Here is a 55,913-nt window from a genome sequence, read left to right on the forward strand (position 1 = left end):
ACCTCCGCGCCGGGCTCGGCCAGCTCGGCTTCTCCGGCGGCCTCCTCCGGCCAGGCGTACGCCGGCGGCTCGTCCAGGTCGGCCTGGGCGACGGTGTCCTCCCCCTCCGCGGCCAGGGTGAACGGCCCTTCGACATCACTGCCGGGTACCGATTCCTCGTCCGTGGCCTCGGGGCGGGTGTTGTAGGTGAGAGAAGCGGCCGGTGCCGCCTGCAGGAGGGCGCCCACCATGACCAGTGCCGCCGTGCAGGTCAGAGGTCGCTTGACCAGTCGGACCAATCGGCTGTTCGCCATGACCCGGGTCGCGGGTGGAGAGGCGTCTTCCAGGGGATCGGAGTTCTTGGCCGACTCGGGGTCGGGACGGCCGGAAAACGTATCGGACACGGCATGCCTTTCTCACAGCTGCCGAAAGCCAACGGGGGATCAGAGGGGCGGGTTCACACGTCTCACGGTGCGGGCGCGGGAGCGATCCCTTCCAGAACCGTGAGGATCTCGCTCTCACTCAGCACGCCGTGGTACAGGTGGACATCGCTGATGTCCCCGGACCACTCGTCGTAGAGCTGGGCCCTGTACTGCGCGGCGCCGATGACGACGGCGCCGAAGGCGTTCCATGGCGATTCCTGCACCACCGTGCTCTGGCGAATGCCATCGACATAGAGCGTGAGCTCCCCTGTCGTGTGGTCGTAGGTGCCGGCGATATGGGTCCAGCGGCCGAACTCCGCCTGTTGCTGGGAGAACGCGCGGTGGCTGATCGACGTACCGTCCCCGTCGTAGGGGGCCTGCTTGAACACCCACTTCTCAGGGCCGGTGTTGTAACCGAGGTAGAAGCCGCTGTGGCGCTGCCCGTCCTGGGAAACGGCGGTGGAGTTGATCCCCACCTCGTCGAGCCGGACCCAGGCCGCGACCGACATGCTGCGGTCCGTACGAAGGGCGGGCCCCTCGGTCCGGATGTGTTCCTGGCCGACCGCGTTCAAGCTCACGCCGGGAGCGAAGGTGACATCGTTCATCGCCTCGTTCCAGGCGGTGAGCGGATCGCCGTGGAGGGTGGCCGTCAAACCGTGGTCGGAGGAGTCGGCGACCGCCGTGCCCTCCGTCTCGTCGAGCCTCCAGCGGCCCTCCAGGGCGATAGGCCGGTTGGCCAGACTCCACACTTCCGAACGTGCTTCGGGGTCGTCGACGTAGACCTCGTCACTGACGACCCGGTCCCACACGCGGACGTCGTCGATCGCGCCGAGCCAGGTACCGATGTGGTTCCCGTGGTACCGGGCACCGCTGACGACGAAGTCACCGTCGGCGTTCCACGGCGTGGTCTGTGTGGCCGTGGCCTGCTTGTCACCGTTGACGTAAAGGGCCAGTTCACCGTTGGCCGGGTCGAAGGTTCCCAGCAGGTGGGTCCACACACCGGTCTCCGCGGCCGAGGTGGAGATCGCCCGGTGTGACACGGACACGCTGTCGCTGTCCGAGGGCGCCTGCTTGAACACCCAGCGCCCGCCCTCGGTGTGCTGGTAACCGAGGTAGAAACCGCTGTTGCGGTCACCGTCCTGGGCGACGGCGGCGAGGTTCTCCGTCGGACTTTCGTCCAGGTAGACCCACGCCGATACCGAGAAGGCCCCACTCGTGTCCACCACAGGGCCGTCCGTGCGCAGGTGGGATCCGCCCGACACGTCGACCGCGGTGCCCTCGAGGCGGTGACCGCCGGAAGGGGCCCGACCGACACGTCCACGGGTCCAGTCCAGCTCACCGCTGGATACAGCGTTCCGGTCACTCTTCACGCTGTCGACGGCGGTGGTCCCCTGCCCCTCGTCGAAGGTGAAGTGCGACAGGGGTCTGCTCGGCGGCGAGACCAGGAAGTAGTAGGCGAGCTCGCAGGGGGAGGAGTTGCCGTACTCGTCAACGGTGCGCGCGTAGATCATGTTCGCCCCGCTGTGATTCGGGGTGAGGGCGATCGTGGCGGAGGCACCCGGAGCCGAAAGGGAGACCTTCGTCTCGCACGAGGTGTCGTTCAGGCTGTAGTAGTACGACGCGGCCCCTTCCACGCCGTTGTTGGTGAAGGTGAAGTCACCGGTGCGCCCGACACTGCCGTGGGCCTCTTCATCGGCCGGATAGTCGGTGGAGGTGACCGTCGGCCCGGTGTCCGGCTTGGTGGTGTCGATCTTGATCCAGCACCATCCGGACCAGGCGCCCCAGGCCGCCTGGTCATGGGCCCGCGCCCGGTACCCGAGCAACTGCCCCTCGGGGAGGCCTGTGACCTTGACCGACCGCTCGGAGCCGTTGGGCCAGTAGCCGACGTCCGCGTAGCCCGATTCGGCCTGGCCGAGGGGGGTTCCCTCACCGTTGGCCGACCAGGAGAAAGCGACCTTGAGCTTCTGTCCTCCCCAGGCGGCACGGGCGTCGTAGTCCCGGATCGTGGCCCGGAGGTTGGTCGTGGTGTTGTTGATCAGGCGGGGCTTGGTCTTGTCCGTGGAGCAGGCACCACCCAGCGAATCGGACATGCTCGAGGTCGCCACCTGGGCCGGCGGGTTGTTGTAGTTGACCACCAGCACCGGGGGCTTGTTCTTGACGTCGAACCGGCGCCACGCGGTGGTGGAGGACTCGCCCTCTTCCTTCAGCCGCAGGTGGATGTGCGAGGCGTCGTTGTCGACCCCCCACTTGTAGGCGGCGGTGGCGTCGAACTCCACCCCGCTGGTGGCGGGACAAGTGGCCCAGCTGCCGCCGACGTTCTGGGTATCGAGCAGGGTGCGGGCGGTGGGCTGGTTGTTCCAGGTGGTCTTGCTGTTGAACGCGTCCACTCGGTGCAGCTGAATCCGGCTGTTGCTCTTGCAGTCATAGGACCAGCTCACCTCGGTACGCAGCGTCGCCGAGTTGATGACCGTGTCGGCCTGGTTGGTGCGCCCCATCACTGTGAACTGGAAGAACGCCCGACGGGTGAAGGTGCCTTCTCCACCGGAGTAGTACCCGACCCCCACGGGCTTGCCGTCCGAGGGGTTGTAGTACGCCTGGTTCGGGAACGTCTTGTCGATGAAACCCCAGTTGGGGCGATTGGCGTTCACCGAAGGGTCGATGTAGAGCGGGAACTCCGTGTCCTCACCGGTCAGCATTTCCCGGTCGGGAAGCAGGCGGATGCTGTCGACGGTGATGTCGGTCTCCACCAGAGCGGTCCGCGCCCCGGTGGTGGGGGCCACGGTCGGGTCCTCGTCCCGGGTCTCCTCGACTCCGGTGGAGTCCCACATGGCGGGGGCCTGGACGCTGAACACTCCTTGGCCGCCCTCGTCGCCGACCGCTTCGATGTTGCCGTGCTCGTCGGACGTCAAGGTCACACCTGTGGTGTCCAGGGGGAGCTCGATCTCGGCGAGCTCGGGCAGCGCGGCAGCCTCGGGGGTGTGCACGACGAGGACTTGCGTGAAGCCTTCGACCCCGGCCGTCAGGACCAGGTCGACGTCGGGCAGCACGTCGGGGTAGGTGGCCTGGTCTCCGTCCAGGACGGGGGTGGGCAGAGGACCGTTCCAGTCGAGTTCGATGCTGTTGGAACCGATCCCGATACTGGCCATGGGGGCGTCGCCGCCGCCGGAGAAGGCGATGTCCATGCCGGCCGCACGGGGTCGGACCAGTCCGTCGGATCCGGCGATGAGAGTGGTGTCCGCGTCGACCCATTCGTCCCCAGAACGGACCCGGACCGGAAGGGCGGAGATCTCCGCGGTCAGAGTGCCATCGGGATTGGCATAGTGGATGGTCTTCTCATCCGTCAGAGCGGTGATCTCGACCGGCTCCCCGGTCTCGCGTGCCAGAGCAAGCGCGTCCTGCTCGGCGGAGTCGATCGCGGAATGGTCCTCGGCCGGGGCCGGATCTTCATCCTCGTTCGCCCAGGCAGGTGGCACGGCCAGCAACGACAACGCCAATGCCGCGGCGGTGGAAACCGCTGTCGCACGGGCCAAGGAACGACGCATGTGGGGGAACCTGTCTAGCTTCAGTTGTGATGGGGGAACGGGATACCAACGCGGATCAAGTTTCCTGGGCAACCCGGGGTGACCGTAATGAAGCGTCGACCGCTCCCGCAAGGCCCCTCTGGGCACCTCCACGGGATGACGCCTCCCCCTCACTCCGACATAGATCCATGAACTGGACATAAACCCCAATGGCCGCAATCGGCCACGAGGGAACCTCTAGAGGCAGAGAGAACACGAATGACTACCCAGAGTTCTCTCACGTTTCACGAAAAGTTCGCATAAGGTCGATGCGTCGTACGAAGGATCCGGCATCGCGTCACGGACGGCGATCCCTTCCCCATCTCTGTCGGAGGACTCCCCCACATGGCCCTGCCCGCCCGTGTCAAGCGTGCGAGTGAACGTCTCCTGCCCACCGCCACCCGCGCCAGGCTGGAAGCCGAGCGCCGCGCGGCCCGGGACGCCGAGAGGGAGCGCGAACGCGAGGCGGGGATCGCCCGCCGTCGGCAGGACCTCCTGGCGGGCGACCCCGATCTGCGGCTCCAGGACGTGAACGGGACCGGGCTGCTGGGCCGCACCGTCACCTCCTTCTCCGCCCGTGACGCCTCGGCCCACAACCTGCGTTTGGTGGTCGAGGCACTGACCCGGGCGGGCATCGACCACTTCCTGGTGCGCGGCCGTTCCCCGCTGCGCCACGTCGTCGGGGTGCACCGGTCGGACAAGAAGCGCCTGCTCGACACCATGCGCGAGCTGTACGGCACCAGCGCCCTGTACGCCATCAAGCCCGGACCCGGCGGGGTGGTCGCCGCCGCCAGCGCCTACGTCGACGGAGCACTGGACGAGAAGGTCAAGTCCGGACTCGTCATCCGGTTCGCCGAGCGGCTGCTCTCCCCCTCCGGACGTGAACTGGCCGGCTTCGAGTTCGGGTGCGACGTGGAGTTCTGGCGCGACGGCGCCAAGATCTTGGAGCGTGAGGACTCCGAGGATCTGCGTGCGAAACTCCGCTCGCAGGCCCCCGAGGACGTGCTCGCCGACTCCTGGGTGGCGCCGCGCCGCAACCGGGTCGCCGACGTGCTGCCCACCGCCGCGCGCAAGCCCGCCACGGTGACCGTGGCCGAGCGCGTGTACCCGACCTTCGAGCCGTTCGCGTGGACGCCGGTGGACGAGGCGCTCTTCCCCGTCGACGTGGTCTACACCTGGGTGGACGGCGACGACCCGGCCCACGCCGCCAAGCGCGCCCTCCACCGCGGTGAAGGGCATTCCTCTCTGGCGGTGGGGGCGTCGAGGTTCACCAGCCGCGACGAGCTGCGCTATTCACTGCGGTCGGTGGAGATGTTCGCGCCATGGGTACGGCACGTGTACCTGGTGACCGACGCGCAGGTCCCCTCCTGGCTGGACACCTCCGCCGCGGGGATCACGGTGGTGGACCACCGCGACATCCTTCCGGAGACGGCGCTGCCCACCTTCAACTCCCACGCCATCGGCGCCCGCCTGCACCGCATCGAGGGGCTGTCGGAGCACTACCTGTACTTCAACGACGATGTGTTCCTGGCCCGCCCGGTGGGGGCCGACCGCTTCTTCCACGCCAACGGCGCGGCCCGGCTGCCCTTCTCCCCGCACCAGTTCGGGGTGGGCGACCCGGTGCCCGGGGAGGCGGCGCCGAACTCGGCGGGCAAGAACGCGCGCGAGCTGCTGGCCGCCGACTTCGGCCGGCACATCACCCACAAGTTCAAGCACGTCCCCCATCCGCAGATCCGCTCGGTCATGGGCGAGCTGGAGGGGCGCTACGCCGAGGCGATCGACCGCACGGTGCACGCCCGCTTCCGGGCGCTGACCGATGTGGGGGTCGCGGCCACGCTGCACCACCACTACGCGCTGTTGACCGGGCGGGCGGTGCCGGGCGAGTACGCGATGCGCTACATCGACATCGGGGCGGAGACTGCGGAGGAGAAGCTCGCGGCGCTGGAGGCCGACCCGGCCGTCGAGTTCTTCTGCCTCAACGACTTCGACACCCCGCCGGAGAGGCAGGAAGAGGTCACCACCATGGTCCACCGGGTCCTGGGCGACCGCTTCCCCTTCCCCTCCCGTTACGAGAAGCCCGCCACCTGACCGCCGACCCTTTCCCTCTCCCGGGCGTCGAACGGGCGGTCCGGGCTCCGGGACGCGGCGCCGGTCGCACCGCCGGGGCGCCGGAGGTTCCGGCGCCCCGGTCGGGAGCGCTGAAAAGGCCGGGGAACGGAGGGGCCCGGAGCGGGGGAACCGGGGTCCGGGTCCTCTCCTCTTGGTTGGGGTCACCAGCCGCCGTCGGGGTCCTCGGCGTCCAGTGGTGCGAGTACTCCGAAGGTGCCCTCGTCGTCGTAGAAGTGCTCCTCCCCCTCCTGGTACTCGTCCTCCTCGAAGTGCGGCGCCATGGGTGCCCTCCTGTCGTGCCGGTCGGCTGTGATCAGGACGCCGGTTCTGGCAAACGGGTTGCCATAAAAACCCCATACGTTTACAAAAGGCGCATGTCGCCGCGAGGCCGCCGGGGGCCGGGCATGTGAACTGGGACACTGTTTCCGCAGCTCAGGGCTACGCCGCGACACAGATTTCATCTCGACTGGACAACGTCAACCCTTTTATGGCCGGATCCGGACAAAGCCCCCGGATACTGAAGCGGCAGGGCATTCCCCGGGCGCCGTCATCCCTCCGGCGCCCAGCCGCGCGCCCGGACCACGGCCGCCGCCCCCTGCCCCACCTTCACCGAGCCCAAGGCACACCCTTGTCCTCTTCTGTCCAGAGCCCCGTGCTCAACACTCTGCGCGCGCCCGTGTCCCGGCGCCGCGACGACATCGAGGGGCTCCGCGCGGTCGCCGCGGTCCTCATCGCCGTCTACCACATCTGGTTCGGCACGGTCTCCGGCGGCGTCGACGTCTTCCTGCTGCTCACCGGCTTCCTCGTCACGGGGTCGATGGTGCGGGCGCTGGAGCGCGACGGCCGCATCGGCGTCGGCGCGTTCTGGAGCCGCACCGTCCGGCGGCTCTTCCCCGCCGGGGCGGTGGTGCTCGCGGCGGTGCTGGCCGGTGCGTTCCTGTTCATGCCGCGCTCGTCCTGGACCGCCGTCATCGCCGACGTGCAGGCCGCGGCGCTGTACCACGCCAACTGGCACCTGGCGCTGGGCTCGGTCGACTACATGGCGCGGGACTCCTCCTCCAGCCCCGTCCAGCACTTCTGGTCGCTGGGCGTGCAGGGGCAGTTCTACCTGCTGTGGCCGCTGCTGCTCACCCTCGCGGCCCTGGTGGCCGCGCGGCTGGGCGGCCGGGTGCGGGCCGCCGCGGCGGGCACCGCCGCCGCGGTGTTCGCCCTGTCGTTCGGGTACTCGCTGTGGATCACCGCCACCGAGCCGACCTGGGCCTACTTCGACACGGGCGCCCGCCTGTGGGAGCCCGCGCTGGGCGGCCTGCTGGCCCTGTTCCTGCCCTTCCTGCGGCTGCCCCGCGCGCTGCGCCCGGCGGCGGGCTGGGTCGGGCTGACCGCCCTCGTCGCCTGCGGCGCGGTCATCGGGGACTCGCTCCCCTATCCCGGGGCCGCCTCGCTGTGGCCGGTGCTGGCCGCGGCCCTCGTCCTGGCCGCGGGCGCCGGGGAGGCGCCCGGGCGGTGGTCCGCCGGCCGGCTGCTGGGCCTGCGCCCGCTGGTGTGGCTGGGCCGGCACTCGTTCCCGCTGTTCCTGTGGCACTGGCCGGTGCTGGTCTTCTACCTGGAGGTCACGGACCGGGTGCGGCCGTCGTTCACCGGCGGCCTGATGGTGCTGGGCGCGTCCCTGGCCGCCGCCCTGGCCACCTCGTGGATCCTGGAGGGCGGCATCGACCGGGTCCTGCGCGACCGGCGGACCCCGTCGTGGTCGCTGGCCGCGGGCGTGCTGTTCGCCGTCCCGGTCCTGGTCGGCTCCCTGGCCTGGGGCGCGGGCATCGAGCACGAGCGGGAGGTGCGAGCCCGGCTCAGCCAGGACCCGACCGCCTACCCCGGCGCCGCCGTGCACCTGAGCCCGGACCTGGCGGCGAACCTGCCGCCGCTGCCGGTGTACCCGGACACCACCACGGTCAAGCAGGACACCATCGCGCAGACCAGCGAGTGCAACGTGACCATCCCCTCCACCGAGCTGATCTCCTGCGAGTTCGGCGACGTGGACTCGGAGTACACCCTGGTCCTCGCCGGCAGCTCGCACGCCCGCCACTGGTTCCAGGCACTGCGGCCGATCGCCGAGCACCACGGCTGGCGGCTGGTCATCATGACCAAGAACGCCTGCCAGTTCAGCGCCGCGGAGCAGGAGCTCGAGGGCCGGGTGTACGAGGAGTGCACCGCCTGGAACGCGCAGGTCGCCCAGGAGATCGAGCGGACGGCCCCGGACGCGGTGTTCTCCCTGGGCACGCTGTCCCAGCAGGGCGACGGGTCGCAGGAGCACGTGCCCGACGGGTTCGTGCGGCGGTGGGAGTGGCTGGAGGGGCTCGGCGTCGACGTGGTCGCCGTCCGCGACACCCCCCGCTTCTCGTTCGACGTGGCCGACTGCGTCGACCGCGGAGGCCACTGCGCCCAGGACCGGGGGTACACCCTGGCCGACTCGTCACCGCTGGCGGCCGCCGCCGGGGCGGGGCGCCTGCCGGGCAACGTGCGGACCGTGGACATGACCGGCTACCTGTGCGGCGACCGGGAGTGCCCGGGGGTGATCGGCAACCAGCTGGCCTACTACGACGACAACCACTTCTCGTTCGCGTTCTCGTCGTCGCTGTCGGTCCTGCTGGAGCCGCTGCTGCTGGAGGCGCTGCCCGACGCCCCGGTCGCCGACGCCACCCTCGCCGACCGCACCTCCACGCTCATCGACGGCGTCGAGGAGGCCGCCGCCGGCTGACGGGTCCGCCCGCCGGGCGACAGGGGCCGCCGGACCCGCGTCGGGCGGCCCCTCGCGTTCAGGGGGCCGACCACTGGGCGCGGGGGCCCTGCCGGAGCAGGGACGGGGCGGCGCCCAGGTCGGCCAGCACCCGGCGGCGGGCGCGGCGGTGCACCCCCGCGTCGAGCAGGGCCGGTCGGGCCGGGAGGTCGCCCAGCCGGGCGCGGTGCACCAGCGCCGCCAGGTGGCGGGTCCAGTCCTCCCGCTGCGGCGGGTGGAAGTGGTTCTCCCGCGCCCAGGCCGGGTAGGGCGCCCGGAAGCGCAGGGCGCGCAGGTCGTCGAGGGTCCCGAAGACGCCCCCGTCCTGGAACACCGTCGCCCCCGGGTCCTCGCCGACGTCGCCCAGGATGATCACCGGGACGTCCAGGGCGAGGGCCTCCAGGGCGGCCGGGGAGCCGACGGTGACCAGGCCGCGGGCCCGGTCCAGCTGGTCGGCCACCGGCCCGGGGCGGAAGAGCACCGTGTGGTCGTGGACCCGCCCGGCGGTGACCAGGCCGCGCCACAGCCCGGCGTAGTCGCCGCCCGGCGCCTCGGTCCGCCGCTCGCCCGGGCACACCACGACCTCCAGGTCCGGGCGGCTCTCGGCCAGGTCCGCCAGCGCCTCCAGGATGCGCTCGCGCTGTCGCGCGGTGCCCGGGGCCCGGTCCTGGGCGGCGAACACGACCCGGTGCGGACGCCCCCGGCGGCGCTCGCGGGCCGCGGGCAGCGGCAGCCCCGCCAGGGCGACCCCGGTGCCCACCCCGAGCTTCTCTCCCAGCTCGGAGAAGGCCGCGACCTCCCGCAGGCTGTGCAGGACCAGCAGGTCCGCGCGGGCCCGGTGGAGCCACTCGTGCTCCCCGGCGGGCAGGGCGGGCCCGGGCAGGGTGGTGACCACCACGGGCCGGCGCCGCCCCGTCGGCAGGATGTCGCCCAGGGCGTCGGCCACCCGGGCGGTGCAGTTGAGCATGACGACGTCGGGCACCCGGCGGCGGACCAGGCGGCGCAGCTCGGGCAGCGTCAGGACGGGGACCCGGCGGCCCGCGAGCCCGCTGTCGGCGACGGCCCGGCGCAGCTGCGCGGGCGCGGGGGTGATCGGTGACCGCACGACGGCGAGGCCGACGGTGTGACCGTGGCCGGGCAGGGCGTCGAACATGGCCGCGGACAGGCGAACGTACGGTTCGGAGTCCGCAACGGCCACGACCGTCAGGTCCATACCGCCGAGGTCGGGGTCGGTCACGTCGGTCCTCCTGGGTGGGTCCGCGCGGCACCGGGAACGCCGAAGTGGCCGCGGTGGGTTCGGGATACGCCGACAGACTACACACCCAAAGTATTGGCCTGGATACCCTTCGCAGTAATGACTGTTCGTCGGGGTGGTCATCATCTCCCCTGGAGGAATCGGGCCGTCCGGCCGAACCGCCGCCCGCCCCGCCCGCGTTGACCGCTGTGCAAACGGACGATCGACGCACGGGGGATGTGCATGGCCGCAGTCGAGGGAGTGGGGACCGCCGCGGACGACCGGCCGCCGGGCCCGGCGGCGCCCGGTCCGACAGCGTCGGGGTCGGGCCCGGGGCGCGGGGGGCCGCGCGAACGCCTGCTCGGGGTGGACGCGGCGCGGGGCCTCGCGCTGTTCGGGGTCTTCGTCGCGCACATGGGGGTGCCGCTGACCCTGCTGCTGACCGGGGCGCCCGACGTCCACGCCGTGTGGGAGGAGGACTACTCCGGCCCCGGGATGCTGGTCGTGGAGGCGGTGGGCGGCGTGGTCAGCGGCCGCTCGGCGGCGCTGTTCGCGTTCCTGGCCGGGGTCTCCCTGGTGCTTCTGGCCGGACGCGCCCGGCCCGGGACGCGCGCGGAGCGCAACCGGGTCCGGGTCCGGATCGCGGTGCGCGCGCTGCTGCTCGTCGCCATCGGGTACGCCCTGGCGACGCTGGGCTCGCTGTCGGTGATCCTGCACTTCTACGGGGTGTACTTCCTGCTGGCGATCCCCCTGCTGTGGCTGCGCACCCGCCACCTGGCGGCGCTGGCCGTCGCGGCCGCCCTGGTCGGTCCGCAGGCGACGCTGGCCGTCCAGCACCTGCCGGCCGAGCTCGGCTGGTCCGGCGCCTGGGCCGGCGAGGAGGAGTGGACGGCCGAGGACGAGGCCGAGTGGGAGGCCACCTGGGGCGACCCCGAGTGGGTGGCGGAGAAGGAGGAGTACTGGGCCTCCCTGGAGGAGAGCGGCGGGGATCCCCTCGCCGCGGAGGAGGGGTTCGCGGAGGACATGCCCCTGTTCTCCCTCGAAGCGCTGGAGGGGCCGCTGGACCTGCTGGTGTTCGGCCTGTACCCGGCGACGGTGTTCCTCGCCTACGTCCTGGCCGGGATGGTGGCCGCCCGCAGCGGGCTGCGCTCGCGGAGGGTGCGGTGGTGGCTGGTGGGCGGCGGGGCCGGGCTGGCCGTCCTGGGCTACGGGTCGTCCTGGCTGCTGCTGGGGCCGCTGGCCCGGTTCCTGCCCGGCGAGGACGAATACTCGCTGTGGCGGATGCCGCTGGAGGCCGGCTCGCACAGCAACACCACCTTCGAGGTGCTGGGCAACACCGGGGTGGCGATGGCCGTGCTCGGCCTGTGCCTGCTCCTGGCCGGAACGCGCCCGATGCGGGTCGTGCTCTACCCGGTGGCGGCCATGGGCGCGATGACCCTCACCCTGTACACCGCGCACGGCGTCGTGCTGTGGGCGGTGTACGGCGGCCTCCTGCCCGGGTGGGCCGGGTGGGTGGAGACCTACACGGTGGAGGCCGTCCTGGCCTGCTCCCTGGTGATCGCCACGGTGTGGCGGCTCACCCTGGGCGCCGGGCCGATGGAGAGGCCGGTCACCGCCGTCTCCCGGGCGGTCGCCCGGTGGACCGTGCGCGACCGGTCCGCGGCGCCCCGGGAGGGCGCGGCGGGGACCCCGTCCTGACGTGACGGAGGCCGCCCCGGGAGGGGCGGCCTCCGGATCGCCGTACCGGTGGCGGGGCTACTCGCCCTTCCACACCGGGGCGCGCTTCTCGGCGAAGGCCGCCGCGCCCTCCATGGCGTCCTGGCTGACGAAGACCGGGCCCGCCAGCTCGTTCTGCTTCTCCCACATCTCCGACGTGGACCAGTCGTCCGACTCGGTGATGATCTGCTTGGAGACCCGCACGGCGAGCGGGCCGTTGGCGGCGACCCGCGCGGCCAGCTCCTTGGCGCCCTCCAGGGCGCCGCCCTGCTCGGTGACCCTGTTGACCAGGCCCAGCTCGGCCAGGCGCGGGGCGTCGACGAAGTCGCCGGTCAGGGCGAACTCCATCGCCAGGTTGCGGGGGATGCGGTGCTGCAGGCGCAGCAGGCCGCCCGCGCCGGCGACCAGGCCGCGCTTGGCCTCGGGGATGCCGAACTTCGCGTCCCGGGCCGCCACGACCAGGTCGCAGGCGAGGACCGCCTCGAACCCGCCGGCCAGGGCGTAGCCCTCGACCGCGGCGATCAGCGGCTTCTTGGGCGGGGCCTCGGCGAAGCCGCCGAACCCGCGGCCCTCGACCAGCGGGACCTCGCCCTTCATGAACGCCTTCAGGTCCATCCCGGCGCAGAAGGTGCCGCCCGCGCCGGTGATGATGCCCACCGTCAGGTCCTTGCGCGCGTCCAGGTCGTCGAGCGCCTCGGCGATCCCGCGGGCGACCGCGGCGTTCACCGCGTTCTTGGCCTGCGGACGGTTGATGGTGATGACGGCGACGCCGTCCTCGGCCGTGTAGAGAACCTCGTCGGACACGGTGTCCCCCTACTTCGGCGGCATGCGGAGGGCGCCGTCGATGCGGACGACCTCGCCGTTGATGTAGCTGACCTCGAGAAGGGTGCGGGCCAGCTTGGCGAACTCGGCGGCGGTGCCCAGGCGCTTGGGGAAGGGCACCGGCGCGGCCAGGCGCTGCTTGAACTGCTCGGACGCCTCGCCCTCGCCGTAGATCGGCGTCTCCAGGATGCCGGGGGCGATCGTGTTGACCGTGACGCCGACGGCCGCGAGGTCGCGGGCCGCGGGCAGGGTCATGCCGATGACGCCGCCCTTGGAGGAGGAGTAGGCGATCTGGCCGATCTGGCCCTCGATGCCGGCCAGGGAGGCGGTGTTGACGATGGAGCCGCGCTCGCCGTCCTCGTTCACCGGCTCGGTCTTGGCGATCTCGGCCGCGGACAGCCGCAGCACGTTGAAGGTGCCGATGAGGTTGACCTGGATGACCTTCTGGTAGCTGGCCAGGTCGTGCGGGTTGCCGAACTTGTCGACGGTGCGGGTGGCCCAGCCGATGCCCGCGCAGGAGACGGCGACCCGGAAGGGGGCGCCGGTGTCGACGGCGGCCTGGACGGCCGCCTTGACCTGCTCTTCGTCGGAGACGTCGGTCGCGACGAAGACGCCCCCGATCTCCTTGGCGATGGCCTCGCCGCGTTCGGCGTTGAGGTCGGCGATGACGACGGTGGCACCGGCGGAGGCGAGTTCCCTGGCGGTGGCCTCACCGAGGCCACTGGCGCCGCCCGAGACGAGGGCGGAGATTCCGTTCAGATCCATGGGCCGCACTCTACAGAGGATGTGACCCACGCACTAGAACCGGGTTCGGTCAACCGGGTCCGCCCCGGAGCCGGGGGCGCGCACCCCCACCCGGACACGCTCCGCACCCGAAAGGACACGAATATCGCCGGTGATGCGGATCACAGGAAAAGAAAACCCCTCACCGCACCCCGGAGAGGCCACCCGGCCGCCGCGGAACATAACGAATCAGTCTACCCCGTAAACCGCACGCTCTCCTGCGGCGTGCTACAAGAAGCCCACCCACAGGAAGAGCCCCCCGAAAACCTTTGACCACCCCTGGGAAAAACCGGGAAACCCGTGCCCAGCGGCCGGTACGACCAGCGGGAAGCCTTGCCGGAAAGGCGTTGCCGAGCGTAGGCGAACGCTCACGATACATCCTGGCGGGCGTTCGCATAAAGACGATTTCCACGGTGCGAAGAATGGCGTAATCTAAGCCGACCAGTCTCGGAACACCGTTCCACCCCCTCGTTCACCCGGAGTTGTGCCTTGCGCGTCACCGCCATCATTCCCGCACGGGGCGGTTCCAAGGGAATTCCCCTCAAGAACATCGAACCCGTCGGCGGTGTCCCCCTCATCGCACGCGCCGTGCGCTCCTGCCTGGCGGCGGAGGGCGTCACCGAGACCGTCGTCTCCACCGACCACCCCGCGATCGCGGCCGCCGCCCGCGCCGCCGGAGCCCGCGTCCTGGAGCGCCCCGCCGACCTGGGCGGCGACACCGTCTCCTCCGAGGCCGTCCTCCTCCAGGCCCTGGACACCCTGGAGGCCGCCGGCGAACTGCCCGACGTGACCGTGTTCGTGCAGTGCACCAGCCCCTTTATCGACCCCGCCGACCTCGACGCCGCCGTCGCCCGCGTCACGGGGGACGAGGCCGACAGCGTCTTCTCCGCGGTGCCCACCCACGCCTTCCTGTGGGCCCGCCGCCCCGAGGGCGCCCGCGGGGTCAACCACATCCACACCCACCGGCCCCGCCGGCAGGACCGCGAACCCCACTACCGCGAGACCGGCGCGTTCTACGTCGTCGACACCGCCGGGTTCCGCTCCCACGGCCACCGGTTCTTCGGCCGCATCGACCTGTGCGAGGTCCCCGAACTGCACGCGTTCGAGATCGACACCCCCGACGACCTGCGCCTGGCCCGCGCCCTGGCCCCCGTCGCCGCGCCCGAGACCGCCCCCGTCGACATCGACGCCCTGGTCACCGACTTCGACGGCGTCCACACCGACGACCGCGTCACGGTCTCCCAGGACGGCACCGAAGCGGTCTCCGTCAGCCGCTCCGACGGCATGGGCGTGCGCCTCCTGCGCGAGGCGGGCGTACGGGTGCACATCCTGTCCACCGAGGTGAACCCGGTCGTGCGCGCCCGGGCCGACAAACTCGGGGTCACCGTCCTGCACGGCCTCTCCGACAAGCGGGCCGCCCTCGCCGCCTGGCTGTCCGAGGAGGGCCTGGACCCCTCGCGCGTCGCCTACCTCGGCAACGACGTCAACGACCTGGGCTGCATGTCCCTGGTCGGCTGGCCCGTCGCCGTCCCCGACGCGCACCCCGACGTGCTGGCCGCCGCACGCCTCGTCCTGACCCGCCCCGGCGGGTCCGGGGCCGTGCGCGAGCTGTGCGAGCACGTCCTGGACTTCCGCGCGCGGAGCGCGGGCCACGACTCCCCCACGGACGAATCGAACGAGAAGGATGCCACATGAGCAACGGCACCGCCACCGCCCCCGCCGACCTCAGGGCCGAGATCCCCGCCCTGCGCATCGGCCGCCACATGGTGGGCCCGGGCCACCCGGTGTACGTCATCGGCGAGATCGGCATCAACCACAACGGCGACCTCGACATCGCCAAGAGGCTGATCGACGTCGCCGCCGAATCCGGCTGCCAGGCCGTCAAGTTCCAGAAGCGCACCCCCGAGATCTGCGTCCCCGTCGAGCAGCGGGACAAGATCCGGCAGACGCCCTGGGGCGAGATGACCTACATGGAGTACAAGCACCGCGTCGAGTTCGGCGAGGCCGAGTACACCGAGATCGCCAAGTACTGCGACGTCCTGGGCCTGGACTGGTTCGCCTCCCCGTGGGACGTGCCGTCCGTCGAGTTCCTGGAGAAGTTCGACGTCCCGGTGCACAAGGTGGCCTCCGCCTCCATCACCGACCACGAGCTGCTGCGCGCCCTGGCCGCCACCGGCAAGCCGGTCCTGCTGTCCACCGGCATGTCGACGCTGGACGAGATCGACGCCGCCGTGAGCATCCTGGGCGCCCGCAACCTCGTCATCATGCACTCCACCTCCACCTACCCCATGCCCCCGGAGGAAGGGAACCTGCGCACCATCGAGACCCTGCGCGACCGCTACCGCGTCCCCGTGGCCTACTCCGGCCACGAGCGCGGGCTCCAGATCTCCGTGGCCGCCGCCGCCCTGGGCGCCGTCGCCATCGAGCGGCACATCACCCTGGACCGCACCATGTGGGGCTCCGACCACGCCGCCTCCCTGGAGCCCACCGGCCTGCGCAACCTCGTCCGCGACATCCGCGTGGTCGAGCAGGCCCTGGGCGACGGCGTCAAGAAGGTCTTCCCGGGCGAGGAAGAGCCCCGCAAGCGCCTCCGCCGCACGACCGTCTGACCCCTCCCCCGCCCCGCCCATCCCCCATGGACCGCGCCCGGGGACCCGCACGGGTCCCCGGGCCGAGGAGTACCCGTGACCGCCCTGTCGGTGATCATCCCCGCCAAGGACGTGGCGCCCTACATCGGTACCGCCCTGTCGAGTCTGGCCCGCAACCACCACCCCGACTTCGAGTACATCGTCGTGGACGACGGTTCCACCGACGGTACCGGCGACATCGTCGAATCCCACCACAGGACGCTGCCCGGGCTGCGGATGATCCGCAACGAGACACCCGCCGGTCCTTCCGAGGCCCGCAACCAGGCGCTCGCCATGGCCTCCGGACGGTACATCACCTATCTGGACGGCGATGACTGGCTCGCACCGGGATACCTCTCCCGGGCCCTGGCCGCCATCCGGGACCTGGATGTGGACTTCGTCAAGACCGACCACGTCCAGGTGTACGGCGCCAAGCGACTCGTCCACCATGCTCCCGAGGGCCGGATCAACCGCCCGCTGGACCCCCGCGCGGGGATCATGCCCGCCAACTGCAAGACCATGGTGGACTACCCGTACGCTTGGTCGGGGGTCTTCGACCGCGAACGCCTCACCGACGACCTGATGCGCTTCGAACCCGCCCTGCACAGCTGTGAGGACCGGCTGTGGACCTGGCAGCTGCACCTCAAGGCGAAGTCCTACGCCAGGGTCCCCGAGATCGGCGTGTTCTACCGCCGTCTCGTGAGCGATTCCCTGACGCAGGTGGGCGACCAGCGCCAACTGCACTTCCTGGACGCGTTCGCACAGCTCATCGAGCAGGTGTCGACCACCCCCGGGGACGAGGGGTTCCTTCCCAAGGCGGCCCGGAGCTTCTGCGCGATCCTGACGCACCACATCGAACTCGAAGACCGGCTGACCCGTGAGCTCCGCCGCGAGATGTCGGTCCGGGGAACGGCGATGATGCGGGCCCTCCCCGAGGACCTCCTCGATCGGACCCTGCGCGAGATGGGCGGCAAGCGCGCCAAGCGACTGCGCACCTTCTGGGGAGCGGCGTGAATGCTCCCACCACCCCCTCGCCGTCCCGGAACCAGGAGACCATGACCGCCCCGCACCTCACCCAGCTCTTCGCCGTCACCCGCTTCTTCGGCGCGGCGAGCCTGTGCGCCTCCATCGATTCCGGCGAATTCGGCGACCACCACCGGATCCTGCTGGTGGTGGACAACGCCACCGAGCCCGAGGCCGTACCCTCCCTGACGGAGGCCGCCGGATTCGAGGCCCTTCGCTCCCGCTTCCACGAGATCGTCTCCTACAACGAGCTCATCTGGCCCAACCACCCCTCGCACTGGCAGCCCCGCAACAACGACCTGCCCATGCTCCGCCGTATGTTCCGCTCCCACCTGGGGCTGGAGGGGGAGGTCGAACTGGTGCTGGAGTCGGTGCAGGTGCCACCCGCGCGGGCGCTCATGCCGCTCTTCCCCGGTTCACCCGTCACCGTCTACGCCGACGGCCTGATGAGCTACGGGCCCACCCGCGACACCCTCCCCCTGGAAACCGTCACCGCGGTGGAGCGGGTCCTGCACCTGGACCTGGTACCGGGGTTGGCACCGTTGTTGCTCAGCGAGTACGAGGTCCCCTCCCGACCGGGGGACGGCACCGCCTTCCGAGCGGTCATGGCCGAGGTCGCCGAGCAGGCGGGGCTGCGTCCGCAGATCTCCGAAGAGACCCCTCCGGCCCTGGTCCTGGGACAGTACCTGTCGGCTCTGGGCTTTCTGACCCCCGAGGAGGAGACCGAACTGGAGGTGCGCATGGTCCGGGCCTGCGCTCGGGCCGGTCACCGCCGGATCGCGTTCAAGGCCCACCCCGCGAGCGGGGCCGAGGCGCGGGCCGCCCTTGTGACGGCGGCCGAGGCAGCCGGCTCCCGCCTGGAGTTCGTCGAAGGTTCCCTGCCCATCGAGGCCTACTACGAGGTCTCCCGACCCGCACTGGTGGTGAGCTGCTTCTCCACCGCGCTGAGCACCGCCTCCCGGTTCTACGGGGTCCCCGTCGCCACCATGGGGACCGAGATCCTCCTGGAGAGACTGGCCCCGTACGAGAACAGCAACCGCGTACCGGTCACCATCGCCGACACCACCATGCCGCGGCTGCTGGACTCCGGTGAAACCGTCCCGCCCGTCATCACGGAGGATCGGTACGAGAAGGACCTCGTGCCGCTGATCCGCGCGGTCGGCTACTGCATGCAGGCCGCCTCCTACCCGCAGCTCCGGGACGAGACCGCCGAATACCTGCGCGACTACGACGGCGACCTGCTGCGCCACTTCAAGCGCAAGCGGATCTCCGCCCTGGGCCTGACCGCCCCCGGGGTGCGCCCCTCCGCTCAGCCCCGCGAGGCCAGCGTCCCGCGCAGGTTGGCGCGCAGGGCGCGCAGCCTCCTGCGGGCCCGGCCCAGCTGACGCACGGCCGTCGGGGGCAGCGACAGCCGCATCAGGGAGCGCGTGCGCCTGCGCTGCTGCTCGGGGCCCGTCAGCAGCGACCCCCTCCGCGGCAGCTCCCCCGGCGTGCGGCGGCCACCAGCGCGGTGAGCCGCCGCACCCAGTCGTTCTCGTGGACCGGGTGGAAGTAGTTGGCCCGCAGCCAGCCGCGGTCCACCCGGCGGAACCGGGCGGCGCGCACGTCGTCCAGGGTGCCCAGCACCCCGCTGCCCTCGAAGACCAGGTTGATCTGCTCGGCGTTCAGTCCGAAGTCGGTGAGCACCAGCGTCGGCACGTCCAGCGCGAACGCCTCCAGGGCGGCGGTCGAGCTGACCGTCACGAACCCCGCCGCGTCCTCCAGGTACTCCACCATCGGCCCGGTGCGGAACGCGACCGCGTCGGGGCGGACCTCCCCGCGGGCGGCCATGTACCGCCACAGGGCCTCGTAGTGGTACCTCTCCTTGTGGGTCTGCGCCTCGTCCTCGCGGGCCCGGAGCTTGACCACCACCTCCAGGTCGGGGCGCGCCTCGGCGAGCGCGGCCAGCCCCAGCAGCACCTGCTCGCGCTGCCCCTGCTCCGCGGGCACCTTGGCCTGGGAGGCGAACACCACCCGCGGGCGCCCGCCGCCGGCCCGGGGCCGGGGCTCGGGCAGGAACGGCAGGGTCGCCAGGCCGATCCCCCCGGTGGCGCCCAGGCGGGCGCCCAGCTCGGTGAACTCGGCGACCTCCCGGTGGCTGTGCAGCACGAACAGGTCGACCGTCGAGCGGTAGAGCCAGGCGCGCTCGGTGGCGGGCACCGAGATCCCGGGCAGCCCGGAGACCAGCACCGGCCGCCACTCGCCGACCAGCGCGTGGGCGAGGGCGTCCACCACCGGCCCGGTGCAGTTGAGCATGAGCACGTCGGGGCGTTCGCGCAGCAGCCGGTTCCGCAGCTCCAGGGCGCCGCGCACCGGCACCTCGCGGCCCTCCATCGGGGTCCCGGCGACGGCGGCCCGCACCTGGTCGGCGGACGGGGCGACCGGGGAGCGGACGACCGCCAGGTCGGTGTCCCAGCCCTCGCCGGGCAGGGCGCCCAGCAGGGCCGCCGACCACTTCAGGTAGGAGTCGGAGTCGGCGACCGCCATGACCCTGATCCGTCCGTCCCCGTCACGTTCCACCCGCGTGCTCCTCATCGTTGACCAGGGCGGCGGTCACCGCCAGATCCTCGCGCAGTCCGGGCGAGGCGAGTTCGGTCCACCAGTGTCCGGGGACCGCGTCCGTGCCGATCGACGCCCCGCGCACCAGCAGCCGCAGGGACACCAGCGCGGTGGAGGGCAGCGACCGCACGGCGTACCCCGGCCCCAGCCCGCGCAGCGTCAGCTCGACCGGACCCCCGGCGCGCACCAGCCGCGCCCGCGGGTCGGCGGCCAGCAGCTCCAGCACCCGCGGGTCCTCCCGCCGGTGGGGGTGGTAGGCCACCGGCCCCTGCGCGAGCTGCCGCTCCAGCCAGCCCAGGTAGTCGGGCAGCCGGAGCAGGCCGTCGTTGACCAGCGCGGTCCCCAGGACGACCCGCTGCTCGGCGGGGTGGTCGTACTCCGGCAGGGAGCGTAGCAGCGGGAAGTCGTGGCGCATCACCCGGATCCCGGCGGCGGCCGCCGCCTCCCGCAGGTCGCCGGGGAGGGGCAGCATGGTGAAGACGGTGAGGCGGCCCTCCTGGGCGGCGCGGCGCAGGACGCGCGCGGCGGCCGTCCCCAGGGCCAGGCGGGCCGGGGTGCGCCGCACCCGCGCGCGCAGCACCGGCTGGACGGACGGGGCGCTGAGCAGCCGCAGCAGGTGCCACACCGCGAGCCCGTCGTCGACCAGGACGAGGCGGCAGCGGGGGGCGCGCGGCAGCAGCCGCTGCACCTGGCCGGAGAAGGCGTCGCCGATGACCCAGGTGAAGTCGGCGGTGCGGGGGCGGGTGGGGCGGCGGGCGAGCGCCGCCGGCGGGGTCGCGGGGAACAGGCCGCGCAGGGCGGCGTGGACGCCGGGCAGGCCGGCGGCGTCCTGGCGCAGCAGGATGCAGCCCTGGGTGGACAGTCCGTGCGCCGCGTACGCCTCCACGGCGGACAGGAACTGGAGCGGGGATTCCACCCACGCCGACCCGTGCCCTTCGAAGGCCCAGGGTACGTCCGTGGGAAGAGGGTTCACGACGTGGCTTTCTCGGATCAATCAGACACGTGGGTTTCCAGCGTACACAGCGCACATAACGACCACTTCACCGAAGTACGTCCGGCAGGCCCCGTTCAGCCGCTATGTTCCCCCCATGGTGACGAAGGCCGGATTACAGTGGGCTCAGGAATCGACCACGGAGGATTCGATGACCGCCGAGCCGCTCCCCGACTGGTTCATGCCACCGCCCGGCGGGTGGACCGCCGATGCCATGGACGACCTCCCTCCGGGCACCCCCCGGATGGAACTCATCGACGGAGCCCTCATCGTGATGTGTCCCCAGACCATGTTCCATGGCGATGCCATGTGGGAACTGGCGAACATCTTCAAGAAATCGGCCCCCGAGGGCATCCGGGTCTCGATGGAGATGACCACCAAACTCGGCAAGTACCAGCGCCCGGAACCGGATGTCCTGGTGTACCGGGATTCGGGAGAGCCCGCGAAGGAACGGCGCCGACGCACCCACGTCCGACCCGAGGACGTGCTCCTCGTGGTGGAGATCGTCTCCCCGGAATCCCGTTATCGGGACCACATGATCAAGCCGTACCGGTACGCCGATGCGGGCATCCCCCACTTCTGGCGGGTCGAGGACGAGGACGGCACGACCGCGATCCACGTCTACGAACTGGATGAGACGACCAAGAGCTACGTGCCCATCACCATCGCCCGGGGGACCCTGGAGATCACCCGGCCCTTCCCGATGACGATCGATGTCCAGGGGCTCGTCGACTGACGACCCGGCGATGTGTCCCGCCGAGGTCAGCGGGGGCGGTGGGCGGGGCGGCGGCGCCGGGCGGGCAGGGCGTCGCGGGCCAGGGCCGCGGCGCCGACCAGGCCCGCCTCGTTGCCCAGGGCCGCGGCCACCACACGGGCCTCGGGGCGGTAGCCCCGGCCGGTGAGCCCGCGCTCGAACGCCTCACGGGCGGGCCCCAGCAGCAGGTCGCCCGCCTCCGAGACACCCCCGCCGATCACGAACAGCTCCGGGTCGAAGGCCGCCGCGAGGTTCGCCAGCCCCGCCCCGAGCCACTGGCCGGCGTCGCGCATCAGCTCGGTGCAGGCGCGGTCGCCCTTGCGGGCCAGCTCGCTCACCAGCGGCCCGGTGATCCGCCGCACGTCGCCCCCCACGGCCTGGTGCAGCGCGCGAGCCACCGGGGACTCGGCGGCCACCAGCTCGCGCGCCTCCCGGGTGAGCGCGTTGCCGCTGGCGTACTGCTCCCAGCAGCCCCGGTTGCCGCACTCGCAGCGGTGCCCGCCCGGGACCACCGTCATGTGGCCGAACTCCCCGGCCAGGCCGTACCGGCCGCGGTACAGGCGCCCGTTCAGGACGATCGCCCCGCCGATGCCGGTGCCCAGGTTGACCACGACCACGTCATCGACCCCCTGGGCGGCGCCCGCGCTCACCTCCGCCCAGGCCGCGGCGTTGGCGTCGTTCTCCACCACCACGGGCAGGCCCAGGCGCGAGGACAGCGACTCCCGCAGCGGCTCCTCGCGCCAGGACAGGTGGGGGGCGAACAGCACGTTCGCGCGGTGCTGGTCCACGAACCCGGCCGCCCCCACGCCCACGGCGCGCACCGGGTGGCCCGAGCGCAGCTCCTCGACCACCGACACGATCGTGTCCTCCACGACCGCCGGGCTCTTGCTGCGCTCGGGCGTCTCGGTCCGCACACGCGCCAGCACCCGACCGCTCGGGGTGACCACACCCGCGGCGACCTTCGTCCCGCCGATGTCCACCCCGACCGTCAGGGCGTGCCCGTACCGCACCCGGTTCATCCGGTCCCCCCGGTCAGCCCAGCGCCGAACGCACCACCCCGGCGAGGCGCTCGGCGACCGCGGTCGCCTGCTCCTGCTCCGGGGCCTCCACCATGACGCGGACCTTGGGCTCGGTGCCGCTGGGCCGGATCAGGACCCGGCCGGTCCCGCCCAGCTCCTTCTCGGCCTCGCGCACCGCGGCCCACAGCTCCTCGGAGTCGGCGGCGCGGGACTTGTCCACGTCGGGGACATTGATGAGCACCTGCGGCAGGCGGGTCATCACCTTGGCCAGCTCCGCCAGCCCCTGCCCGCGGTGCGCCATGGCGGCCAGCAGGTGCAGGCCGGTGAGCACCCCGTCGCCGGTGGTGGCGTGGTCCAGCAGGATGACGTGCCCGGACTGCTCCCCGCCCAGGGAGAACCCGCCGCGCTTCATCTCCTCCAGCACGTAGCGGTCGCCCACCGCGGTCTCCGCCACGGCGATGCCCTCGCGCTCCATGGCCAGCTTCAGGCCGAGGTTGGACATGACCGTCACCACGAGGGTGTCCCCGGCCAGGCGGCCCGCCTCCTTGGCCTCAGAGGCCAGGATCGCGAGGATGTGGTCGCCGTCGACCACGGTGCCCCCGGCGTCCACGGCCAGGCAGCGGTCGGCGTCGCCGTCGTTGGCGATGCCCGCGTCGGCGCCGTGCAGCCGCACCGCCTCCTGGAGCGCCTCCAGGTGGGTCGAGCCGCACCCCTCGTTGATGTTGTGGCCGTCGGGCGCGTCGCCGATGGCGATGACCTCGGCGCCCGCCCGGCGCAGCGCCTCGGGGGCCACCAGCGAGGACGCGCCGTGGGCGCAGTCCACCACGACCTTGAGCCCGGCCAGGGAGTGCGGGACCGAGGCCAGCACGTGCCCGATGTAGCGCTCGGCGCCGTCGGCGGCGTCGGTGACCCGGCCCACGGCCGTGCCCACCGCCGGGGTCGAGGGCACGTCCAGCAGGCCCTCGATCTCGTCCTCCAGCGCGTCCTCCAGCTTGTGGCCGCCCCGGGCGAAGAACTTGATGCCGTTGTCCGGCGCCGGGTTGTGGCTCGCCGAGAGCATCACGCCGAAGTCGGCGTCGAGGTCACCGGTGAGGAAGGCCACCGCCGGCGTGGGCAGCACCCCCACCCGGACCACGTCCACACCCGTGCTGGCCAGCCCGGCCACCACCGCGGCCTCCAGGAACTCGCCGGAGGCGCGCGGGTCGCGGCCCACGACGGCTTTGGGGCGCCGCCCCTCGACCCTCGGCGCGAGCACCCGCGCCGCCGCGATGGACAACTCCAGAGCGAGCGTGGCGGTCAGGTCCCGCCCGGCGACCCCGCGTACACCATCCGTACCGAACAGCCGTCCCAAGGCGACAGCCCCCTTCAGAAGTGGCGCCGCGTCCGGCGCCGAGAAGATCAGTGTGACCGACAAGCCACGCGAAAAGGAAAGACCCGTACGACGCCCCCGAGTGTCGGGGACGGCGTACGGGTCGGAGCTCAGCCGAGCGCGAGCCGGCGCATGAGCCTTAGCGCTTGGAGAACTGCGGCGCCTTGCGGGCCTTCTTGAGACCGGCCTTCTTGCGCTCCACCTCACGGGCGTCGCGGGTCAGGAAGCCGGCCTTCTTGAGGGTCGGGCGGTTGTTCTCCGGGTCCAGGGACGCCAGCGCACGGGCGATGCCGTGGCGCAGGGCGCCGGCCTGGCCGCTGGGGCCACCGCCGCTCATCCGGGCGAAGACGTCGTAGGCGCCCTCGAACCCGAGCGAGACGAAGGGCTCCTTGATGGTCTGCTGGTGGACCTTGTCCGGGAAGTAGACCTCGAGCGGCTTGCCGTTGATCTTCCACTCACCCGCGCCGGGCGTGATGCGCACGCGGGCGATGGCCGTCTTGCGGCGGCCGGTGCCGGCGCTGGGGCCGGACGCGGTCGGCACGTAGGCGGCGACCGTCTCCTCGGACTCGCTCGTGTACTCGGAGGGGAACTCCTCCGGGTTCTCGGCGTACTCCTGCTCGATGTCTTCGATACCGGTGGGCTCGACCACGGTTCTCCTCGTGTTCTCTGTGAAGTCTCGCGAACGCCTAGGCGGGCTGCTCGATCTTGGTGATTTCGAACGGGACCGGCTGCTGGGCCTGGTGCGGGTGCTCCGGACCGGAGTACACCTTCAGCTTCTTGGCCATCTGGCGGCCGAGGGAGCCCTTGGGCAGCATGCCCTTGACGGCCTTCTCGACGGCCCGCTCGGGGTTCTTCTCCAGCAGCTCGGCGTAGCCGACGGAACGCAGACCGCCGGGGTAGCCGGAGTGCCGGTAGGCCCGCTTCTGCTCCAGCTTCTTGCCGGTCAGGGCGACCTTGTCGGCGTTCACGACGATCACGAAGTCGCCGGTGTCGATGTGGGGCGCGTAGTACGCCTTGTGCTTGCCCCGGAGGAGCGTGGCAACCTGGCTCGCCATACGCCCGAGCACGAGATCGGTGGCGTCGATGACGTGCCACTGACGCTGAACATCGTTTGGTTTGGGGCTGTAGGTGCGCACGATCGTTTGCCTTCGCTCTTCAGTCGGCTGCCCCATCCCCCTGGTTCGGGATGGTGGACTCGTATTACGAAACACACCCGCGGGCGCGGGGCGTTTGGACCGGACGTCCCGTGCCACATCGTCAGGACGATCCGGTGGTGAGTGCGCAGACGATGGTGCGTGGATCGGCACCGGGATCAGTGGATGTCCCGGGGCCCACGGCAACTCAAACGCACGACGGAATATCCTACTGGCCACCGTCGCGCAGGTCAAAGCCAGCGGTTGGGGCAGACCGGCAGGACCACGCTCGGCGGGGAAAGCGCCGGCACGGGGTCACATCCGTGACCTCTCCGCCTTTCATTATGCCCGTTGCGTGGAGTGCTTCGTCCTTTCCGCGCCCGGGTGTTGGTTACCCTTGCACCGAAAGGCCGGTCTCCGCCCGGAACGACGGGCGCCGACGAGATGCCCGTCACCCCGGCGCGCCAGCGGAAAAACCGCGGGCACGGGCTTTGGTCAAGTCCCATCCCCAACGCCTCCGGAGACTCCCATCAGTACCCATCCGAACCCGCCGCAGTACGGTCCCGACGGGCCGGAGCCCGGTGACGGCCAAGACCTGCTCGGATCCGCCCCCGCGAACCCCCAGTACCCCTCCGCTCCCCGGGCGCCGCAGGCGCAGCCGCCTCAGCCCCCTCAGGGGGGACAGCCCATCCCCGGGCACGGCGCCCCCTCCGGGCCGCAGGCGCCGAGCGCCCCATTCGCCCCGAGCGGGCCGCACCCGGCCTACCCGGGACACCGGCCCCCCTCCGGGCCGCAGACGCCGCAGGCGCCGACGCAGGGCCCCTCCGGGGCCCCCGGCGCCCCCTCGGGCCCGCAGGCGCCGCAGAACCCGTACACCCGGCCCGCGGGCACCCCGCCGACCGGACAGTACCAGGGCGCGCCCCTCCCCCCGGCCCAGAACCCTCCCGGCGCGCCGCTGCCGCCCAACCAGACGCAGGGCGGGGCCCTGCCCCCCACCCACACCCAGGGCGGGCCGGTCCCCGGCGGACCGCTGCCTCCCAACCAGACCCAGGGCGGACCGGTCCCGGGCGCGCCCCTGCCGCCCCCGCCGAACCACGGCGGACCGGCCCAGGGCGGACCGCCGCCCAACCAGACGCAGGGCGGAGCCCTGCCCCCCACCCACACCCAGGGCGGGCCTCTGCCCGCGCTCCAGAACCCGCCGGGCGCGCCGATGGGGCCGGGCGCCCGCCCCCCGGCGCCGCACGCCCCCCACCCGCAGGCACAGCACCCGCAGGCACAGCTCCCCCAGGCCCCGTACGCCGCGCCGACCGGCGGCCAGCCGTCCATGGCCCCGCGCCCGCCGGGCACCGGCCCGCAGGCCCCCCAGGCCCCCGGTCCCCACGCGCCGCAGGGGCCCGTGCCCGGCCAGCCGCCGCCCGCCCCGTACGCCGCCCCGACCGGCGGCCGGCCCCCGATGGCGCCGGCGCCCGGCGCGCCGATGGGCCCGCCCCCCGGCGCGGTGCCCCCCGGCCCGCCCGCGCCCGAGCCGGTGTTCCCGCCCGACGCCATGGGCGCCACCCAGCAGATCTCCGCCGTCCCGGCGGGCCGCGGCGACAACCGGCCGCTCTTCCGCGACGAGGTCCCCGAGGACGCCGGTGCGGACACCGCCCAATTCGACGTCCGGGCCGTCGACGACTACGACGACTACGAGGGCGGGTACGACGACTACGGCCCCTACGACGACGGGGCCGCCAAGCGCCGCAAGGCCCTGATGATCGGCGGGTTCGCCGTCGCCCTCGTGCTCGTCGGCGGCGGGACCTTCTACTTCGCCAGCGGCGGCCTGGGCGGCTCCTCCGGCAACGCCACCACCGTCTCCAGCGAGGACGACGACCCGGGGGCGCTGGCCGCCGAGACCCTCTTCCCCGAGACCCTGGAGATCGAGGGCCAGGGCTCGTTCTCCCGGGTGGCCGTGGACGAGACCGAGGACTGCGCCGCCGGCGCCCACGGCGACTACGGCACCGTGCTCGCCGACAACGGCTGCCGCCAGCTGGTCCGCGCCTCCTACCTGAGCGAGGACGAGGGACAGGCCGTCACCGTCGGCGTCGCCGCGATGGCCGACGCCGAGAGCGCCACCACCGCCCTGGACGCCCAGAACCTGAACGACGCCCAGTGGTTCGCCGGGCTGGCCGGCGAGGAGGGCTCCCCCGCCGAGCGCCTGGGGCACGCGGGCGGCCACGGCAGCGGCGGCCAGTGGGGCCGCTACCTGCTCTTCTCCCTGGCCACCAACAGCGACGGGGGCGAAGAGGGCGCCGAGGACCTGGCCCCGGTCAGCGAGGGCTTCCTGGAGACGGCCTACGACCGGCTGTCCGAGGACCGCGGCTGACCCGCGCCGCCGAAGCCGAAGGGGACGTCCGGGCGGACGTCCCCTTCGTGTTCGTCCCGGCCGCCCCCTGAGGGCGCCCGGCCGGCGGCGGTCCCTAACGGCAGGGCAGCTCGCGGACGCGGCGGGTGGCGGAGGCGCGGGCGGCCAGCTCCTCGTCGGCCGGGTAGCGCACCTCCTCCAGGCTCAGCCCCTGCGGGCCGACCACGTGCACGGCCGGGTCCCGCACCGCGGCGCCCAGCACCCGGGCGGGCCAGTCGACCGGGCGGCGGCCGTCGCCCACCGCCAGCAGGCAGCCCACCAGGGCGCGGACCATGTTGTGGCAGAACGCGTCCGCCTGGATCGTGCCGTGGAGCAGGTGCGGGCCCACCCGCTCCCACTCCAGGCGCAGCAGCTCGCGGATGGTCGTGGCGCCCTCCCGCTTCTTGCAGAACGCCGCGAAGTCGTGCTCCCCGCGCAGCCGCTCGGCCGCCGCGTTCATGCGGTCCGCGTCCAGCGGGTTCTTGTGCCACAGCACGTCCCGGCGCAGCAGCGGGTCCACCCCGTAGGGCGCGTCGCTCACCCGGTACAGGTAGCGGCGGAACAGCGGGGAGAAGCGCGCGTCGAACCCGGGCGGGGCCGGGCGGGCAGCGGACACCCGCACGTCGGGCGGCAGCACGCCGGCCAGTCGGCGCAGCACCCGCTCCCCCTCGCGCTCCCACGTCCCCGCGGGCACGTCGGCCTGGGCCACCTGGCCGCGGGCGTGCACCCCGGCGTCGGTGCGCCCGGCGCAGGTCAGCGACACCTGGGGCAGGCGCAGCACCCGGGCCAGGGCGGACTCCAGCTCGCCCTGGACGGTGCGCCGGTTCGGCTGTACCGCCCACCCGGAGAAGTCCGTGCCGTCGTAGGCCACGTCGAACCGGATCCGGATCGTCGGCTCCGGCACCTCGTTCATCTCGTCCGTCACATCGGTCCCATCGACACCTCGGAAAACACGAGTGCCCGACCCCTGCGGGATCGGGCACTCGTCCGGTCGGTGTGCACCCGGGATGCGCCCGTGTGCCTCACACCCGACCTACTTGCTCTCGGAGTTCTCCTCGGCCGGGGCCTCGGCGGCCTCGGTGGCCTCCGCGCTCTCCTCGGCCTTGGTCTCCTCGACCTGGGCCTCCTCGGCCTTGGTCTCCTCGACCGGCTCGGCCGGGGCAGCGGCGGCGGCCGGCTTGGCGGCCAGCGCCTCGACCAGCTCGATGACCGCCATCGGGGCGTTGTCACCCTTGCGCGGACCGATCTTGGTGATACGGGTGTAACCACCGGGACGGTTCTCGTAGCGCGGGCCGATCTCGGTGAAGAGCTCGTGCACCACGGACTTGTCCGTGATCTTGGTCAGCACCTGGCGGCGGGCGTGCAGGTCACCGCGCTTGCCGAGGGTGATGAGCTTCTCGGCGTAGGGGCGCAGGCGCTTGGCCTTGGCCTCCGTGGTGCGGATGCGGCCGTGCTGGAACAGCGAGGTGGCGAGGTTCGCCAGGATGTGCCGCTCGTGAGCGGGCCCGGAACCCAGACGGGCGCCCTTGGTAGGCGTGGGCATGGTGTCGTTCTCCTAGTGATGCGGTCCACGGCCGCACTCGGCCGGGGACCATGGGGCGACGAAGGTCAGTACTGCTCCGTCTCGACGAAGGACTCGCCCTCGTCGTCATCGGAGCCGAAGGAGTCGGCCGCGGTGCCGGGGTCGAATCCGGGCGGGGAGTCCTTCAGCGACAGGCCCATGTCGACGAGCTTCTGCTTCACCTCGTCGATGGACTTGGCACCGAAGTTGCGGATGTCCAACAGGTCCTGCTCGGAGCGGGCAACCAGCTCACCGACGCTGTGGATGCCCTCACGCTTGAGGCAGTTGTAGGACCGGACCGTGAGGTTGAGGTCCTCGATCGGCAGCGCCAGGTCGGCCGCCAGGGCGGCGTCCGTCGGCGACGGGCCCATGTCGATGCCCTCGGCGTCGACGTTGAGCTCGCGGGCCAGACCGAACAGCTCCACCAGCGTCTTACCGGCGCTCGCCACGGCGTCACGGGGACGGATCGCGGGCTTGGTCTCGATGTCGACGATCAGGCGGTCGAAGTCGGTGCGCTGCTCGACTCGGGTGGCCTCGACCTTGTAGGTCACACGCAGGACCGGCGAGTAGATGGAGTCGATCGGGATCCGACCGATCTCCTGTCCGGCCTGCTTGTTCTGCGTCGCCGAAACGTAGCCGCGGCCGCGCTCGACCGTCAGCTCCATCTCCAGCTTGCCCTTGCCGTTGAGCGTGGCGATGTGCAGGTCGGGGTTGTGCACCTCGACACCGGCCGGCGGAGCGATGTCCGCGGCGGTCACCACACCCGGGCCCTGCTTGCGCAGGTACATCAGCACCGGCTCGTCGTGCTCGGAGCTGACGACCAGGCCCTTGAGGTTGAGGATCATCTCCGTGACGTCCTCCTTGACACCGGGCACGGTGGTGAACTCGTGCTCGACGCCCTCGATCCGGATGCTGGTGACGGCCGCACCCGGGATGGAGGACAGGAGGGTCCTGCGCAGAGAGTTTCCGATGGTGTAGCCGAAGCCCGGCTCCAGCGGCTCGATGACGAACTTCGAGCGCAGGTCCGAGAGCGGCTCCTCGGTCAGCGTGGGACGCTGTGCGATCAGCATGGTCCGTGTTTCCCTTCCACATGGCCGCCCGCTATTTGACGGCCACCGACGGGCACCGGCGAGGTGCCCGCATTTCCACTCGGATTCCTACCCGGCCCGCGCGGTCCCGGAGCGTCTCCGGGGCCGGCGCGGGTTCAAGCGCGGCGGGGCGCCCGCGTGGATAGGACCGCGGGCGCCACGGCCGGGATCAGACCCGGCGGCGCTTGGGCGGACGGCAGCCGTTGTGCGGCACCGGGGTGACGTCCTGGATCGAGCCGACCTCCAGCCCGGTCGCCTGCAGCGAGCGGATGGCGGTCTCGCGGCCCGAGCCCGGCCCCTTCACGAAGACGTCCACCTTGCGGACGCCGTGCTCCTGCGCGCGGCGGGCGGCGGCCTCGGCGGCCATCTGCGCGGCGTAGGGGGTCGACTTGCGCGAACCCTTGAAGCCCACCTGGCCGGAGCTGGCCCACGAGATCACGGCACCGGTCGGGTCCGTGATGCTCACGATCGTGTTGTTGAACGTGCTCTTGATGTGAGCGTGTCCGTGGACAATGTTCTTCTTTTCCTTGCGGCGCACCTTGCGCGCAGCACCCTGACGGCCCTTAGGCGGCATGAGCGAAACTCCCAGAGATCATCGGTCCGTTGTTGTCTCGGACGCGGTCGAAAGGTCCGAGCGGACTACTTCTTACCGGCCTTCTTCTTACCGGCCACGGTCTTCTTCTTGCCCTTGCGGGTGCGCGCGTTGGTCTGGGTGCGCTGGCCGCGGACCGGGAGGCCACGGCGGTGGCGGATGCCCTGGTAGCTGCCGATCTCCATCTTGCGACGGATGTCGGCCTGCACCTCGCGGCGCAGGTCACCCTCGACCTGGTAGTTCGCGCCGATCCACTCGCGCAGCTTGACCAGGTCCTCTTCGGACAGCTGGTACACGCGGGTGTTGCCGTCGACACCGGTTTCCTTCAGGGTCTCGAGCGCGCGGGTGCGGCCGATCCCGAAGATGTACGTGAGAGCGATCTCCACCCGCTTGTCGCGGGGAAGGTCGACGCCTTCAATACGTGCCATGTGGGCGAAACTCCATCCATGCCTTCGCGGAGGTCTGACCCGCTCCACCCTCTCGTCGCCCAATCGACGAGGCCCCGGCCTCCGACCGGGGGTTCTCCCCGGGCCGGCCGCGTCGCGCGGCGCCCGGAGATCGGAACAGGTTGTTCGTTGTGTGATGCGGTCCCGCACCGGGGGCACTCCCCCGATCGGGTCCTGCGGCGTGAAGCCGCGGCCGGCGGGCCGGGGTGGTTAACCCTGGCGCTGCTTGTGCCGCGGGTCCGCGCAGATGACCATGATCCGACGGTTGCGACGGATCACGCGGCACTTCGCGCAGATCTTCTTGACGCTCGGCTTGACCTTCATGGTGACTCCGAACTCGGAGCCGTCCCGGCCGTGGGGCCCGGACGGTCTACTTGTAGCGGTAAACGATGCGCCCGCGCGTGAGGTCGTACGGGCTCAACTCCACGACGACGCGGTCGTCGGGGAGAATGCGGATGTAGTTCATCCGCATCTTGCCGCTGATGTGGGCAAGGACCTGGTGCCCGTTGTCGAGCTCTACCTTGAACATCGCGTTGGGTAGGGACTCGACAACGGAGCCCTCGATCTCGATGGCGCCGTCTTTCTTGGCCATGTCCTCCACGCCTCGCTCATCAACTGGTCGATCATGACAACCCGACGCGACCCCGGTGTCCCTTCACACGACGCGAAGGCACCGACGACGGGGGGACCCGCGTCGCCGACACCGAGGACACTGGAAGATCGGGCCAACTGCAAGAGCGGTACGTCGCTGGAAGGACGTGGTGCGAAGAAGGCAGACTGACCCAACAGCCCGCGTATGGGCAATGACAGTCTATCCCCTCGGGGCAACCACTCCGGACCGCGACCCGTACCGCCCCCGGCCACAACGCCGCGGCCGGGCGTTCTCTTCCCGGTCCGCGCCCTCTCGGTCCCCGGAACCCCGGCGGCACGCCCCTTCGGGCCCGCTCCGCCCCGGTCCGCGCCCGGCGGGGCTACTCCCCGATCTCGTCCCGGCGGCCGCGGCCGCTGGCCAGGACGCCGACGGTGACGACGGACATCACGATCCCCCAGGGCCCCAGGACCCACAGGAACCACGGATAGTCGTAGTCCGTGGTGAGGTAGAGGATGAACCAGATCACGAAGCACAGGACGTTGACCCCGGCGTAGAGCATCCAGGGCACCATCAGCGCCGGGTCGCGCAGGGTCAGGACCGGAGGGGCCGCCCCCTCCTCCCGGCGCGGCGCGGCGCCGCGGACCTCCGCGAGGTCGCGTTCGGGCAGGTCCTGGGTGACCACCTCGAGCTCGTCCACGGTCCGCGCCTTGTAGGCGCGGCCCAGGCGCTCGGTGAACTCCTCGTGGTCCAGCCGCCCCTGCGCGAAGTGCTCCTGGAGGAGCTGCGCGACGCGGTCGCGGTCGGCATCGGACGTACGGGTCGACGGAACCGGGTCGGACACTGCGCGCACCTCGCATCCCGTGAGTGCTGCCGTCCCCCGCGCCGGGCGGCGGGAGCCGGGCCCGGCCTACCAGGCGGGCTGGACGAATCCCATTCGAGAGATCTTATCCCGGTCCGACTCGCGGGCGGTGAGCACGAGCGGGCCGTCCGCGGTGATCGCGACCGAGTGCTCGAAGTGCGCGGCGCGTCTGCCGTCCCGGGTCACCACGGTCCAGCCGTCGTCCAGCTGGAGGACGTCGTGGCGGCCCAGGGTGGTCATCGGCTCGATGGCCAGGCACATGCCCTCGACGAGCTTGAGGCCCTTGCCCCGGCGCCCGTGGTTGAGGACGTGCGGCTCCATGTGCATCTCGGTGCCGATGCCGTGGCCGCCGTACTCGCGGACGTTGCCGTAGCCGCCGTTGGCGGAGATGTAGTGGTCGATCGCGTGGCCGATGTCGCCCAGGCGCTTGCCGGGCCGCAGCTCGGCGATGCCCCGCCACATCGACTCCTCGCAGACCTCCATCATCCGCAGGTCCTCGGGGCGGGCCTCGCCGACCGCGACGGTGATCGCCGAGTCGCCGTGCCAGCCCTCCAGGACGGCCCCGCAGTCGATGGAGATGATGTCGCCCTCGGCCAGCACCCGGTCGGCGCCGGGGATGCCGTGGACGACCTCCTCGTTGACGGACGCGCAGATGGAGCCGGGGAACCCGTGGTAGCCCTTGAACGAGGGGGTCGCGCCGGCGTCGCGGATGACCTTCTCCGCCAGCGCGTCCAGTTCGAGGGTGGACACCCCGGGCCGCACCGCGGCCCGGAGTGTGTCCAGGGCGCGGGCCACGACCCGGCCCGCCTCCCTCATCAGGGCGATCTGCTCCGGCGTCTTGATCTGCACGCCGTTCGCCTTGCCGAACATCAGGACCCGGCCCCGGCCTTGCCCTCGATGGCGGCCATGGCCCGGCCGGTCACCTCGGCCACGGGACCCGTGGCCGCGATGGTGGCCAGCAGGCCCTCCTTCTCGTAGTACTCCACGAGCGGGGCGGTCTGCTCGCGGTAGACCTTCAGCCGGTGGCGGATGGTCTCCTCGCGGTCGTCCTCGCGCTGGTACAGCTCGGCACCGTCGTCGTCACAGCGCCCCTCGGTCTTGGGGGCGTCGTACTCGACGTGGTAGACCCGGCCGCACTGCGGACACGAGCGGCGGCCCGAGAGCCGGCGCACGACCTCGTCCTCGTCGACCCTCAGTTCCAGGACGACGTCGAGCCGGGTGTCGAGGTCGCGGAGCATGCCCTTGAGCGTCTCCGCCTGGGGGACGTTGCGGGGGAACCCGTCGAGCAGGAAGCCCCCGGCCGCGTCGTCCCGGGCGAGCCGGTCCTTGACCATGGCGTTGGTGACCTCGTCGGGGACGAGGTCACCCCGGTCCATGTACTCCTTGGCCTTCTTACCGAGTTCCGTGCCACCGCTGACGTTGGCCCGGAAGATGTCGCCTGTGGACACCTTCGGGATCGACAGCTCGGCCGCGAGGATCTGGGCCTGGGTGCCTTTGCCGGCCCCAGGCGGCCCCACCAATACAGCACGCATTTATCGCAGAAAACCTTCGTAGTTCCTCTGCTGGAGGTGACTCTCGATCTGCTTCACCGTGTCCAGCCCGACACCGACCATGATCAGGATGCTCGTACCGCCGAACGGGAAGTTGGCGCTGGCGGCGCCGGTGGCGCCCAGGGCGACCATCGGCAGCAGAGCGATCACACCCAGGTACAGAGAGCCGGGAGTCGTCAGCCGGGTGAGCACGAAGTCGAGATACTCGGCGGTCGGACGCCCTGGTCGGATACCCGGGATGAAACCACCGTACTTCTTCATGTTGTCGGCGACCTCAGTGGGGTTGAAGGTAATCGCGACGTAGAAGAACGCGAAACCGACGATCATCACGAAGAAGGTCACCATGTACACGGGGTGTGTACCGGTGAGGAAGTACGTGGAGATGAAGTTCACCACGCGGTTGTCCGAGTCCTGGCCCAGGAGGCCGACCAGGAGCTGCGGGAGGTACAGCAGCGAGGAGGCGAAGATCACGGGGATGATGCCCGCCTGGTTCACCTTGAGGGGGATGTAGGTCGAGCTGCCCCCGTACATCCGGCGGCCCACCATGCGCTTGGCGTACTGGACCGGGATGCGGCGCTGGGCCTGCTCCATGAACACCACGGCCGCGATCAGGGCCAGGCCCGCGATGCAGATGACCGTGAAGATCCAGACCGAGCGCTCCTGGTAGAGGCTCATGATCGAGGCGGGGAACATCGCGACGACCTGGGTGAAGATCAGCAGCGACATACCGTTGCCCACGCCGCGCTCGGTGATGAGCTCGCCGAACCACATGATGATGCAGGTACCGGCGGTCATCACGAAGACGATGGTCACCAGGGTGAGGATGTCCTGGTTGGGCATGTAGGAGCTGACCGGGATGGCCCCCTGGAACAGGGCGCCCGTCCGGGCCATGGCGACGATGCTGGTGGCCTGCAGGACCGCGAGCATCAGCGTCAGGTAGCGGGTGTACTGGGTGATCTTGCTCTGCCCGGCCTGGCCCTCCTTCTTGAGGGCCTCCAGGCGGGGGATGACCACCGTCAGCAGGTTGATGATGATGCTCGCGGTGATGTAGGGCATCACACCGAGCGCGAACACCGCCAGTTGCAGGAGGGCGCCACCACTGAACAGGTTGACGAGCGCGTACACACCGGACTGGTCGCCCGCCGTGATGATCTCCATCTGGTCGCGGATCGCGGCCGAGTCGATACCCGGCGCGGGGATCACCGAACCCAGACGGAACAGCGTCAGGATGAACAGTGTGAACAGCAACTTGTTACGCAGGTCGGGCGTGCGGAATGCACGAACGAACGCACCTAGCACGTCTCCTCCTGCGCGGCTTCGGCGGCGGAACGGATTCCAGACATCGCGGCCGATCCTGAATCGTCGTTGAACGGCAGCCCCGGGCGGTGGCCCGGTGCTCGGAAGTACTCACACTACGTCAAGCGGTGAGGTCAAACAGATGGCACTGTAACAGCCATCACCGTGCTGTTGAGTTCGCGAGTCATAACGATCAACACTCACAAGCACGCGGGGCGCCCGCCGGCCCGATCGTTCTCCGACCGGCCCGGGCGGGCGCCCCAGTGTGCGCATGCGGGGTTGACCCCTACAGCTCGGTGACGGTGCCACCGGCCGCGGTGATCTTCTCCTTCGCCGAGGCGGAGAACGCGTCAGCGCTCACCTGCACGGCGACGGTGATCTCACCGGTGCCCAGCACCTTGACGAGCTCGTTCTTGCGAACGGCGCCCTTGGCGACCAGCGTGGCCACGGTGACCTCGCCGCCCTCCGGGAACAGCTCGCTCAGCTTGTCCAGGTTGACGACCTGGTAGGTCTTCTTGAACCTGGCGTTGCTGAAGCCCTTGAGCTTGGGCACCCGGCGGATGAGGGGCATCTGCCCGCCCTCGAAGCCGGGGCGGACGGTGTTACGAGCCTTGGTGCCCTTGGTGCCGCGACCGGCGGTCTTGCCCTTGGACGCCTCGCCGCGACCCTTGCGGATCTTGGCCTTGTTGGCGCCCGGGGCGGGCCGCAGGTGGTGCAGCTTGAGCAGCTCGTCGGGGTTGTAGTCGCTCATTCCGCGACCTCCTCGACAGTGACCAGGTGCGAGACGATCATGAGCTGGCCGCGCACCTCGGGACGGTCCTCACGGACGGTGGACTTGCCGATCCGGCCCAGGCCCAGCGACTGCAGAGCAGCGTGCTGCTTCTTCTTGCCGCCGATCTTGGAACGGGTCTGCGTGATCTTGAGCTTGGCCATGGTCAGGCTCCTGCCTTCGCCTCAGCACGAGCGCGCAGCATGGCGGCCGGGGCGACGTCCTCGATCGGCAGGCCACGGCGGGCGGCGATCTCCTCGGGCTGGTTGAGCCCCTTGAGCGCGGCGACCGTGGCGTGCACGATGTTCAGCGGGTTGGACGACCCGAGCGACTTGCTCAGGATGTCGTGGATGCCGGCGCACTCCAGGACGGCGCGCACGGGGCCGCCGGCGATGACACCGGTACCCGGGGCGGCCGGACGGAGCAGGACGACGCCGGCGGCGGCCTCACCCTGGACCCGGTGCGTGATCGTGCCCTGGATGCGGGGGACGCGGAAGAAGTTCTTCTTCGCCTCCTCGACACCCTTGGCGATCGCGGCCGGGACCTCCTTGGCCTTGCCGTAACCCACACCGACCATGCCGTTGCCGTCGCCGACGACGACCAGGGCGGTGAAGGAGAAGCGACGGCCGCCCTTGACGACCTTCGCGACCCGGTTGATGGTCACGACCTTCTCGATGTAGGAGACACCCTTGTCTGCGGCGCCGCCGCGGCGATCGTCACGGCGATCACGCCGCTCGCCACCGGCGCCGCGCCGCGGTGCTGCAGCCATCAGTGGTTCCTCTTCTCGTGGTTGTTCTCAGCCTTTACAGAGGTCATACGCCTAGAACTCCAGCCCGCCCTCGCGCGCCGCGTCGGCGAGCTTGGCGATCCGGCCGGCGTACTGGAACCCGCCGCGGTCGAAGACCACGGTGGTGACGCCGGCGGCCTTCGCACGCTCCGCGATGAGGCGGCCGACCTGCGCGGACTTGTCCGACTTGGTGCCCTCGAAGGAGCGCAGGTCCGTCTCGACGCTGGAGGCCGCGACCAGGGTGTGACCCTTGGTGTCGTCGATGACCTGGGCGACGATGTGCTTGGAGGAGCGGAACACGGCCAGGCGCGGACGCTCGGCGGTGCCGAAGATCTTCTTGCGGACGCGGAACTGGCGGCGCGCACGCGAGGTCGCGCGCTTGGCGGTCCGCTTGCGGGCCACGGTGATACCCATGCCTACTTACCAGCCTTTCCGGCCTTGCGGCGGATGTGCTCACCCTGGTACCGCACGCCCTTGGCCTTGTACGGGTCGGGCTTGCGCAGACTGCGGATGTTCGCCGCGACCTGACCCACGAGCTGCTTGTCGATGCCCTCCACGTGGAGGAGCGTGGGCTTCTCGACGCGGAAGGTGATGCCCTCCGGGGGCTCCACCACGACGGGGTGGCTGTAGCCCAGCGAGAACTCCAGGTTGGAGCCGCGGGCCTGGACGCGGTAACCGACGCCGTGGATCTCCAGGGTCTTGGCGTACCCCTTGGAGACACCCTCGACCAGGTTCGCCAGCAGCGCACGGGTCAGCCCGTGCAGCGAGCGGTTCTCCGGCTTGTCGTCCGGGCGGGACACCGTGACGACGCCTTCGGCGTCCTTCGCGACGGTGATCGGCTCGGCGACGGTGTGCTTGAGTTCGCCCTTCGGCCCCTTGACAGTGACGTCTTGCCCGTTAATCGTGACTTCGACGCCCTTGGGGGCCGAGATCGGCAGTCGACCGATACGCGACATGCTTCAATCTCTCCCTGGTTACCAGACGTAGGCGAGGACTTCGCCGCCAACGCCGTTCTTCTTGGCCTGCTTGTCGGTCATCAGGCCGCCGGACGTCGAAATGATCGCCACGCCGAGGCCCCCGAGGACCCGGGGCAGGTTCTCCTTCTTGGCGTACACCCGCAGACCGGGCTTGGAGACCCGTCGGATGCCCGCGATCGAACGCTCCCGGGTGGGGCCGTACTTCAGGTCCAGGACGAGGTTCTTGCCCACCTGGGCGTCCTCGCTCCGCCAGCCCTGAATGAAGCCCTCCTGCTGGAGGATCTCGGCGATGTGCGCCTTGATCTTGGAATACGGCATGGCCACGGTGTCGTGGTAAGCCGAATTCGCGTTACGCAGACGCGTCAACATGTCTGCGATCGGGTCGGTCATTGTCATGGCCGACTGGCCCTTCCTCACCGCGGTTTCCGTGTGCGGGTCTTTCCAGAACCCGTTCCCCGCGTGAACCCGCGGGGACGCACGACCGGACCTTCGGCGTGGTCGTGGGCACCGCCGTCCCTCCCGGGACTGCCGTGCCCTGATTGGTTGAGATCATGCCGTTCCGCCCGTGAGGGGGCGGACACTTTGTGAGACGCCGTGCGGCGCCTCGGTGGGGCCGAGCGCCGCGCACACCGTCCGAGGGGGACGGGCGCGGGTCGGCCCCGCCGGGGACTACCAGCTCGACTTGGTGATACCGGGCAGCTCGCCCCGGTGGGCCATCTCGCGGAAGCAGATACGGCACAGGCCGAACTTCCGGAAGACGGCGCGCGGGCGACCGCACCGCGAGCATCGAGTATACGCGCGAACGCCGAACTTCGGCTTCCGCTGCGCCTTGGCGATCAGAGCCTTCTTAGCCATCTGTGCTTACCCCTCAGGCTTCCTTGAACGGGAAACCGAGCCGCTTGAGCAGGCTGCGGCCCTGGTCGTCGTTGATCGCGCTGGTGACGACGGTGATGTCCATCCCACGCACGCGGTCGACCTTGTCCGGGTCCACCTCGTGGAACATGACCTGCTCGGTCAGACCGAAGGTGTAGTTGCCGTTCCCGTCGAACTGCTTCGGGGAAAGGCCACGGAAGTCCCGGATCCGGGGCAGCGCCAGGGAGAGCAGCCGGTCGAGGAACTCCCACATCCGGTCGCCGCGCAGCGTGACGCTGGCGCCGATCGGCTGGCCCTCGCGCAGCTTGAACTGCGCGATGGAGTTCTTCGCCCGGTTGATCCGCGGCTTCTGCCCGGTGATCGCCGACAGGTCGGCGATCGCGCCCTGGATGAGCTTGGCGTCACGCGCCGCCTCACCGACACCCATGTTGACCACGATCTTCGTCAGACCGGGGACCTGCATGATGTTGGTGATGCCGTGCTCGTCCTTGAGGGCCGGAACGATCTCGTTCCGGTACTTCTCCTTGAGCCGCGGCATCGGCGGGGCCGTGATGTCGTTGGTAACCGTCATCAGATGTCCTTACCGGTGCGGCGGGAGACCCGAACCTTGGTTCCGTCTTCCTCGAAGCGGTAGCCCACCCGGGCGGCCTTGCCGTCTTCCACGAGCGCGACGTTGCTCACGTGGATCGGGGCCTCCTTGGTGACGACCTCGCCCTGCTGGCCGCCCGCCGGGTTGGCCTTCCTGTGCTTCTTGACCAGGTTGACGCCCTCGACGACGACACGGTCCTCCTTGGGCAGGGCCTTGACGACCTTGCCCGTGGCACCCTTGTCCTTGCCGGCGATGACGATGACCTCGTCGCCAGATTTGATCTTCATCGCCTACAGCACCTCCGGCGCAAGCGAAATGATGCGCATGTACTTCTTGTCCCGCAGCTCGCGGCCCACCGGGCCGAAGATACGGGTGCCTCGCGGGTCCCCACCGTCCTTGATGAGCACGGCAGCGTTCTCATCGAAGCGGATGTAGGAGCCGTCGGGCCGGCGGCGCTCCTTGACGGTGCGCACGACAACGGCCTTGACGACGTCGCCCTTCTTGACTCCAGCGCCAGGCAGGGCGTCCTTCACCGTGGCGACGATCGTGTCGCCGATCCCGGCGTAGCGCCGACCCGAGCCACCGAGAACACGGATGGTGAGAATCTCCTTCGCACCCGTGTTGTCGGCGACCTTGAGTCGCGACTCCTGCTGAATCACGTCTGCTCCTGATGTGATGCGTGCGGTCCACTGCCGCACGGCTAGGTGGTCTGCACCCCTCGCGCCGGCGGCCGACAACGGGTGTCGGCCGCCGACAGGCTGGGGTTACTTAGCCTTCTCCAGGATCTCCACGACGCGCCAACGCTTCGTCGCAGAGAGCGGCCGCGTCTCCATGACCCGGACGCGGTCGCCGACGCCGCAGGAGTTCGCCTCGTCGTGCGCCTTGTACTTGGTCGTACGGCGGATGACCTTGCCGTAAAGGGCGTGCTTCACACGGTCCTCGACCTCGACGACGACGGTCTTGTCCATCTTGTCGCTGACGACGTAGCCCTCGCGCACCTTGCGGTAGCTGCGAGCCTCGGTCTGGTTCTCACTCATTCGGCTGCTTCCTTCGACTCCTGCGCCGACTCACCAGACAGCGGGGCGATACCCAGCTCGTGCTCGCGCAGGATCGTGTAGATCCGCGCGATCTCGCGCTTGACGGTGCGCAGTCGGCTGTGGTTGTCGAGCTGACCGGTCGCGGCCTGGAAGCGGAGGTTGAAGAGCTCGGCCTTGGCTTCCTTCAGCTTCTCGGCCAGGTCCTCGACGGACTGGTCGCGGAGCTCCTGGGCAGTCACGGACTTGGCCATCACTCCCCCTCCCGCTTAACGAACTTGCACTTCATCGGGAGCTTGTGCATGGCACGGCGCATCGCCTCCTTGGCGATGTCCTCGGGCACGCCCGACAGCTCGAACATCACACGACCGGGCTTGACCGGCGCGACCCACCACTCCGGGGAACCCTTACCGGAACCCATGCGGACCTCGGCGGGCTTCTTCGTCAGCGGGCGGTCCGGGAAGATGTTGATCCAGACCTTGCCGCCACGCTTGATGTGACGCGTCATGGCGATACGAGCGGACTCGATCTGCCGGTTGGTCACGTAAGCCGACTCCAGAGCCTGGATGCCGAACTCACCGAAGTTGACGGTCGTGCCGCCCTTGGCCTTGCCGCGCAGGTCCGGGTGGTGCTGCTTGCGGTACTTGACCTTACGAGGAATAAGCACTGGTCAGCTCCCCTCGGACTGAGCGGACTCGGCCGGGGCCTTGGCCTCGGCGTTCTGCGGCTGACCGCCACCGGCGGCACCGCCGCGACGACGGCGCTGCGGGCGCTCGCGGCGCTGACCGCCGCCGCCACCGCCACCGCCGGCGGAGCGCTGCGCGGCCTGGGCCGCCTCGCGCTCGGCGCGGGTGGCCGGAGCGTCACCCTTGTAGATCCAGACCTTCACACCGATGCGGCCGAAGGTCGTACGGGCCTCGAAGAAGCCGTAGTCGATGTCGGCGCGCAGGGTGTGCAGCGGCACGCGACCCTCGCGGTAGAACTCCGAGCGGGACATCTCGGCCCCGCCCAGACGGCCACCGCACTGGATCCGGATGCCCTTGGCACCGGACTTGATCGCGCTCTGCATGGCCTTGCGCATCGCGCGGCGGAAGGCCACGCGGCTGCTCAGCTGCTCGGCGACGCCCTGGGCGACCAGCTGCGCGTCGATCTCCGGGTTCTTGACCTCGAAGACGTTCAGCTGGACCTGCTTGGAGGTCAGCTTCTCGAGGTCGGTCCGGATGCGGTCGGCCTCCACGCCGCGGCGGCCGATGACGATGCCCGGCCGGGCGGTGTAGACGTCGACGCGGACGCGGTCGCGGGTGCGCTCGATCTCGACCTTGGAGATGCCGGCGCGCTCCATGCCGCGGGTCAGCATGCGGCGGATCGCGACGTCTTCCTTGACGTAGTCCTTGTAGGACTTGTCGGCGTACCAGCGGCTCTTGAAGTCGGTGGTGACGCCGAGGCGGAACCCGTGCGGGTTAACCTTCTGCCCCACTATCGGGTCCTTTCCTTGGTCTTGGACGAGGCGCCCGAGCGCTCGGCGACGACCACGGTGATGTGGCTCGTACGCTTGGTGACTCGGAAGGCCCGGCCGAAGCCACGGGGTCGAATGCGCTTCAGGGTCGGACCCTCGTCCACCCAGGCGCCCTCGACGACCAGCGACTCGCGGTCCAGCTTGTCGTTGTGCTCAGCGTTGGCGATGGCACTGGCCAGTACCTTGCCAACAGGCTCGCTCGCCGACTGGGGCGCGAACCGGAGCACCGCCTGTGCCTCGTCAGCGGGCAACCCGCGAATAAGGTCCACCACCCGGCGGGCCTTTCGGGGCGTAACACGGACGAACCGTGCCTGTGCCCTCGTTCCCATCGCTTTTCCCTCGCTCACGGAAATTCATCTCCACTCACCGTGGAGAACGTGGTTCTTACTGCCTGTTGCAACCGACTAACGGCGGCTACGGCGGTCTTCCTTGACGTGGCTGCGGAAAGTACGCGTGGGAGCGAACTCGCCGAGCTTGTGGCCGACCATGGACTCGGACACGAACACGGGGACGTGCTTGCGACCGTCGTGGACGGCGATGGTGTGGCCGATCATCTCGGGGATGATCATGGACCGACGGGACCACGTCTTGATGACGTTCTTGGTGTTGGCCTCGTTCTGCGACTCCACCTTCTTGAGAAGGTGGTCGTCGACGAACGGGCCCTTCTTCAGGCTACGTGGCATCAGACGTGCTCCTTACCGCTTCTTCTTGCCGCTGCGCCGACGCCGAACGATCAGCTTGTCGCTGGCCTTGTTCTTGGCCCGGGTCCGGCCTTCCTTCTTGCCCCACGGGCTGACCGGGTGGCGACCACCGGAGGTCTTGCCCTCACCACCACCGTGCGGGTGGTCGACGGGGTTCATGACCACACCGCGGACGGTCGGGCGCTTGCCCTTCCACCGCGAGCGGCCGGCCTTGCCCCAGTTGATGTTGGACTGCTCGGCGTTGCCCACCTGGCCGACGGTCGCGCGGCAGGAGATCTCGACCATGCGCATCTCGCCGGAGGGCATACGCAGCGTGGCGTAGCGCCCCTCCTTGGCCAGGAGCTGGATCTGAGTACCCGCGGAGCGGCCCAGCTTGGCCCCGCCACCCGGCTTCAGCTCGACCGCGTGCACGAACGTACCCGTGGGGATGTTGCGCAGCGGGAGGCAGTTGCCCGGCTTGATGTCGGACTGCGGGCCGTTCTCGACGCGGTCGCCCTGCTTGAGGCCGGCGGGCGCGAGAATGTAGCGCTTCTCACCGTCCACGTAGTGGAGGAGGGCGATGCGCGCGGTGCGGTTCGGGTCGTACTCGATGTGAGCGACCTTGGCCGGCACGCCGTCCTTGTCGTGACGACGGAAGTCGATCACGCGGTAGGCGCGCTTGTGGCCGCCACCCTGGTGACGGGCGGTGATCCGGCCGTGGCCGTTGCGACCGCCCTTGGAGTGGAGCGGACGGACCAGGGACTTCTCCGGCTCCGAGCGCGTGATCTCGACGAAGTCGCTCACGCTGGAACCGCGACGACCCGGCGTCGTCGGCTTGTACTTACGAATGCCCATCTTCTTCGTGCATTCCTTTACGTGTTACTGGTGTGGAGCGGTCAGGCGGGGACTGCTAGCGACCGAAGATGTCGATCTGCTGGCCGTCCGCGACACTGACGATCGCGCGCTTGGTGTCCGGGCGCTTGCCGTACCCGAAGCGGGTCCGCTTGCGCTTGCCCTTGCGGTTGATCGTGTTCACCGCGGTGACCTCGACCTCGAAGATCTGCTTGATAGCGATCTTGATCTGGGTCTTGTTGGCGTCCGGGTGAACGATGAACGTGTACTTGTTCTCGTCCATGAGCCCGTAGCTCTTCTCCGAGATCACCGGCTCGATGATGATGTCCCGCGGGTCGGGGATCCTCACTGGTCGTCCTCCTCGGACTGAGCAGCGGCCTTGGCGGCGCCGGAGGCGTGAGCCAGGAACTCGGCGTAGCCCGCCTCGGTGAACACGATGTCGTCCGCGTAGAGGACGTCGTAGGTGTTCACCTGGTCGGCGTCGAGGATGTGCACCTCTTCGAGGTTGCGCAGAGCACGTCGGTTGTGCTCGTCCTCGCGGGCCAGGACGACCAGGACCTTGTCGGACTCGGTCACCTGGCGCAGCGCCTTGAGGGCGGACTGCGTGAGCTTCGCGTCGGCGTCCTCGGCCACGAAGTGGCTGATGACGTGGATGCGGCCGTGGCGCGCCCGGTCGGAGAGGGCACCGCGCAGGGCGGCGGCCTTCATCTTCTTCGGGGTGCGCTGGCTGTAGTCGCGGGGCTGGGGCCCGTGGACCGTGCCACCGCCGGTGTACTGAGGAGCGCGGATGGAGCCCTGGCGGGCGCGACCCGTGCCCTTCTGGCGGTACGGCTTCTTACCACCGCCGCGGACGTCGCCGCGGGTCTTGGTCGCGTGGGTGCCCTGGCGGCCGGCGGCCAGCTGGGCGTTCACGACCTGGTGGATCAGCGGGATGCTGACCTGCTGGGCGAAGACGCTCTCCGGCAGCTCGACGCTGCCCTTGGCGCCGCCCTCGGGGTTCTTGACCTCGATCTGGGCCATGGCTTACTTGTCCCCCTTCACAGCGGTGCGGACGAGCACCAGACCGCCGTTGGGACCGGGAACAGCACCCTTGACCAGGATGAGGCCCTTCTCCGCGTCCACGGAGTGAACGGTCAGGTTCTGGACGGTCTTGCGCACGTTGCCCATGCGCCCGGCCATCCGCATGCCCTTGAAAACGCGGCCGGGCGTGGCGCAGCCGCCGATGGAACCGGGCGAGCGGTGCTTGCGCTGCGTGCCGTGCGAGGCGGAGAGACCACGGAAGCCGTGGCGCTTCATCACACCGGCGAAGCCCTTGCCCTTGCTCTTGCCCGAGACGTCGACCTTCTGGCCGCTCTCGAAGACGTCCGCGGTGACCTCCTGGCCGAGCGTGTACTCGGAGGCGTCGTCCGTGCGGACCTCGACGTAGTGGCGGCGCGGGGTCAGGTCGTTCTTGCGCAGGTAGTCGCCGAGAGGCTTGTTGACCTTGCGCGGGTTGATCTGCCCGAAACCGATCTGAATGGCGGAGTAGCCGTCGGTGTCCGGGGTCCGGATCCGGCTCACGACGCACGGACCGGCCTTCAGAACCGTCACGGGCACCATCTTGCCCGCGTCGTCGAAGACCTGGGTCATGCCGAGCTTTTCGCCCAGAACTCCCTTGATCTGCTTGGTGGCCATGTCTGTGCGTCCTTAAAGCTTGATCTCGATGTCAACGCCGGCCGGGAGGTCGAGACGCATGAGCGAGTCGACCGTCTTCGGCGTGGGGTCGATGATGTCGATCAGCCGCTTGTGGGTGCGCATCTCGAAGTGCTCGCGCGAGTCCTTGTACTTGTGCGGCGATCGGATGACGCAGTAAACGTTCTTCTCCGTCGGCAGCGGCACCGGGCCCGCGACCTGTGCGCCAGTTCGCGTCACAGTCTCGACGATCTTCTTCGCCGAGCTGTCGATGACCTCGTGGTCATAGGCCTTTAGCCGAATGCGGATCTTCTGTCCCGCCATGTGGCCTGTTCGTCCTTCGCTTCAGTGTCCGTAACGGTGTCCGGTCACAGACGCCCAGGCCAGGCGGAATCCGCCTACAGCCGTGAGCCCCTATTCCCTTGAGAAACCGCAACAGGGCTTGCCCCTGCGGTGCGTCACCGTCACAGAGCCCGATGACGTCTTTTCGTTGTGCCGGGCGGGCCGCCGTGAGGGCGGCCCGCCCGGCACGTCGGGGCGGCTCCGTGGGGAGCCACCCCGGCGTGTGCTACTTGAGGATCTTCGTGACGCGACCGGCGCCCACGGTCCGGCCACCCTCGCGGATGGCGAACTTCAGGCCCTCTTCCATCGCGACCGGCTGGATCAGCTGGACGGTCATCTCGGTGTTGTCACCGGGCATGACCATCTCGGTGCCCTCCGGCAGCGTCACGACGCCGGTGACGTCGGTGGTGCGGAAGTAGAACTGCGGGCGGTAGTTGTTGAAGAACGGCGTGTGGCGGCCACCCTCGTCCTTGGACAGGATGACGACCTGGGCCTCGAACTCGGTGTGCGGGGTGGTCGTGCCCGGCTTGATGACGACCTGGCCGCGCTCGACGTCCTCGCGCTTGATGCCGCGCAGGAGCAGACCGACGTTGTCGCCGGCCTGGCCCTGGTCGAGCAGCTTGCGGAACATCTCGACACCGGTGACCGTGGTGGTCTGCTTCTCGTCCTTGATACCGACGATGTCGACGGTCTCGTTGACGTTCACGATGCCGCGCTCGATGCGGCCGGTGACGACGGTGCCGCGACCGGTGATCGAGAAGACGTCCTCGATCGGCATCAGGAACGGCTTGTCGGTGTCACGCTCGGGCTCGGGGATGTACTGGTCCACGGTGCCCATGAGCTCCAGGACGGACTTGCCCCACTCGGCGTCGCCCTCGAGGGCCTTCAGCGCGGAGACCTTGGTGACGGGGATGTCGTCGCCCGGGAACTCGTACTCGCTGAGCAGCTCGCGGACCTCGAGCTCGACGAGCTCGAAGATCTCCTCGTCGTCCACCATGTCGGCCTTGTTCAGGGCCACCACGATGTAGGGCACGCCGACCTGGCGGGCCAGGAGCACGTGCTCCTTGGTCTGCGGCATCGGGCCGTCGGTGGCGGCCACGACCAGGATCGCGCCGTCCATCTGGGCGGCACCGGTGATCATGTTCTTCACGTAGTCCGCGTGACCCGGGCAGTCGACGTGGGCGTAGTGACGCGCCTCGGTCTGGTACTCGACGTGGGCGACGGAGATGGTGATACCGCGCTCGCGCTCCTCGGGAGCGTTGTCGATGTCCTCGAACGGGGTGAAGGGGTTGATCTCCGGGTACGCGTCGTGCAGCACCTTGGTGATGGCCGCGGTCAGCGTGGTCTTGCCGTGGTCGATGTGACCGATGGTGCCGATGTTGACGTGCGGCTTAGTCCGCTCGAACTTTTCCTTCGCCACTGGATGTCTCCTAGACGTACAGAGCTATCTGGTATCCGGGCCCGCCCCGGGGGGCGGGACCGGATTGGTTACGTGTTCGCGACTACTCGCCGCGAACCTTCGCCACAATTTCTTGGGCGACAGCGGACGGAACCTCCGCGTAGGAGTCGAACACCATCGAGTAGTTGGCTCGACCCTGCGTACGGCTGCGCAGGTCACCCACGTAGCCGAACATCTCGGAAAGGGGCACGAGGGCCTTGACGAGACGGACTCCGGAACGCTCGTCCATGGACTGGATCTGTCCACGGCGGGAGTTCAGGTCGCCGATCACGTCACCCATGTACTCCTCAGGGGTGGTGACCTCGACCGCCATGACCGGCTCCAGGAGAGTCGGCTTGGCCAGCTTGACGGCCTCCTTGAAGGCCATCGAACCGGCGGTCTTGAAGGCCATCTCGGAGGAGTCGACCTCGTGGTACTGACCGTCGGTCAGCGTCACCTTCACGCCGACCAGCGGGTAGTGGGCGAGGACGCCCAGCTCCGCGGCCTCCTGGCAGCCGGCGTCGACCGACGGGATGTACTCGCGCGGGATGCGGCCACCCGTGACGGCGTTGACGAACTCGTAGCCGCTGGTGTCGCCGCTCTCCGACTCGAGGGGCTCGATGTCGATCTTGACCTTGGCGAACTGGCCCGAGCCACCCGTCTGCTTCTTGTGGGTGTAGACGTGGCCTTCGACCTTCTTGCGAATGGTCTCGCGGTAGGCCACCTGGGGCTTACCGATGTTCGCCTCGACCTTGAACTCGTCGCGCATGCGGTTGACGAGGACCTCGAGGTGCAGCTCGCCCATACCGGAGATGACGGTCTGGCCGGTCTGGTCGTCGGTGGCGACCTGGAAGGAGGGGTCCTCCTCCGCGAGGCGCTGGATCGCGATGCCCAGCTTCTCCTGGTCGCTCTTCGTCTTCGGCTCGATGGCCACCTCGATGACCGGGGCCGGGAAGGTCATGGACTCCAGGACGATGGCGTTCTGCGGGTCGCAGAGCGTCTCACCCGTGGTGGTGTCCTTCAGACCCATGACGGCGACGATGTCGCCGGCGCCGACCTCGGAGATCTCCTCACGCTTGTTCGAGTGCATGCGGTAGATCTTGCCGATGCGCTCCTTGCGGCCCTTGACGCTGTTGAGCACCTGGGTACCGGTCTGGAGAACGCCCGAGTAGACGCGCAGGTAGGTCAGCTTGCCGAGGTGCGGGTCGCTCATGATCTTGAAGACCAGGGCGGCCAGCGGCTCGTCGTTGCTGGGCTTGCGCGAGAGCTTGGTCTCCTCGCTCTCGTCCTTGGGGTCGTGGCCCTCGATGGCCTCGATGTCCAGGGGCGAGGGAAGGTAGGCCACGACCGCGTCGAGCAGGGGCTGGACGCCCTTGTTCTTGAACGCGGTGCCGCAGACGACCGGGATCGCCGTGCCGGCGATGGTGGCGCGGCGGATCGCCGGGACCAGCTGCTCCAGGGTGGGCTCCTGCCCCTCCAGGTACAGCTCCATGATCTCGTCATCGGCCTCGGCCAGCGTCTCGAGGAACTGGTCGCGAGCCTCACGCGCGGCGTCGGCGTGGGTGTCCGGGATCTCGATCGTGTCGTACATCTCGCCCAGGGCGGCCTCGTCGTTCCAGACGTAGGCCTTCATCTTCACGAGGTCGATGACACCCTTGAAGTCGCCCTCGGCGCCGATGGGCAGCTGGATCGGCATCGCGTTGGCGCCCAGGCGCTCGCGGAACATGTCCACGCAGCGCTGGAACTCCGCACCGATCTTGTCCATCTTGTTGACGAAACAGATGCGCGGCACGCCGTAGCGGTCAGCCTGACGCCAGACCTGCTCCGACTGGGGCTCGACGCCTTCCTTGGCGTCGAAGACCGCGACAGCACCGTCGAGAACACGCAGCGAACGCTCGACCTCGACCGTGAAGTCAACGTGGCCGGGCGTGTCGATGATGTTGATGGTGTGGTCGTCCCAGTGGGTGGTGGTAGCAGCCGAGGTAATGGTGATACCCCGCTCCTGCTCCTCCTTCATCCAGTCCATGGTGGCGGCGCCGTCATGGACCTCACCCACCTTGTGGGTCACACCGGTGTAGTAGAGGATCCGCTCAGTGGTGGTGGTCTTGCCCGCGTCGATGTGGGCCATGATCCCGATGTTGCGGACCCTGCCCAGGTCAAGCGCAGTCTTAACAGCCATGAGGCTCGTCTTCCCTCGGTTTATTGCTGTACAACCGCGGGGTTACCAGCGGTAGTGGGCGAAGGCCTTGTTCGACTCGGCCATCTTGTGCGTGTCTTCACGCTTCTTGACGGCCGCGCCGAGACCGTTGCTGGCGTCGACCAGCTCGTTCATCAGACGCTCGGTCATGGTCTTCTCACGGCGCTGACGCGAGAAGGAGACCAGCCAGCGCAGGGCCAGCGTGGTGGACCGGGAGGCGCGGACCTCGACCGGCACCTGGTAGGTCGCGCCACCGACACGGCGGCTGCGGACCTCCAGCGCGGGCTTGACGTTGTCCAGCGCCCGCTTGAGGACGACCAGCGGGTCCTGGCCGGTCTTCTCGCGGGCACCCTCCAGGGCGTCGTAGACGACGCGCTGGGCGATGGAGCGCTTGCCGTCGAGCAGCACCTTGTTGATCAGTGCGGTGACGAGCGGCGAGCCGTAGACCGGGTCGGTGATGAGCTGGCGCTTCGGCGCCGGGCCCTTGCGCGGCATTCTTACTTCTCCTTCTTGGCGCCGTAACGGCTACGCGCCTGCTTGCGGTTACGGACACCCTGGGTGTCGAGCGAACCGCGGACGATTCGGTAGCGGACACCCGGCAGGTCCTTCACACGACCACCGCGCACCAGCACGATGCTGTGCTCCTGGAGGTTGTGACCGATACCGGGGATGTAGGCCGTGACCTCGATCCCGCTGCTCAGCTTCACGCGAGCGACCTTGCGCAGGGCGGAGTTCGGCTTCTTCGGCGTGGTGGTGTAAACGCGCGTGCACACACCACGACGCTGCGGACTCCCCTTCAGCGCCGGGGTCTTGTTCTTTGCGACCTTGTCCTGTCGGCCCTTGCGGACCAGCTGCTGGATGGTGGGCACCGCGTCTCCGTCTTCCTCGTGACCTACGCCGGTTCTCGTAGCCGTATCGCTATTGACCTGCTGGATTTCCCGAACCTCCCCGACCCACGCTGTCGGGCGTGTCGCGCTCGTTCGGACGCACGACGCACACCCTGAAAGGGGGCCGATTTTCACGGGAGGGGGTTCACGTGCGCTGCGCGCCGCAGGCCCTCGAAGGCCGGGGCGCCGCACACACACGTGTGACCCGTCGACTCACGGGCACAATCACACAGGCTACCGTCTACCCTCTAGGCGGTCAAAACGGTGTGCGACATGGCGAGGACAGCGGAACCGGTCCTCACGTAGCCGTGGGTCGCCACCAGTCTACGCCGTCCCGGCGTTGCTTCGCCCCGGTTTTCCACCGGAGCCGGGTATAGCACAGCGGCCGCTCCCTCCGACCATTGTCACAGGGAGCGGCCGCCGTCTCTACAGGAGCAGCCAGACCGCGACGGAGATCACGGTGACCAGGATGCCGATCACCGCGAAAACGGTGCCTCCGGTGATGAGGCCGAGCCCGTCCAGCTGCCCGTTGGAGGCCCGGATCGCCCGCTTGGCCTTGGGTCCGGTGACCAGCAGGGCGAGCAGGGCGGTGACGAGGCCGACACCGGGGATCAGCGAGGCGACGCCCAGCCACATGGTGAGGACCGCCCCCCGCTCGGTGTCGGCGAGGAAGTCGACGCTGTCGTAGCCGGGGTAGGGGTCGCCGGCCTCGCCGCCGAGCGGACGGTCCTCGAAGCCGGGGAACTCCTCGGCGATGGGGTCCTTTTTCCGCTTCTTCGCCTTGGGCTTGACCGGCATGCCGTAGTCGGCGGGGGTGAAGCCGTCGTCGTACTCCGGATCCTCCTCCGGGGCGTCCGCCACCGGCGCGATCATCTGCGTGGCCTCGGGCTCCTCGGCCCGGGCGCGGGACTGCATGTCGGCGATCGCCGCCAGCGGGTCCTCCTCCGGCCCGGCCTCCTCGCGCCGCCGCCGCTCGGCCTCGCGCACCACGTCGGGGAGCCGCGGGTCGTCCCGGTCGAACGCCCAGGTGTTGCCGGAGGCGCCGGGCGCCTCGCCCTCCCAGGCGTCGGGCTCGGGCACGTCGGTCCAGGGCGCGGAGGCGCGCTCCTCCCGGGAGTCGGGCACCCGCACGGGGCCGGGGTCGCCGTCGGCGTTCCGGCTCCACCCCCAGGGGTCCTCCTCCCCCGGGGCCGCGTCCCCGTCACGGAGCGGGTCGTCATCCCAGCCGGTCCCGCGGTCGTCGCTCAGCGGATCGGCCTGCGGCCCCCAGGAGGAGCCGCGGTCGTCGGCGCCGCGCGAGCCGTAGGAGTCGTCCGTCAGCGGGTCGATCCCGCCGCTCCGGGCGGACGTGCGCTCGCCCAGCGGGTCCGCGTCTGCGTCCCACGGACCGCGCTCACCGAGCGGGTCCGCGCCGCCATTGCGGTCGTCCGCGTCCCACGAGGTGTTCGGGTACCCGGCGGACTCACGGAGATCGGTGTCCCCGTCGGGCTCCCAGGCCGGGGTGCGGCCGCCGTCCAGGTCGGGGTCCGCCTCCCAGGAGGCGTCACCGCGCCCGGCGGCGGGACCGCGCAGGTCGTCGTCCACGCCCGCGGAGTCGCCGTCCCAGGGACCGCGCTCACCACGAAGGTCCGCGCCACCACTGCGGCCGTCCGCATCCCACGAGGTGCCCGGGTACCCGGCGGACTCACGGAGATCGGTGTCCCAGGTGGAGCCGCCCTCGCGAAGGCCGGCGCCGCCGCGATCGCCGTCCAGGTCGGGGTCCGCCCCCCAGGAGGCGTCACCGCGCCCGGCGGCGGGACCGCGCAGATCGTCGTCCACACCGGCGGAGTCGGAGTCCCACGGCCCGCGCTCGCCGAGCGGGTCCGCGCCGCCGTTACGGTCGTCCGCGTCCCACGAGGTGTCCGGGTACCCCGCAGGCCGGCCGAGGCCGTCGTCCCCGTCGGCGTCCCAGGGGGCACGCTCACTGCGAAGGCCGGCGCCGCCGCGGCCGCCGTCCAGGGCGGGATCCGCCTCCCAAGGGGCGCCCTCGCGTCCGGCGGGACCGCGCAGGTCCTCGACAGGAGCGTCGGCGCCCCACGGCGCACGCTCACCGCGAAGGTCCGCGCCACCGCTGCGATCGTCCGCGTCCCAAGCAGCGGTGCGGCCGCCGTCCAGGGTGGCGTCCGCCTCCCAGGGAGCGTCCTCACGCCCGGCGGCGGGAGCGCGCAGGTCCTCGACAGGAGCGTCGGCGCCCCACGGCGCACGCTCACCGCGAAGGCCGGCGCCGTCGCGGCCGTCCGCGTCCCAAGCAGCGGTGCGGCCGCCGTCCAGGGCGGCGTCCGCCTCCCAGGAAGCGTCCTCACGCCCGGCGGCGGGGCCGCGCAGGTCGTCCACAGGAGCGGCGGCGTCCCAGGGGGCGCGCTCACCGCGAAGGTCCGCGCCGCCGTTGCGGCCGTCCGCCTCCCAGGAGGTGTTCGGGTATCCGACGGGCTCGCGGGGATCGGTGTCCCCGGCGGGCTCCCAGGCCGGAGTGCGGCCGCCGTCCAGGTCGGGATCCGCCTCCCAGGGGGCGCTCCCGCGCCCGGGGGCGACAGGGCCTCGCGGGTCGTCGGCCGGGGCATCGGCGCCCCACGGCGCACGCTCATCACCGAGGTCCGTACCGCCGCGGCCGTCCGAGTCCCACGCGGTGTTCGGGTACCCGGCGGACTCACGGAGGCCGTCGGCCTCCTCGGCGCCCCGGGAGCCGCGGTCATCGGCGTCCCAGGCGGGGGTGCGGCCGCCGTCCAGGTCGGGGTCCGCCTCCCAGGGGGCGCTTCCGCGCCCGGGGGCGACAGGGTCGCGCAGATCGGCGCCGGCCGTACCGGCGGCGTCCCAGGAGGCGTCCACGGCGGCGGGGCCGCGCAGATCGGCGTCCCCGGCCGTCGCGGCGCCGTCGGCGTCCCAGGGGGCGCGCTCGCCGCCCCGGTCCCCGGCCCCGGGGGCCGAGGGGGCGCCACCGGAGCCGGGGGTGTCGGTCCACAGGGGACCGGAGTCCGGGCGCAGGACCGGGATCTCCTGGGTCTTCGGTTCGGTGTCCTCCCCCGGGATACGGGTGAGCGGCCGGTAGGCCGCGTCCCCCGCGCCCGGGTAGGACAGCGGGTTGGGCGGTTCCGCGGGAGGCCCGCCCAGTGCCTCCGGGTACGGGTCCGCCAGGGCGGGGCGCGACGAGCTCAGGCCCGCGTACCCCCCGCTGTCCGGGAAGACCGTGTCCCCCTGCTGCTGTTCCTGTCCCTCGAGCGGGTCCTGGTAGTCCGACTGCTTGAGGTGGCGGTCCTCACTCGGCTTGAACCACGAAGCGCCACCGCCGGAATCCCGTCCGCCCCCGTTATCAGTCATGCCTCTCCCGCCGGCGCCGTGGCGCCCTCTCCCCGGCCCGTGTCACGGACCCCTCGTTACAACCGAACGGCGGCGGTACCGCCCCCCGGAAGGGGCGGCACGCCGCCGCCGTCAGTTCACTTCGCTACCGGTTGTACGGCCCGAAGTCGTACTCCTCCAGCGGCACGGCCTCGCCGGAGCCCTGCCCGAAGGTGTACTCGCTCGGCTCCTCGTAACCGGAGACCGAGTACATCGAGGCCTTGGCCTCCTCGGTGGGCTCCACCCGGATGTTGCGGTACTGGGGGATGCCCGTACCGGCCGGGATGAGCTTACCGATGATGACGTTCTCCTTGAGGCCGAGCAGCGGGTCGCTCTTGCCGTGGATCGCGTTCTCGGTGAGCACGCGGGTGGTCTCCTGGAAGGAGGCCGCCGACAGCCACGACTCGGTGGCCAGCGACGCCTTGGTGATGCCGAGCAGCACCGGGCGGCCGGCCGCGGGCTGTCCGCCCTCGGCGACGACACGGCGGTTGATCTGCTCGAACTTGGGCCGCTCGACCATCTCACCGGGCAGCAGCTCGGTGTCGCCCGACTCCAGGATGTTCACGCGCTTGAGCATCTGGCGCACGATGATCTCGATGTGCTTGTCGTGGATGGACACACCCTGCGACTTGTACACCTCCTGGACCTCGGACACCAGGTGCTGCTGCACCGCGCGCGGACCCTGGATGCGCAGGACCTCGTGCGGGTTGATCGCACCCTGGATGAGCTGCTGGCCCACCTTGACGTGGTCGCCCTCGTCCACCAGGCGCTGGGCGCGCATGGGGACCGGGTAGGCGATCTCGTCGGTGCCGTCGTCGGGGATGACGACGATCTTGCGGCTCTTCTCGGTGTCGTCGATCCGGATCCGACCCTCGACCTCGGAGATCGGGGCCACACCCTTGGGGATGCGGGCCTCGAAGAGCTCCTGGACACGGGGCAGACCGTGGGTGATGTCCTGACCGGCCGAACCGCCCATGTGGAAGGTCCGCATGGTCAGCTGGGTGCCGGGCTCACCGATGGACTGGGCCGCGATGATGCCGATCGCCTCGCCGACGTCCACCGGCTTGCCGGTCGCCATGGAGCGGCCGTAGCAGGTGGTGCAGACGCCGATCTTCGCCTCGCAGGTCAGCGACGAGCGGATGCGCACCCGGGTGACCCCGGCGGCGATCAGCTTGTCGATGTTCTGCTCGGAGGTGTCCGCCAGCGCCGGCAGCACCAGGTCGCCGTTGGCGTCGAGGACGTCCTCGGCCAGGGTGCGGCCGAAGCCGGTGTTCTCGACGTTGTGCTTGCGCACGACGACGCCGGCGGCGTTCTTCTCGCCGATCTCGTGCCACAGCGACCGGTCGGTGCCGCAGTCGATCTCCCGGACGATGACGTCCTGGGCGACGTCCACCAGACGACGGGTCAGGTAACCCGAGTCGGCGGTCCGCAGCGCGGTGTCGGCCAGGCCCTTGCGCTGGCCGTGCGTGGAGATGAAGTACTCCAGCACGGACAGGCCCTCGCGGTAGGAGGACTTGATCGGGCGCGGGATCGTCTCACCCTTGGTGTTGGAGACCAGACCGCGGATACCGGCGATCTGGCGCACCTGCATCGGGTTGCCTCGGGCGCCGGACTGGACCATCATCCACACCGGGTTGTCGGCGGGGAAGTTGTCCTCCATGTTCTTGGCGACCTCGGCGGTGGCCTGGGTCCACACCTCGGTGAGCTCGTTGCGGCGCTCGTCGTCGGTGATGAGGCCGCGGTCGTACTCCCGCTGGATCTTGTCGGCCTTGCGGTCGTAGCCCGCGAGGATCTCCGCCTTCTGCGGCGGCGCGACGACGTCCTCGATGCCGATGGTCAGGCCGGACCGGGTGGCCCAGCGGTAACCGGCGTCCTTGAGGGCGTCCAGGGTCGTGGCGACCTGCACCTTGGGGTAGTTCTCGGCGAGGTCGTTGACCAGCACCGAGATCTGCTTCTTGCCGACCTGGTAGTTGATGTACGGGTAGTCCACCGGGGTGGTCTCGTTGAAGAGGTACCGGCCCAGGGTGGTCTCGAGGGTGTACGCCTCGCCCGGCTGCCAGCCCTCCGGCGGCGTCCAGTCCTTGGGAGCCGGGGCGCCGTCCTCGATGCGCAGGCGGATCTTCGCCTGCAGGTCGAGGTCGCCCAGGTCGTAGGCCATGATCGCCTCGGCGGGGCCGCGGAACGCACGGCCCTCGCCGGTCGCCCCCGCCCGCTCCGTCGTCAGGTAGTACAGGCCGATGATCATGTCCTGGGTGGGCATGGTCACGGGCTTGCCGTCGGACGGCTTGAGGATGTTGTTGGTGGCGAGCATCAGCAGCCGCGCCTCGGCCTGGGCCTCGGCGGACAGCGGCAGGTGCACGGCCATCTGGTCGCCGTCGAAGTCCGCGTTGAACGCGGTGCACACGAGCGGGTGGATCTGGATGGCCTTGCCCTCGACCAGCTGCGGCTCGAACGCCTGGATGCCCAGGCGGTGCAGGGTCGGGGCGCGGTTGAGCAGAACCGGGTGCTCGGTGATGACCTCTTCGAGGACGTCCCACACGACGGGGCGGGACCGCTCCACCATGCGCTTGGCGCTCTTGATGTTCTGCGCGTGGTTCAGGTCGACCAGGCGCTTCATCACGAACGGCTTGAAGAGCTCCAGGGCCATCTGCTTGGG

Annotated in this window: 58 protein-coding genes (2 of these 58 running past the window's edge); 9 read left to right on the plus strand and 49 right to left on the minus strand. The window is 70.3% G+C overall.

The genetic code is table 11. From position 1 onward, the window contains the following. Together K1J57_RS05290 and K1J57_RS05295 are read right to left on the minus strand one after the other, a co-directional pair. Window positions 1-293: the beginning of an RHS repeat domain-containing protein gene (locus tag K1J57_RS05290; protein WP_220563360.1), read on the minus strand. The gene continues 6,253 nt to the left of window position 1, outside the view; the window shows 293 of its 6,546 coding nt (coding positions 1-293); it begins with the start codon at window positions 291-293; its stop codon lies off the left edge, out of view. A 152-nt stretch (window positions 294-445) separates the two neighbouring features. Then, window positions 446-3,943 (minus strand): LamG-like jellyroll fold domain-containing protein, encoded by a 3,498-nt coding sequence (locus K1J57_RS05295; protein ID WP_220563361.1) that lies wholly within the window; start codon window positions 3,941-3,943, stop codon window positions 446-448. 363 nt (window positions 3,944-4,306) lie between these two features. Between K1J57_RS05295 and K1J57_RS05300 the strand changes: the two genes are divergently transcribed. Both K1J57_RS05300 and K1J57_RS05305 read left to right on the plus strand, forming a co-directional pair. Next, a complete protein-coding gene (locus tag K1J57_RS05300) occupies window positions 4,307-6,049 on the plus strand; it encodes a stealth family protein (protein ID WP_220563362.1) in 1,743 nt (580 codons plus the stop codon). Window positions 6,050-6,698: 649 nt separating this feature from the next. Continuing rightward, window positions 6,699-8,822, plus strand: coding sequence for an acyltransferase family protein (locus K1J57_RS05305; RefSeq protein WP_255646852.1), 2,124 nt, complete (start codon window positions 6,699-6,701; stop codon window positions 8,820-8,822). A 58-nt stretch (window positions 8,823-8,880) separates the two neighbouring features. Here the strand turns inward: K1J57_RS05305 and K1J57_RS05310 are convergent, their stop codons facing one another. After that, window positions 8,881-10,077 (minus strand): DUF6716 putative glycosyltransferase, encoded by a 1,197-nt coding sequence (locus K1J57_RS05310; protein ID WP_220563364.1) that lies wholly within the window; start codon window positions 10,075-10,077, stop codon window positions 8,881-8,883. A gap of 240 nt (window positions 10,078-10,317) precedes the next feature. Between K1J57_RS05310 and K1J57_RS05315 the strand changes: the two genes are divergently transcribed. Further along, on the plus strand, window positions 10,318-11,772 hold the full coding sequence (locus tag K1J57_RS05315; RefSeq protein WP_220563365.1) for a DUF418 domain-containing protein: 1,455 nt from the start codon (window positions 10,318-10,320) through the stop codon (window positions 11,770-11,772). 57 nt (window positions 11,773-11,829) lie between these two features. On the opposite strand, the gene K1J57_RS05320 is transcribed toward K1J57_RS05315, so the two are convergent. Next, window positions 11,830-12,594, minus strand: a complete 765-nt coding sequence (locus K1J57_RS05320) for a crotonase/enoyl-CoA hydratase family protein (protein ID WP_220563366.1) — start codon at window positions 12,592-12,594, stop codon at window positions 11,830-11,832. Between the two features lie 9 nt (window positions 12,595-12,603). After that, complete coding sequence (locus K1J57_RS05325; RefSeq protein WP_220563367.1) at window positions 12,604-13,377, minus strand: SDR family NAD(P)-dependent oxidoreductase; 774 nt, start codon at window positions 13,375-13,377, stop codon at window positions 12,604-12,606. Between the two features lie 507 nt (window positions 13,378-13,884). Here K1J57_RS05325 and K1J57_RS05330 point away from each other — a divergent pair. The 4 genes from K1J57_RS05330 (at window position 13,885) to K1J57_RS05345 (ending at window position 18,430) form a co-directional block, all read left to right on the plus strand. Continuing rightward, window positions 13,885-15,090: an acylneuraminate cytidylyltransferase gene (locus K1J57_RS05330; protein ID WP_220563368.1), complete on the plus strand. Its 1,206-nt coding sequence runs from the start codon at window positions 13,885-13,887 to the stop codon at window positions 15,088-15,090. Next, window positions 15,087-16,004 carry an N-acetylneuraminate synthase family protein gene (locus tag K1J57_RS05335; RefSeq protein ID WP_220563369.1) on the plus strand — a complete coding sequence of 306 codons (918 nt, stop codon included), beginning with the start codon at window positions 15,087-15,089 and terminating at the stop codon, window positions 16,002-16,004. The genes K1J57_RS05330 and K1J57_RS05335 overlap by 4 nt, the downstream gene beginning before the upstream one ends. Before the next feature lie 75 nt (window positions 16,005-16,079). Next, entirely contained in the window at window positions 16,080-17,036 is a 957-nt protein-coding gene (locus K1J57_RS05340) for a glycosyltransferase family 2 protein (RefSeq protein WP_220563370.1), read from the plus strand. A 41-nt stretch (window positions 17,037-17,077) separates the two neighbouring features. After that, window positions 17,078-18,430, plus strand: a complete 1,353-nt coding sequence (locus K1J57_RS05345) for an alpha-2,8-polysialyltransferase family protein (RefSeq protein WP_220563371.1) — start codon at window positions 17,078-17,080, stop codon at window positions 18,428-18,430. A 70-nt stretch (window positions 18,431-18,500) separates the two neighbouring features. Here K1J57_RS05345 and K1J57_RS05350 read toward each other — a convergent pair whose 3' ends face one another. Both K1J57_RS05350 and K1J57_RS05355 read right to left on the minus strand, forming a co-directional pair. Next, on the minus strand, window positions 18,501-19,604 hold the full coding sequence (locus K1J57_RS05350) for a DUF6716 putative glycosyltransferase (RefSeq protein WP_220563372.1): 1,104 nt from the start codon (window positions 19,602-19,604) through the stop codon (window positions 18,501-18,503). Next, entirely contained in the window at window positions 19,594-20,616 is a 1,023-nt protein-coding gene (locus K1J57_RS05355; RefSeq protein ID WP_220563373.1) for a hypothetical protein, read from the minus strand. Before K1J57_RS05355 ends, K1J57_RS05350 begins: the two co-directional genes overlap by 11 nt. A 169-nt stretch (window positions 20,617-20,785) precedes the next feature. On the opposite strand from K1J57_RS05355, the gene K1J57_RS05360 reads away from it, so the two are divergent. After that, window positions 20,786-21,370 carry a Uma2 family endonuclease gene (locus tag K1J57_RS05360; protein WP_220563374.1) on the plus strand — a complete coding sequence of 195 codons (585 nt, stop codon included), beginning with the start codon at window positions 20,786-20,788 and terminating at the stop codon, window positions 21,368-21,370. A gap of 26 nt (window positions 21,371-21,396) precedes the next feature. Here the strand turns inward: K1J57_RS05360 and K1J57_RS05365 are convergent, their stop codons facing one another. The 4 genes from K1J57_RS05365 to rplM form a co-directional block, all read right to left on the minus strand. Beyond that, entirely contained in the window at window positions 21,397-22,407 is a 1,011-nt protein-coding gene (locus K1J57_RS05365) for an ROK family glucokinase (protein ID WP_220563375.1), read from the minus strand. Window positions 22,408-22,420: 13 nt separating this feature from the next. Further along, a complete protein-coding gene (glmM, locus tag K1J57_RS05370) occupies window positions 22,421-23,758 on the minus strand; it encodes a phosphoglucosamine mutase (protein ID WP_220563376.1) in 1,338 nt (445 codons plus the stop codon). A 157-nt stretch (window positions 23,759-23,915) separates the two neighbouring features. Continuing rightward, the gene (gene rpsI, locus K1J57_RS05375) at window positions 23,916-24,425 is read right to left on the minus strand and encodes a 30S ribosomal protein S9 (RefSeq protein ID WP_220563377.1); all 510 of its coding nucleotides are present in this window, start codon (window positions 24,423-24,425) and stop codon (window positions 23,916-23,918) included. 37 nt (window positions 24,426-24,462) lie between these two features. Beyond that, the gene (gene rplM, locus K1J57_RS05380; protein ID WP_220563378.1) at window positions 24,463-24,912 is read right to left on the minus strand and encodes a 50S ribosomal protein L13; all 450 of its coding nucleotides are present in this window, start codon (window positions 24,910-24,912) and stop codon (window positions 24,463-24,465) included. Between the two features lie 1,393 nt (window positions 24,913-26,305). Here rplM and K1J57_RS05385 point away from each other — a divergent pair. Continuing rightward, entirely contained in the window at window positions 26,306-27,271 is a 966-nt protein-coding gene (locus tag K1J57_RS05385; protein WP_370634599.1) for a hypothetical protein, read from the plus strand. A 94-nt stretch (window positions 27,272-27,365) separates the two neighbouring features. Here K1J57_RS05385 and truA read toward each other — a convergent pair whose 3' ends face one another. The 38 genes from truA to K1J57_RS05575 all read right to left on the minus strand — a co-directional run. After that, window positions 27,366-28,202: a tRNA pseudouridine(38-40) synthase TruA gene (truA, locus tag K1J57_RS05390; RefSeq protein WP_220565355.1), complete on the minus strand. Its 837-nt coding sequence runs from the start codon at window positions 28,200-28,202 to the stop codon at window positions 27,366-27,368. A gap of 120 nt (window positions 28,203-28,322) precedes the next feature. Further along, window positions 28,323-28,832 (minus strand): 50S ribosomal protein L17, encoded by a 510-nt coding sequence (gene rplQ, locus K1J57_RS05395; RefSeq protein ID WP_220563379.1) that lies wholly within the window; start codon window positions 28,830-28,832, stop codon window positions 28,323-28,325. 65 nt (window positions 28,833-28,897) lie between these two features. Next, window positions 28,898-29,920 (minus strand): DNA-directed RNA polymerase subunit alpha, encoded by a 1,023-nt coding sequence (locus K1J57_RS05400; RefSeq protein WP_220563380.1) that lies wholly within the window; start codon window positions 29,918-29,920, stop codon window positions 28,898-28,900. Between the two features lie 187 nt (window positions 29,921-30,107). After that, the gene (gene rpsK, locus K1J57_RS05405; protein ID WP_013156138.1) at window positions 30,108-30,512 is read right to left on the minus strand and encodes a 30S ribosomal protein S11; all 405 of its coding nucleotides are present in this window, start codon (window positions 30,510-30,512) and stop codon (window positions 30,108-30,110) included. Window positions 30,513-30,577: 65 nt separating this feature from the next. Then, window positions 30,578-30,958, minus strand: coding sequence for a 30S ribosomal protein S13 (rpsM, locus tag K1J57_RS05410; RefSeq protein ID WP_220563381.1), 381 nt, complete (start codon window positions 30,956-30,958; stop codon window positions 30,578-30,580). 228 nt (window positions 30,959-31,186) lie between these two features. Beyond that, window positions 31,187-31,300 (minus strand): 50S ribosomal protein L36, encoded by a 114-nt coding sequence (rpmJ, locus tag K1J57_RS05415; RefSeq protein WP_073382354.1) that lies wholly within the window; start codon window positions 31,298-31,300, stop codon window positions 31,187-31,189. Window positions 31,301-31,346: 46 nt separating this feature from the next. Then, on the minus strand, window positions 31,347-31,568 hold the full coding sequence (infA, locus tag K1J57_RS05420; RefSeq protein ID WP_013156135.1) for a translation initiation factor IF-1: 222 nt from the start codon (window positions 31,566-31,568) through the stop codon (window positions 31,347-31,349). Between the two features lie 379 nt (window positions 31,569-31,947). Continuing rightward, window positions 31,948-32,409 carry a DUF1707 domain-containing protein gene (locus K1J57_RS05425; protein WP_220563382.1) on the minus strand — a complete coding sequence of 154 codons (462 nt, stop codon included), beginning with the start codon at window positions 32,407-32,409 and terminating at the stop codon, window positions 31,948-31,950. Between the two features lie 66 nt (window positions 32,410-32,475). After that, the gene (map, locus tag K1J57_RS05430) at window positions 32,476-33,297 is read right to left on the minus strand and encodes a type I methionyl aminopeptidase (RefSeq protein WP_220563383.1); all 822 of its coding nucleotides are present in this window, start codon (window positions 33,295-33,297) and stop codon (window positions 32,476-32,478) included. Then, on the minus strand, window positions 33,297-33,959 hold the full coding sequence (locus tag K1J57_RS05435; protein WP_220563384.1) for an adenylate kinase: 663 nt from the start codon (window positions 33,957-33,959) through the stop codon (window positions 33,297-33,299). The genes map and K1J57_RS05435 overlap by 1 nt, the downstream gene beginning before the upstream one ends. Beyond that, complete coding sequence (secY, locus tag K1J57_RS05440; RefSeq protein WP_220563385.1) at window positions 33,960-35,276, minus strand: preprotein translocase subunit SecY; 1,317 nt, start codon at window positions 35,274-35,276, stop codon at window positions 33,960-33,962. 283 nt (window positions 35,277-35,559) lie between these two features. After that, window positions 35,560-36,024, minus strand: a complete 465-nt coding sequence (gene rplO / locus K1J57_RS05445) for a 50S ribosomal protein L15 (protein WP_220563386.1) — start codon at window positions 36,022-36,024, stop codon at window positions 35,560-35,562. Next, window positions 36,021-36,206, minus strand: coding sequence for a 50S ribosomal protein L30 (rpmD, locus tag K1J57_RS05450; protein WP_220563387.1), 186 nt, complete (start codon window positions 36,204-36,206; stop codon window positions 36,021-36,023). Before rpmD ends, rplO begins: the two co-directional genes overlap by 4 nt. Window positions 36,207-36,208: 2 nt before the next feature. Next, a complete protein-coding gene (rpsE, locus tag K1J57_RS05455) occupies window positions 36,209-36,811 on the minus strand; it encodes a 30S ribosomal protein S5 (RefSeq protein WP_073382340.1) in 603 nt (200 codons plus the stop codon). Between the two features lie 51 nt (window positions 36,812-36,862). Further along, window positions 36,863-37,243, minus strand: a complete 381-nt coding sequence (rplR, locus tag K1J57_RS05460) for a 50S ribosomal protein L18 (RefSeq protein WP_220563388.1) — start codon at window positions 37,241-37,243, stop codon at window positions 36,863-36,865. 2 nt (window positions 37,244-37,245) lie between these two features. After that, window positions 37,246-37,785, minus strand: coding sequence for a 50S ribosomal protein L6 (gene rplF, locus K1J57_RS05465; RefSeq protein WP_220563389.1), 540 nt, complete (start codon window positions 37,783-37,785; stop codon window positions 37,246-37,248). A gap of 18 nt (window positions 37,786-37,803) precedes the next feature. Continuing rightward, window positions 37,804-38,202 (minus strand): 30S ribosomal protein S8, encoded by a 399-nt coding sequence (gene rpsH, locus K1J57_RS05470; RefSeq protein WP_220563390.1) that lies wholly within the window; start codon window positions 38,200-38,202, stop codon window positions 37,804-37,806. 273 nt (window positions 38,203-38,475) lie between these two features. Continuing rightward, window positions 38,476-38,661, minus strand: a complete 186-nt coding sequence (locus K1J57_RS05475; RefSeq protein WP_220563391.1) for a type Z 30S ribosomal protein S14 — start codon at window positions 38,659-38,661, stop codon at window positions 38,476-38,478. 13 nt (window positions 38,662-38,674) lie between these two features. Next, complete coding sequence (gene rplE / locus K1J57_RS05480; protein ID WP_220563392.1) at window positions 38,675-39,250, minus strand: 50S ribosomal protein L5; 576 nt, start codon at window positions 39,248-39,250, stop codon at window positions 38,675-38,677. Beyond that, on the minus strand, window positions 39,250-39,555 hold the full coding sequence (gene rplX, locus K1J57_RS05485) for a 50S ribosomal protein L24 (RefSeq protein ID WP_220563393.1): 306 nt from the start codon (window positions 39,553-39,555) through the stop codon (window positions 39,250-39,252). The genes rplE and rplX overlap by 1 nt, the downstream gene beginning before the upstream one ends. A gap of 3 nt (window positions 39,556-39,558) precedes the next feature. Next, window positions 39,559-39,927: a 50S ribosomal protein L14 gene (rplN, locus tag K1J57_RS05490; RefSeq protein WP_013156121.1), complete on the minus strand. Its 369-nt coding sequence runs from the start codon at window positions 39,925-39,927 to the stop codon at window positions 39,559-39,561. A gap of 105 nt (window positions 39,928-40,032) precedes the next feature. After that, window positions 40,033-40,305, minus strand: coding sequence for a 30S ribosomal protein S17 (rpsQ, locus tag K1J57_RS05495; protein WP_220563394.1), 273 nt, complete (start codon window positions 40,303-40,305; stop codon window positions 40,033-40,035). Next, the gene (rpmC, locus tag K1J57_RS05500; RefSeq protein ID WP_073382437.1) at window positions 40,302-40,556 is read right to left on the minus strand and encodes a 50S ribosomal protein L29; all 255 of its coding nucleotides are present in this window, start codon (window positions 40,554-40,556) and stop codon (window positions 40,302-40,304) included. Before rpmC ends, rpsQ begins: the two co-directional genes overlap by 4 nt. Continuing rightward, window positions 40,556-40,969, minus strand: a complete 414-nt coding sequence (gene rplP, locus K1J57_RS05505) for a 50S ribosomal protein L16 (RefSeq protein WP_220563395.1) — start codon at window positions 40,967-40,969, stop codon at window positions 40,556-40,558. Before rplP ends, rpmC begins: the two co-directional genes overlap by 1 nt. Window positions 40,970-40,972: 3 nt before the next feature. Next, window positions 40,973-41,779 carry a 30S ribosomal protein S3 gene (gene rpsC, locus K1J57_RS05510; RefSeq protein ID WP_220563396.1) on the minus strand — a complete coding sequence of 269 codons (807 nt, stop codon included), beginning with the start codon at window positions 41,777-41,779 and terminating at the stop codon, window positions 40,973-40,975. Then, window positions 41,779-42,147, minus strand: coding sequence for a 50S ribosomal protein L22 (rplV, locus tag K1J57_RS05515; protein WP_073382319.1), 369 nt, complete (start codon window positions 42,145-42,147; stop codon window positions 41,779-41,781). The genes rpsC and rplV overlap by 1 nt, the downstream gene beginning before the upstream one ends. Before the next feature lie 75 nt (window positions 42,148-42,222). Continuing rightward, the gene (gene rpsS / locus K1J57_RS05520) at window positions 42,223-42,501 is read right to left on the minus strand and encodes a 30S ribosomal protein S19 (RefSeq protein ID WP_220563397.1); all 279 of its coding nucleotides are present in this window, start codon (window positions 42,499-42,501) and stop codon (window positions 42,223-42,225) included. A 12-nt stretch (window positions 42,502-42,513) separates the two neighbouring features. Then, window positions 42,514-43,353, minus strand: coding sequence for a 50S ribosomal protein L2 (rplB, locus tag K1J57_RS05525; protein ID WP_073382314.1), 840 nt, complete (start codon window positions 43,351-43,353; stop codon window positions 42,514-42,516). A 55-nt stretch (window positions 43,354-43,408) separates the two neighbouring features. Beyond that, window positions 43,409-43,699 (minus strand): 50S ribosomal protein L23, encoded by a 291-nt coding sequence (rplW, locus tag K1J57_RS05530; RefSeq protein ID WP_220563398.1) that lies wholly within the window; start codon window positions 43,697-43,699, stop codon window positions 43,409-43,411. After that, window positions 43,696-44,370, minus strand: a complete 675-nt coding sequence (gene rplD, locus K1J57_RS05535) for a 50S ribosomal protein L4 (protein ID WP_220563399.1) — start codon at window positions 44,368-44,370, stop codon at window positions 43,696-43,698. The genes rplW and rplD overlap by 4 nt, the downstream gene beginning before the upstream one ends. A 3-nt stretch (window positions 44,371-44,373) precedes the next feature. Continuing rightward, entirely contained in the window at window positions 44,374-45,024 is a 651-nt protein-coding gene (gene rplC / locus K1J57_RS05540; protein WP_220563400.1) for a 50S ribosomal protein L3, read from the minus strand. A 12-nt stretch (window positions 45,025-45,036) separates the two neighbouring features. Continuing rightward, window positions 45,037-45,345 (minus strand): 30S ribosomal protein S10, encoded by a 309-nt coding sequence (gene rpsJ / locus K1J57_RS05545; protein WP_014908366.1) that lies wholly within the window; start codon window positions 45,343-45,345, stop codon window positions 45,037-45,039. A gap of 244 nt (window positions 45,346-45,589) precedes the next feature. Next, window positions 45,590-46,783, minus strand: a complete 1,194-nt coding sequence (gene tuf, locus K1J57_RS05550; RefSeq protein ID WP_220563401.1) for an elongation factor Tu — start codon at window positions 46,781-46,783, stop codon at window positions 45,590-45,592. An 82-nt stretch (window positions 46,784-46,865) separates the two neighbouring features. Further along, window positions 46,866-48,980 (minus strand): elongation factor G, encoded by a 2,115-nt coding sequence (gene fusA, locus K1J57_RS05555; protein WP_220563402.1) that lies wholly within the window; start codon window positions 48,978-48,980, stop codon window positions 46,866-46,868. 42 nt (window positions 48,981-49,022) lie between these two features. Further along, complete coding sequence (rpsG, locus tag K1J57_RS05560) at window positions 49,023-49,493, minus strand: 30S ribosomal protein S7 (protein ID WP_220563403.1); 471 nt, start codon at window positions 49,491-49,493, stop codon at window positions 49,023-49,025. A gap of 2 nt (window positions 49,494-49,495) precedes the next feature. Further along, on the minus strand, window positions 49,496-49,867 hold the full coding sequence (gene rpsL / locus K1J57_RS05565; protein WP_017538026.1) for a 30S ribosomal protein S12: 372 nt from the start codon (window positions 49,865-49,867) through the stop codon (window positions 49,496-49,498). A 444-nt stretch (window positions 49,868-50,311) separates the two neighbouring features. After that, window positions 50,312-53,239: a hypothetical protein gene (locus K1J57_RS05570; protein ID WP_220563404.1), complete on the minus strand. Its 2,928-nt coding sequence runs from the start codon at window positions 53,237-53,239 to the stop codon at window positions 50,312-50,314. Between the two features lie 124 nt (window positions 53,240-53,363). Further along, on the minus strand, window positions 53,364-55,913 hold the 3' portion of the coding sequence (locus tag K1J57_RS05575) for a DNA-directed RNA polymerase subunit beta' (RefSeq protein WP_220563405.1). The gene runs 1,329 nt beyond the window's last position; 2,550 of the gene's 3,879 nt are visible here — the last part of the coding sequence; its start codon lies off the right edge, out of view; it ends in the stop codon at window positions 53,364-53,366.

Source organism: Nocardiopsis sp. MT53 (assembly GCF_019598965.1).
In the GTDB taxonomy this organism is placed as follows: domain Bacteria; phylum Actinomycetota; class Actinomycetes; order Streptosporangiales; family Streptosporangiaceae; genus Nocardiopsis; species Nocardiopsis changdeensis.

Excerpts from the sequence above, each read along its gene's own strand:
- K1J57_RS05295 (WP_220563361.1), bottom strand. The coding sequence starts at position 3,943 with ATGCGTCGTTCCTTGGCCCGTGCGACAGCGGTTTCCACCGCCGCGGCA.
- K1J57_RS05300 (WP_220563362.1), top strand. The coding sequence starts at position 4,307 with ATGGCCCTGCCCGCCCGTGTCAAGCGTGCGAGTGAACGTCTCCTGCCC.
- K1J57_RS05315 (WP_220563365.1), top strand. The coding sequence starts at position 10,318 with ATGGCCGCAGTCGAGGGAGTGGGGACCGCCGCGGACGACCGGCCGCCG.
- K1J57_RS05325 (WP_220563367.1), bottom strand. The coding sequence starts at position 13,377 with ATGGATCTGAACGGAATCTCCGCCCTCGTCTCGGGCGGCGCCAGTGGC.
- K1J57_RS05335 (WP_220563369.1), top strand. The coding sequence starts at position 15,087 with ATGAGCAACGGCACCGCCACCGCCCCCGCCGACCTCAGGGCCGAGATC.
- K1J57_RS05345 (WP_220563371.1), top strand. The coding sequence starts at position 17,078 with ATGACCGCCCCGCACCTCACCCAGCTCTTCGCCGTCACCCGCTTCTTC.
- K1J57_RS05360 (WP_220563374.1), top strand. The coding sequence starts at position 20,786 with ATGACCGCCGAGCCGCTCCCCGACTGGTTCATGCCACCGCCCGGCGGG.
- K1J57_RS05365 (WP_220563375.1), bottom strand. The coding sequence starts at position 22,407 with ATGAACCGGGTGCGGTACGGGCACGCCCTGACGGTCGGGGTGGACATC.
- truA (WP_220565355.1), bottom strand. The coding sequence starts at position 28,202 with ATGAACGAGGTGCCGGAGCCGACGATCCGGATCCGGTTCGACGTGGCC.
- rplQ (WP_220563379.1), bottom strand. The coding sequence starts at position 28,832 with ATGCCCACGCCTACCAAGGGCGCCCGTCTGGGTTCCGGGCCCGCTCAC.
- K1J57_RS05400 (WP_220563380.1), bottom strand. The coding sequence starts at position 29,920 with ATGCTGATCGCACAGCGTCCCACGCTGACCGAGGAGCCGCTCTCGGAC.
- rpsK (WP_013156138.1), bottom strand. The coding sequence starts at position 30,512 with ATGCCGCCTAAGGGCCGTCAGGGTGCTGCGCGCAAGGTGCGCCGCAAG.
- rpsM (WP_220563381.1), bottom strand. The coding sequence starts at position 30,958 with ATGGCACGTATTGAAGGCGTCGACCTTCCCCGCGACAAGCGGGTGGAG.
- rpmJ (WP_073382354.1), bottom strand. The coding sequence starts at position 31,300 with ATGAAGGTCAAGCCGAGCGTCAAGAAGATCTGCGCGAAGTGCCGCGTG.
- infA (WP_013156135.1), bottom strand. The coding sequence starts at position 31,568 with ATGGCCAAGAAAGACGGCGCCATCGAGATCGAGGGCTCCGTTGTCGAG.
- map (WP_220563383.1), bottom strand. The coding sequence starts at position 33,297 with ATGTTCGGCAAGGCGAACGGCGTGCAGATCAAGACGCCGGAGCAGATC.
- K1J57_RS05435 (WP_220563384.1), bottom strand. The coding sequence starts at position 33,959 with ATGCGTGCTGTATTGGTGGGGCCGCCTGGGGCCGGCAAAGGCACCCAG.
- rplO (WP_220563386.1), bottom strand. The coding sequence starts at position 36,024 with ATGAGCGACTACAACCCCGACGAGCTGCTCAAGCTGCACCACCTGCGG.
- rpmD (WP_220563387.1), bottom strand. The coding sequence starts at position 36,206 with ATGGCCAAGCTCAAGATCACGCAGACCCGTTCCAAGATCGGCGGCAAG.
- rpsE (WP_073382340.1), bottom strand. The coding sequence starts at position 36,811 with ATGGCTGCAGCACCGCGGCGCGGCGCCGGTGGCGAGCGGCGTGATCGC.
- rplR (WP_220563388.1), bottom strand. The coding sequence starts at position 37,243 with ATGGGTATCACCGTGGCCCGCAAGCGGACCGCCAAGCGCGCGACCTCG.
- rplF (WP_220563389.1), bottom strand. The coding sequence starts at position 37,785 with ATGTCGCGTATCGGTCGACTGCCGATCTCGGCCCCCAAGGGCGTCGAA.
- rpsH (WP_220563390.1), bottom strand. The coding sequence starts at position 38,202 with ATGACAATGACCGACCCGATCGCAGACATGTTGACGCGTCTGCGTAAC.
- K1J57_RS05475 (WP_220563391.1), bottom strand. The coding sequence starts at position 38,661 with ATGGCTAAGAAGGCTCTGATCGCCAAGGCGCAGCGGAAGCCGAAGTTC.
- rplE (WP_220563392.1), bottom strand. The coding sequence starts at position 39,250 with ATGACGGTTACCAACGACATCACGGCCCCGCCGATGCCGCGGCTCAAG.
- rplX (WP_220563393.1), bottom strand. The coding sequence starts at position 39,555 with ATGAAGATCAAATCTGGCGACGAGGTCATCGTCATCGCCGGCAAGGAC.
- rpsQ (WP_220563394.1), bottom strand. The coding sequence starts at position 40,305 with ATGAGTGAGAACCAGACCGAGGCTCGCAGCTACCGCAAGGTGCGCGAG.
- rpmC (WP_073382437.1), bottom strand. The coding sequence starts at position 40,556 with ATGGCCAAGTCCGTGACTGCCCAGGAGCTCCGCGACCAGTCCGTCGAG.
- rplV (WP_073382319.1), bottom strand. The coding sequence starts at position 42,147 with ATGGGAACGAGGGCACAGGCACGGTTCGTCCGTGTTACGCCCCGAAAG.
- rpsS (WP_220563397.1), bottom strand. The coding sequence starts at position 42,501 with ATGCCACGTAGCCTGAAGAAGGGCCCGTTCGTCGACGACCACCTTCTC.
- rplB (WP_073382314.1), bottom strand. The coding sequence starts at position 43,353 with ATGGGCATTCGTAAGTACAAGCCGACGACGCCGGGTCGTCGCGGTTCC.
- rplD (WP_220563399.1), bottom strand. The coding sequence starts at position 44,370 with ATGGCCCAGATCGAGGTCAAGAACCCCGAGGGCGGCGCCAAGGGCAGC.
- rplC (WP_220563400.1), bottom strand. The coding sequence starts at position 45,024 with ATGGCCACCAAGCAGATCAAGGGAGTTCTGGGCGAAAAGCTCGGCATG.
- rpsJ (WP_014908366.1), bottom strand. The coding sequence starts at position 45,345 with ATGGCGGGACAGAAGATCCGCATTCGGCTAAAGGCCTATGACCACGAG.
- fusA (WP_220563402.1), bottom strand. The coding sequence starts at position 48,980 with ATGGCTGTTAAGACTGCGCTTGACCTGGGCAGGGTCCGCAACATCGGG.
- rpsG (WP_220563403.1), bottom strand. The coding sequence starts at position 49,493 with ATGCCGCGCAAGGGCCCGGCGCCGAAGCGCCAGCTCATCACCGACCCG.
- K1J57_RS05570 (WP_220563404.1), bottom strand. The coding sequence starts at position 53,239 with ATGACTGATAACGGGGGCGGACGGGATTCCGGCGGTGGCGCTTCGTGG.